At 65.3% G+C, this 57,671-nt stretch carries 40 protein-coding genes and 3 pseudogenes (2 of these 43 running past the window's edge); 8 read left to right on the top strand and 35 right to left on the bottom strand.

Annotated features, from left to right (window positions below; translation table 11 throughout):
* From DIZ26_RS07070 to DIZ26_RS07010, 13 genes are all read right to left on the bottom strand, one after another.
* Nucleotides 1-307, bottom strand: the beginning of a protein-coding gene (locus tag DIZ26_RS07070) for an NAD(P)/FAD-dependent oxidoreductase (RefSeq protein WP_157979626.1). 617 nt of this gene lie to the left of the window's left edge; 307 of the gene's 924 nt are visible here — the first part of the coding sequence; the start codon lies at nt 305-307; its stop codon lies beyond the left edge, outside the window.
* A gap of 100 nt (nt 308-407) precedes the next feature.
* Complete coding sequence (locus DIZ26_RS37395) at nt 408-611, bottom strand: hypothetical protein (protein WP_157979625.1); 204 nt, start codon at nt 609-611, stop codon at nt 408-410.
* Nucleotides 612-686: 75 nt separating this feature from the next.
* A complete protein-coding gene (locus tag DIZ26_RS07065) occupies nt 687-1,790 on the bottom strand; it encodes a hypothetical protein (RefSeq protein WP_157979624.1) in 1,104 nt (367 codons plus the stop codon).
* Nucleotides 1,787-2,914, bottom strand: a complete 1,128-nt coding sequence (locus DIZ26_RS07060; protein ID WP_112238877.1) for a hypothetical protein — start codon at nt 2,912-2,914, stop codon at nt 1,787-1,789. The genes DIZ26_RS07065 and DIZ26_RS07060 overlap by 4 nt, the downstream gene beginning before the upstream one ends.
* Before the next feature lie 5 nt (nt 2,915-2,919).
* Nucleotides 2,920-3,987: a hypothetical protein gene (locus tag DIZ26_RS07055; RefSeq protein WP_112238876.1), complete on the bottom strand. Its 1,068-nt coding sequence runs from the start codon at nt 3,985-3,987 to the stop codon at nt 2,920-2,922.
* Entirely contained in the window at nt 3,971-6,115 is a 2,145-nt protein-coding gene (locus DIZ26_RS07050; protein WP_112238875.1) for a carbamoyltransferase C-terminal domain-containing protein, read from the bottom strand. Before DIZ26_RS07050 ends, DIZ26_RS07055 begins: the two co-directional genes overlap by 17 nt.
* A complete protein-coding gene (locus tag DIZ26_RS07045) occupies nt 6,112-7,581 on the bottom strand; it encodes a B12-binding domain-containing radical SAM protein (RefSeq protein WP_112238874.1) in 1,470 nt (489 codons plus the stop codon). The genes DIZ26_RS07050 and DIZ26_RS07045 overlap by 4 nt, the downstream gene beginning before the upstream one ends.
* Entirely contained in the window at nt 7,574-7,888 is a 315-nt protein-coding gene (locus DIZ26_RS07040; protein WP_112238873.1) for a hypothetical protein, read from the bottom strand. Before DIZ26_RS07040 ends, DIZ26_RS07045 begins: the two co-directional genes overlap by 8 nt.
* The gene (locus DIZ26_RS07035) at nt 7,885-9,021 is read right to left on the bottom strand and encodes a radical SAM/SPASM domain-containing protein (protein WP_112238872.1); all 1,137 of its coding nucleotides are present in this window, start codon (nt 9,019-9,021) and stop codon (nt 7,885-7,887) included. The genes DIZ26_RS07040 and DIZ26_RS07035 overlap by 4 nt, the downstream gene beginning before the upstream one ends.
* A 105-nt stretch (nt 9,022-9,126) precedes the next feature.
* Nucleotides 9,127-10,932, bottom strand: a complete 1,806-nt coding sequence (locus tag DIZ26_RS07030) for an ATP-binding cassette domain-containing protein (RefSeq protein WP_198675958.1) — start codon at nt 10,930-10,932, stop codon at nt 9,127-9,129.
* Nucleotides 10,916-12,748, bottom strand: coding sequence for an ABC transporter ATP-binding protein (locus DIZ26_RS07025; protein WP_112238871.1), 1,833 nt, complete (start codon nt 12,746-12,748; stop codon nt 10,916-10,918). Before DIZ26_RS07025 ends, DIZ26_RS07030 begins: the two co-directional genes overlap by 17 nt.
* Nucleotides 12,745-13,758 (bottom strand): Gfo/Idh/MocA family protein, encoded by a 1,014-nt coding sequence (locus tag DIZ26_RS37390; protein WP_198675957.1) that lies wholly within the window; start codon nt 13,756-13,758, stop codon nt 12,745-12,747. Before DIZ26_RS37390 ends, DIZ26_RS07025 begins: the two co-directional genes overlap by 4 nt.
* Entirely contained in the window at nt 13,752-14,681 is a 930-nt protein-coding gene (locus DIZ26_RS07010; protein ID WP_112238870.1) for a GHMP family kinase ATP-binding protein, read from the bottom strand. The genes DIZ26_RS37390 and DIZ26_RS07010 overlap by 7 nt, the downstream gene beginning before the upstream one ends.
* Before the next feature lie 301 nt (nt 14,682-14,982).
* Between DIZ26_RS07010 and DIZ26_RS38190 the strand changes: the two genes are divergently transcribed.
* The 4 genes and pseudogenes from DIZ26_RS38190 to DIZ26_RS06990 form a co-directional block, all read left to right on the top strand.
* On the top strand, nt 14,983-15,672 hold the full coding sequence (locus DIZ26_RS38190) for a methyltransferase family protein (RefSeq protein ID WP_232828198.1): 690 nt from the start codon (nt 14,983-14,985) through the stop codon (nt 15,670-15,672).
* Nucleotides 15,554-16,023: pseudogene (locus DIZ26_RS38185) on the top strand (methyltransferase). The gene DIZ26_RS38190 and the pseudogene DIZ26_RS38185 overlap by 119 nt, the downstream one beginning before the upstream one ends.
* A gap of 1,318 nt (nt 16,024-17,341) precedes the next feature.
* On the top strand, nt 17,342-17,770 hold the full coding sequence (locus DIZ26_RS37385; RefSeq protein WP_157979620.1) for a hypothetical protein: 429 nt from the start codon (nt 17,342-17,344) through the stop codon (nt 17,768-17,770).
* 1,266 nt (nt 17,771-19,036) lie between these two features.
* Nucleotides 19,037-20,632: pseudogene (locus tag DIZ26_RS06990) on the top strand (trypsin-like serine protease); the annotation flags it as partial.
* A gap of 1,120 nt (nt 20,633-21,752) precedes the next feature.
* Here the strand turns inward: DIZ26_RS06990 and DIZ26_RS06985 are convergent.
* On the bottom strand, nt 21,753-21,974 hold the full coding sequence (locus DIZ26_RS06985) for an ATP-binding protein (protein WP_408610208.1): 222 nt from the start codon (nt 21,972-21,974) through the stop codon (nt 21,753-21,755).
* A gap of 60 nt (nt 21,975-22,034) precedes the next feature.
* On the opposite strand from DIZ26_RS06985, the gene DIZ26_RS06975 reads away from it, so the two are divergent.
* Nucleotides 22,035-26,207, top strand: a complete 4,173-nt coding sequence (locus DIZ26_RS06975) for an NACHT domain-containing protein (protein WP_157979619.1) — start codon at nt 22,035-22,037, stop codon at nt 26,205-26,207.
* Nucleotides 26,208-26,687: 480 nt separating this feature from the next.
* On the opposite strand, the gene DIZ26_RS06970 is transcribed toward DIZ26_RS06975, so the two are convergent.
* The 5 genes from DIZ26_RS06970 to DIZ26_RS06950 all read right to left on the bottom strand — a co-directional run bounded on the left by DIZ26_RS06970 (nt 26,688) and on the right by DIZ26_RS06950 (nt 34,939).
* The gene (locus DIZ26_RS06970; RefSeq protein WP_112238863.1) at nt 26,688-27,962 is read right to left on the bottom strand and encodes a hypothetical protein; all 1,275 of its coding nucleotides are present in this window, start codon (nt 27,960-27,962) and stop codon (nt 26,688-26,690) included.
* A gap of 185 nt (nt 27,963-28,147) precedes the next feature.
* On the bottom strand, nt 28,148-28,732 hold the full coding sequence (locus tag DIZ26_RS06965) for a hypothetical protein (RefSeq protein WP_112238862.1): 585 nt from the start codon (nt 28,730-28,732) through the stop codon (nt 28,148-28,150).
* Nucleotides 28,702-29,112: a hypothetical protein gene (locus DIZ26_RS06960; protein WP_112238861.1), complete on the bottom strand. Its 411-nt coding sequence runs from the start codon at nt 29,110-29,112 to the stop codon at nt 28,702-28,704. The genes DIZ26_RS06965 and DIZ26_RS06960 overlap by 31 nt, the downstream gene beginning before the upstream one ends.
* A gap of 1,355 nt (nt 29,113-30,467) precedes the next feature.
* Nucleotides 30,468-33,479 (bottom strand): DEAD/DEAH box helicase, encoded by a 3,012-nt coding sequence (locus tag DIZ26_RS06955; protein WP_198675956.1) that lies wholly within the window; start codon nt 33,477-33,479, stop codon nt 30,468-30,470.
* A gap of 530 nt (nt 33,480-34,009) precedes the next feature.
* Nucleotides 34,010-34,939 (bottom strand): hypothetical protein, encoded by a 930-nt coding sequence (locus tag DIZ26_RS06950; RefSeq protein ID WP_198675955.1) that lies wholly within the window; start codon nt 34,937-34,939, stop codon nt 34,010-34,012.
* A 654-nt stretch (nt 34,940-35,593) separates the two neighbouring features.
* Here DIZ26_RS06950 and DIZ26_RS06945 point away from each other — a divergent pair.
* On the top strand, nt 35,594-35,977 hold the full coding sequence (locus DIZ26_RS06945) for an RIP homotypic interaction motif-containing protein (RefSeq protein WP_112238858.1): 384 nt from the start codon (nt 35,594-35,596) through the stop codon (nt 35,975-35,977).
* Between the two features lie 26 nt (nt 35,978-36,003).
* A complete protein-coding gene (locus DIZ26_RS38780) occupies nt 36,004-38,343 on the top strand; it encodes an NACHT domain-containing protein (RefSeq protein WP_112238857.1) in 2,340 nt (779 codons plus the stop codon).
* On the opposite strand, the gene DIZ26_RS38775 is transcribed toward DIZ26_RS38780, so the two are convergent.
* The 7 genes and pseudogenes from DIZ26_RS38775 to DIZ26_RS06905 form a co-directional block, all read right to left on the bottom strand.
* A complete protein-coding gene (locus DIZ26_RS38775; protein ID WP_112238856.1) occupies nt 38,337-38,627 on the bottom strand; it encodes a fatty acid desaturase family protein in 291 nt (96 codons plus the stop codon). The genes DIZ26_RS38780 and DIZ26_RS38775 overlap by 7 nt on opposite strands.
* Before the next feature lie 106 nt (nt 38,628-38,733).
* Nucleotides 38,734-39,354: pseudogene (locus DIZ26_RS38770) on the bottom strand (fatty acid desaturase family protein); the annotation flags it as partial.
* On the bottom strand, nt 39,347-40,522 hold the full coding sequence (locus tag DIZ26_RS06925; protein WP_157979617.1) for an SAM-dependent methyltransferase: 1,176 nt from the start codon (nt 40,520-40,522) through the stop codon (nt 39,347-39,349). The pseudogene DIZ26_RS38770 and the gene DIZ26_RS06925, both read right to left, overlap by 8 nt.
* Nucleotides 40,523-41,984: 1,462 nt before the next feature.
* Nucleotides 41,985-42,467 carry a nucleotide exchange factor GrpE gene (locus DIZ26_RS06920; RefSeq protein WP_112238854.1) on the bottom strand — a complete coding sequence of 161 codons (483 nt, stop codon included), beginning with the start codon at nt 42,465-42,467 and terminating at the stop codon, nt 41,985-41,987.
* Entirely contained in the window at nt 42,457-43,548 is a 1,092-nt protein-coding gene (locus tag DIZ26_RS06915; RefSeq protein ID WP_112238853.1) for a tetratricopeptide repeat protein, read from the bottom strand. Before DIZ26_RS06915 ends, DIZ26_RS06920 begins: the two co-directional genes overlap by 11 nt.
* A 3-nt stretch (nt 43,549-43,551) precedes the next feature.
* Nucleotides 43,552-45,090 carry an Hsp70 family protein gene (locus DIZ26_RS06910; protein WP_112238852.1) on the bottom strand — a complete coding sequence of 513 codons (1,539 nt, stop codon included), beginning with the start codon at nt 45,088-45,090 and terminating at the stop codon, nt 43,552-43,554.
* A gap of 701 nt (nt 45,091-45,791) precedes the next feature.
* Nucleotides 45,792-46,046, bottom strand: coding sequence for a hypothetical protein (locus DIZ26_RS06905; protein ID WP_157979616.1), 255 nt, complete (start codon nt 46,044-46,046; stop codon nt 45,792-45,794).
* 627 nt (nt 46,047-46,673) lie between these two features.
* Here DIZ26_RS06905 and DIZ26_RS06900 point away from each other — a divergent pair.
* Nucleotides 46,674-47,621 (top strand): hypothetical protein, encoded by a 948-nt coding sequence (locus tag DIZ26_RS06900; protein ID WP_112238850.1) that lies wholly within the window; start codon nt 46,674-46,676, stop codon nt 47,619-47,621.
* Here DIZ26_RS06900 and DIZ26_RS06895 read toward each other — a convergent pair.
* The 9 genes from DIZ26_RS06895 to DIZ26_RS06850 form a co-directional block, all read right to left on the bottom strand.
* Nucleotides 47,600-48,490: a hypothetical protein gene (locus tag DIZ26_RS06895; protein ID WP_112238849.1), complete on the bottom strand. Its 891-nt coding sequence runs from the start codon at nt 48,488-48,490 to the stop codon at nt 47,600-47,602. The two genes, DIZ26_RS06900 and DIZ26_RS06895, sit on opposite strands and share 22 nt — an antisense overlap.
* A 132-nt stretch (nt 48,491-48,622) precedes the next feature.
* Entirely contained in the window at nt 48,623-50,563 is a 1,941-nt protein-coding gene (locus DIZ26_RS06890; protein ID WP_112238848.1) for a hypothetical protein, read from the bottom strand.
* A complete protein-coding gene (locus tag DIZ26_RS06885) occupies nt 50,560-51,651 on the bottom strand; it encodes a CHAT domain-containing protein (RefSeq protein WP_157979615.1) in 1,092 nt (363 codons plus the stop codon). Before DIZ26_RS06885 ends, DIZ26_RS06890 begins: the two co-directional genes overlap by 4 nt.
* Complete coding sequence (locus DIZ26_RS37380; RefSeq protein ID WP_157979614.1) at nt 51,648-53,084, bottom strand: hypothetical protein; 1,437 nt, start codon at nt 53,082-53,084, stop codon at nt 51,648-51,650. The genes DIZ26_RS06885 and DIZ26_RS37380 overlap by 4 nt, the downstream gene beginning before the upstream one ends.
* The gene (locus DIZ26_RS06870; protein ID WP_112238844.1) at nt 53,077-54,396 is read right to left on the bottom strand and encodes a hypothetical protein; all 1,320 of its coding nucleotides are present in this window, start codon (nt 54,394-54,396) and stop codon (nt 53,077-53,079) included. Before DIZ26_RS06870 ends, DIZ26_RS37380 begins: the two co-directional genes overlap by 8 nt.
* 32 nt (nt 54,397-54,428) lie before the next feature.
* Nucleotides 54,429-55,001, bottom strand: coding sequence for a hypothetical protein (locus DIZ26_RS06865; RefSeq protein ID WP_112238843.1), 573 nt, complete (start codon nt 54,999-55,001; stop codon nt 54,429-54,431).
* On the bottom strand, nt 54,998-56,869 hold the full coding sequence (locus DIZ26_RS06860) for a protein kinase domain-containing protein (protein WP_112238842.1): 1,872 nt from the start codon (nt 56,867-56,869) through the stop codon (nt 54,998-55,000). The genes DIZ26_RS06865 and DIZ26_RS06860 overlap by 4 nt, the downstream gene beginning before the upstream one ends.
* Nucleotides 56,866-57,357, bottom strand: coding sequence for an FHA domain-containing protein (locus tag DIZ26_RS06855; protein ID WP_112238841.1), 492 nt, complete (start codon nt 57,355-57,357; stop codon nt 56,866-56,868). The genes DIZ26_RS06860 and DIZ26_RS06855 overlap by 4 nt, the downstream gene beginning before the upstream one ends.
* A protein-coding gene (locus tag DIZ26_RS06850) for a 4Fe-4S single cluster domain-containing protein (protein ID WP_112238840.1) crosses the window boundary here: on the bottom strand, nt 57,345-57,671 show its 3' portion. Its footprint extends 300 nt past the window's final position; 327 of the gene's 627 nt are visible here — the last part of the coding sequence; its start codon lies off the right edge, out of view — the gene reads right to left on this strand; it ends in the stop codon at nt 57,345-57,347. Before DIZ26_RS06850 ends, DIZ26_RS06855 begins: the two co-directional genes overlap by 13 nt.

Genomic DNA, 57,671 nt, shown 5'->3' with positions numbered 1-57,671 from the left:
GTCGCCGGGCACCGCCCAGATCCTGGCCGGCGCCCGAAAGACGGAATTCATCGGGCTCGACGACTGCGCTCTCGACCGCGATCTCGGTGAGCTTGTAGCCGTCGAACCGGCCGAGTTCTTCGAGCATTTCGCGGCGTAGTTGATCAGGGGCCACGCCATCTCGGGCTGGATAGCCGTGCACTGCCGTCGCTCGCTTGTTCCGGCCTTGGCCGGTGTCGAACAGGTGAACGCTTCGCCCCATCCGAAGGAGCGTGAGCGCCGCGCTCGCGCCTGCCGGTCCAGCTCCTGCTACTGCGACGTCGTACACGAGGCGGATTCCTCTCAGCAGACAAAGAAGGTGCGTGTGAGGCCGAGGCCAGTCGGCACCACACGCACGTGATCCGGCCGTCGATCGACGGCCGCGCCAGCTAGCTCAGGTAGTCGATCTCGTTGTCGATGGCCTCACGAATGCTCGCCAGGACATCTTCCGGAATCGTCATCGTCACCATGCCCGGCTGCTTCCCCTCAAGTGCTGAAGCAAACCCGACGCAGTCCTCACCGGCGCAAGTTCGATTCCACTGCATTGAGTCGACATTCGTCACTTCGAAAGCAGGTTTCAGCAAACTCGCCACGTTGCCACACCCTCTCGTTGCAAATGATGGATCTCGCTGGAATTCACGACGTGATTACACACCGCCATGCAATGGTCACGGAGTATGACAACGATCGTCAAGGTCTTTTCCTGGAATTGCAGGAACCTGCAACGGAGGTTTTGCCGGCCGGCGCATCCACAGGTCCACAGCGGCCAGTTCGACACTGAGCCAGGGCGATGTCCATGGTCCCGGCCCCCGCTGCCAGGGACCACACCAGGTGCCGGCGTCGAGCAAGTCGCTGGTATGCGGCAAGCGGACGAGGAAGTGGTCGTCCGGGTCGGCGGCCGGCCCCCGGGCCGTCAGATCCACCAGCACCTCATGCCCTGTCCGACGGCCGGCCAACTGCATGGCCTCGGTGACCACGCGACCGGGCGGTAGCGCGGTCACTGGTCCGTCACCGATGACCAGGTCGCGGAAGACCAGAGCCGACAGTCCACCGTGGCCGGTCCGGGGAAGGCCGTTGAGTTCAGCCCGGCGAAGGTCGGCGGGGCGAGTGACCAGGCGACCGCAGGCGCCCAGCAGAGCGGGCTCGCGGAGGTAGCCCTCCAAATCAGGTCCATCCCCCCAGCCGGGGTCCACGATCCGCGCCTGCGGCCAAGGCTGCACGTCGTCTTCAGCTGTCAGACCGTGGAGCAGCGCTGGTAGGCAAATCGTGCCCAGGACGGCCGGCGGAAGGAGCAATCGGTCCGCGGACCACTTCGGCGACGGCGTCTGTGCCACCTCGGTGGCAGACCGCGGAATACGAGCGACGAGGCTGCCATGGTGTCCGAGGCGTATCCAGTCCTCGCACCACCGCCCATGAACTTTGGCGCCGTTGGCGAGCACCGTGAAACTCACTGTCCGGGTGTCCCGGCCGATCTCCTGGAGCCAGGCCGGACGGGTAAACCTCACCTCGGGGACGTCAACGTCCACCGCGCCGGTCGCCCCCGGGTCCGTCCCCACCTCGATCCGGGTCGACGCCGCGACGGCGAGCTCGTAGAGCTCCTCGATCTCGGCGGCCCGGTCCACCGGGTGGACTCGGTACGCCTTGCCGACCATTCCGTGCTGCTTGATCGTGAGGGCCGTCAGGTGTTGGGTCCGAACATCGTGGCCGAGGCGGCTCCAGGCCTCCTCGCGGCTGCTCGCCCGGGTCAACAGCCACTCGCCGGCCATCGTCATGAGCGCTCCCAGAAGCGCACGTTCTCGATGCCCAAGGCGATGCTGCGATCGGCAGTAGGCAACATGTCCCCGTTCTTCACGCAGAAGCCGAGACTCACCCGGGCCTCGTCCCGCGAGGCGATCGGTACCGCCTGCCGGAGGTTCTCAGCGGTGACCATCAAGGTCAGCGGACGTCCACGGCGCTCATCACCCGACGGACTCACATAGGTAGAGGGTCCGACCTCCAGTACGGCCAGGCCACGGAAGTAGCGCGCCGCCTCGAGCCGGCCGGGAATCATGAAGTCTCCGGCCGGGCCGGCCGCGAGCCGCCGCGCCCTCGTTTGCAGATTCACGAGCCTGGCCGGGACGTCGGCGGCGTGCGAAGGCGCCCAGGAGTGACCGGTCGGCGGTGTGAGCGGGTCACCGCCCCGGCGCCGGGCCAGCGGCAGAACCATCAACTGCCCTTCTTCGACAAGGGGGCCGACGGCCGGTGGCATGCCATCGTCATCGATCGACCGGCCTTCCAGCGGCAGGGACGAGACCGAGACATCCGGCGGCAGTACTGCGGTTCCTTCGGCGAGGTCGGCCTCTTCCGCAGCATGGCCGATCAGTTCATGAATCAGCACGCCCGCAAGGAATTCATCGCACCGGATGGTGACCGTGTCCCGGTTCAATGACCATTGATCGGGCGGCTGACCAGTCGATCGGGCGAGGTCGCCGATCGCCTCCTGCGCTGCGCGTGGAAGCTCGTTCACCGTTCCCACCGCCAGTCGTGCCGACCGTCCATCGCGATCGACCGCGGTCACCAGCCATCGATCGAACCTGTGGGTGTACGAGACACCGTCCGAGCTCGAGTAGTCGCGATGACCAACGAGCTGCTCGACTCGAAGTCCGATGCCGTCCATCCCGTCGGCAACACCGAGGGGTGGCAGCGTGGCAGTGTCGACGGTCCTGACCAAGCTGCTCAGGACCTCGGGATCCGGAGCCTGGTCATCGTGCACTGTCTCCCAGTGGCCGCCGGGTCCCAGCCGGCGGTGATGGACGGTGCTCTGACTGGTCGACCTGAGCCCGGTCCACGTGGAGCGCTGCAGGAAGTACTCCTTCGTCAGAGTCACATCCGTGCGTTCGTCCGCGTACACCGTCATCGTCGTCAGATCTCCGAAGGGGCGGCCAGCACGGCAACGCCTGTCTCGTCGATCGTCAGGACTCCACGGGAGGCAAGGGCTACCACTGCCACCATTGCCGTGCGAACAGCCAGTTCGCGACCGATACAAGCGTGTACGCCGTGTCCGAAAGAGAGGCTGTCAGCAGCGTGTCCCTGACCGTGGCCGCCGTCCTTCGCCGACAACTGGCGCTGGTTGGCCGATGACAGATCCAGCAGCAGTCGATCCCCTGCACTGACCTTTGTCTGCCCCACCATCGCGTCGGTCACGCACACCCGCGTCGCGACGATATCGGACAGTTGGCGCGAGGCCGCCATCACCAGCACCCGGCTGCCGGCCTGAGACGCGTAGTCGCGCTGTGCCGATGCCGTCATCGATGCCAGGGCCGAAACCGAGGCGACGATCAGGGCAGCGCTCAGGTCGGAAACGGCCATGTCGAAGACCGGCCTGCCCAGCAACGGAACCTCGGTCAGGTCGATCAGGCCGTGGCTGAGGGCGAACCCCGGAAGACCGTCGGGAGAGAGCAGACCATCGGCAGCCGCGTCCACCATCAGCTGGTGAGACTGCCTGACGAGTGCGCCGGCGACCGCCGACCGCCGATCCGAGGAGTACAGCTCGCCCGCCACCTTGAGGCGGCCGACGATCTCCAGTGAGGTTTCCTCGGGCATCCCGGCCAGCGCGTAGCTCGCCCGCCGGCTGTACGGGCGGATGAAATCGTCCAGCAGATCGAAGGCAGCCGACTTGACCGCCCGGTCGGCAAGCCGGGCAACCGCCGGCTGCAGGACATCCCGCTCGTAGCGGGCGATCCGACGCGGCGTCAGAGCTCCTACCAGCGCCTGCCGAAATCGATCACCGTTGCCGGCATCCGCAGCATCGACGGCCAGGAAGAAGCTCCTGGACACACCGGGGACGAACTCCTCGATCCTCGGTGCGCGGTACCGCTCATGGTCGGTCAGGACGATAGTGGCGACCTCGACGTCGGAGATGAGCCACACGCCGTCGCGGAACCTTTCGACCGCCGCGCCGGTGGCGAGACCGTCAGTCTTCGTCGACATCGTCACTGCCCTCGACCTCTCCCCTGCCTCCGAACAGTTGTTTGACCGTCGGCAGAGCGTTGTTCCCCGCCGACATCGCGGCTAGCAAGCGCAGCGCGTGCGGATGTACGCCGGGAATCGTCGCTCCTCGCTCGGAGAGCAGGCGGGTGGCCGATGACGCGACCGCAGGCATGGCCGACCATTTCCAGACTTCCTCGAACAGCACCGTCGCAGCGGCCAAGTCGCCATCGTTCACCGCGCTCCGCAACAACAGTCCTGCCCGCTCGCGGAGATGATCGGGCCCGCGCGAAAGATCGTCGGGCAGCTCGGCGGCGATCTCTCGAGCGACTTCCTCATATCCGGCCGCCTCGTGCTGCAACGCGCGGCCCAGCACCCGATCCTGGCCGGTGTAACCGCAGGCCCGCAGCGCCGCAGCTCGCGCGGCCGGATCGATCGAGTCGCCGACGATCAGATAGCCGTCCAGGTACAGGGAATCCGCGCCACACATGAGGAACTGGCGGACAGCGTCCAGCGGGGTCTCGACCAGAGGTTCGCCACCGGTGTTGAACGAGGTGTTGATCACCGCCGGCACTCCGACGACCTCCTTGACCTCTGCCAGCAACTCCGAGTAGATCCCCTCGTCGGCCGCCACGAGCTGATAGCGCACGCTGCCGTCCTGATGGCACACTCCGCGAAGCCGCTCGTCCCTGACCTTGGCGACGGACAACATGTAGTAGCCCAGGGCCTGCGGCAATCCGTCGAGTTCGAGCGCTTCTTGCGCGTAGTCCCCGTCCAGACTCAACCCCACCGGACGGAACCGCTCCCGATGCTTGACGCTGCCGTTCACCCGAAGTACCGATCCGGGCGCAGTGGCGTCGGTCAGAATGCTCCGGCCTCCCAGTGCCCTCGGCCCCCACTCCGAACGTCCCTCGAACCAGCACACCACCTCCCCGGCGCCGATCCTCCGGGCAACTTCGCCCACATCTGTCGGGCGAGCGTGACCGGACAAACCCGCCGCCTCGAACACGCTCGCGGTGTCGCGCGCGCTGTAACGCTTGCCGAGCCGCGGCGAGAACCGCTTGGCCTGTCGCGACCGCCACTCCTGGCCCATGGCCACGTACCAGCCATAAGCGGCCAGGCCGATCGCGCTGCCGTCGTCGGTCGCGGCCGGCTGGACGAAGACGTCCTGATAGCCCGACTCGAGAAGTCTCGCGTTCGCGGTGCAGTTCAGTGCCACCCCGCCGGCGTACGTGAGAAAACGGTGCCCGGTCGCCGCGCGCAGCGAGGAGGCGACATGGAGGACAGCGGTCTCCAGCCCGTCCTGCGCGTGTCTGGCCAGGTCGGCCGAGAGCCCGCTCGACCAGTGAATCGGCGCGTACTTCAGCCGAAGGTCGTCGATTGTCTCTGGTCTGAACTCGCGATAGCCGGGCCGGACCGGAAAAGACACCGCGGCCAGCAGTTCGTCGACCGCGGCCAGCGACGCAAGGAATCCGCCGTCCGGCTCGCAGCGGATCGTCGGTGCCCAGTCCGTTCGCGGCGTGCCGTACGCCGCCAGCGCCATGAGCTTTCCAGCGGCCGGCAGGCCCGCCTCCGACAAACCGGTGAGCGCCGAGAACACGTCGAAGTACATGCCCAGGCTGATCCGGTCGCCGCCTGCCGGGAACGCCTTGACCAGGGACAGATAACCGGACCCGTCGGCGCGGAAGCAGGTGCTGCTCTCGGAGGTACCGTCGGACAACCTGTGCCCCTGCTCGTCCAGGACCAGAATATCGCATTCGTCGAACGGAGCGACGGCGTAAGCGCTGTAAGCGTGCGCCAGATGATGGCTCGGAACCGGTGGCTCGACCACCTTGTCCGGGTCGACCGCCAGGTAGGTGAGCAACTCCGAACGGCAGGTGGTCACCGAACGGCCGCAGACGACCAGGCTCACGTCGTCCAGCGAGATTCCCTCTGCTCTCAGCACGTAGTTGATCGCCGCCAAGGGGGGCAGCACGATGCCCTTCGACTGATCACCGTAGAAGCCCTGGGACTTTTTGCGCCGGTCGATGCGCTCCTCCGCGATCGCCGAGACGATCTCGCCGTCCTTCATCAGGGCCGCAGCCCGGTCGTGGCTGGACATGCTGACGCCCAAGACGTATCTGTCGGTCATCGGAGCCCTTCGAATCGGCCGAACAGGGACCGTAGTTCGTCTCGGTTGGGGGTTCCGACCGAGGTCGTCGGTCCCGAGCCGCTTCGATGCTGGAGCGTCTCCGCGATCACCAGTTGGCTCATCAGGTAGGCGACAAAGATCTGCTGACTGCTGAGGTGGGGGGTTCGGTAGGACGGATAGCCACCCGACTCCTGGATGCCGTCGAGACCCGTCAGGATCTCCATCCCCAGATCGTTGGCGTGTTCGGCGTACTCCGTGCCCGGGTGTGGGCAGTAGACGTACGTGTTGATGCTGTCAACGACCCCCGTGGACAGCAGGGTGACGATCGCGTTGAGGCTGGTGCTGAGACTGTCCAGCGGCTCGGCGGGCGAGCCGATGATCCATTCCAGATGGGTCGACAGCCCTGCCTTCCGGGCAATCTCGACAGCCTCGATCACGTGGGCGAACCGCTGGCCCTTCCGCATGTCCCGCAGGATCGAGTCATTGGCGTTGTCCAGTCCGAGAAACACTCGGCCGGCCATCTTCGCGACGTCACCCGCGGTGTCCTCGTCGAGCATGCTCGAATGCGTGTAGACACCGTCCAGCCGGATGTTCCGGTCCGCGAAGACCTTGCTGACCGCGCGGGCATGATCCGGCTGCCGGGTGAACACCTCGTCTTCCAGGAACGACAGATAGCCTCGCTCGCCGACCACGTCGAGCAGCGTGTCCGTCTCCGCCGCCACCCGCTCCGCGGACTTCATCCGGTAGTTCAGCCAGTTCGGAACTCCGGCGCAGAACTTGCACCTGAACTTGCATCCTGCACTCGTCCGCAGGCTGAACGGCACCCTTCCCGGCACGGTTCTGGTCTGCTCGTCCCAGCGCAGTGAGCGCTCGAGCAGGTGCCAGGCCGGCATCGGCATGTCGTCAAGGTTCGTCGCCGTGGCGACGGCAATGGCTTCTCGCCCGTCCGGCGAACGAGTGATCAGGCTGGGATGCCGGGCACCTTCCACGCCTTTCAGCAGCACCTCGCCGGCGATGTCGCCGATCACCGTGTCGGCCTCACCGCTCACAAGGAAGTCGAGAGCGGGAACCTCGGTGAACAGACGCCCGCCGAGTACCGTCGGCAGCCGTCCGGTTGCCCCGATGACGACCTTCGGGTCCCGGCGCTTCAGCTCGTCACCGATGATGCGCATACCGAAAACCGTGGCGGTCGAACGACTCGGGACGAAGTAGTCCGCCGCGAAGATCACCATCCGGGCGGGCACCTCGTCCAGTATCTGCCGGAGGACGGGCAGATCCTTGCCCTCCTGCCAGGCGTCGAACAGGTTCTGCAGTGCCAGGTAGTCGACGGCGAGCCCGGCGGCCTGAACGCCCCCGGCAATAGTCAGTGGCGCCGAGTCCCACGGCTCTCGCACGGGATACGCGCTGGAGATCGCCTTGCGAAACGTCGGCCGCCGAAACGGCGAGACGATCAGGACATCAGTCATCCCGTTCACCCCCTTCACCGGCGAACTCGCCGGCGGCTCGCTGCCAGTCCGGGCCCCAGGCGATCACCGGAACACCCACCGCCGCGAGACGGCCTAGCAAGGCGAAGAGATCGGACGGCGAGCAACCGACCGTGCGCTCGATCTGCGGCAGGGATCCAGGCGCGTGCTCGAGCAGCCAGCCGACGAGCACAGCCATGTCGCCGTTGCCGTCGATGATCCGGCGTACGGTCCGCAATTGCACACCGCTCTCGCTCAACCGGACTCTGACCGCATCGGGGCCGGTGCCCAGCACGTAGTCGCCCGTCACGCCGCAGCCTTGTTTCGGCGGACCAGCGGGCAGGACAAATCGGCCGCTCTGACGTCCAACGACTGCGCGAGCGCCCGCGATCTCGATCCTCCTCCGCACACCTTGGCCATCCGGCAGGACGAGCACGGCGCCTGCAGGTCGGCCAGAGTCAGTTGCCGAAGCGACCGCAACGACTCCGAATTGCTCCAGACCTCCTCGAGCGAAGCCTTGCGCAGCGATCCGCAGAACATCGACGGTTCGCCCAGCATCAGGATGCTGGGATAGACCGAGCCGTCGCTGCTGACACAGAGCTCGTTCACGCCGGCCACATCGCCGATGTCGCGGCTTCGCGAGTACTTCGCTTCAGCCATCACACTGCGGTTGTTCCAGGCGACCTCGGCCTCGCCGGGATCGATGCCCGCACCGATCAGGGGCAGGTAGAACTCCCACGCGCTGGGTAGCGACAGTTGCATCTTCGGGAGTTCGCCGGACATCTTCCGCACGGTGAGATCCGTGAACTGCCTGGCCCACTCCGGCCACGGAAACTCGTAGCGGTCGAGGTGCTCCTTACCGTATCCGGCCGGGAAGAACTTGATCGCCACCTGAGCACGCGCTCCGAGCTCGTCGACCACCAGGTGATAGGTGGGGACGAGATCGTGCATCGTCGCCCGCGTCATCGTCGTGTTGACCGACACCGCCAGGCCCGCGTCGACAGCCCGTCGGATGCCTCCGGTGACCCGGTTGAACAGCCCGGCCTTCGCCGCGGGTGTACTTCCCGGCTGCGAGCGCAACTCGGCGAACCGGTCGGGCGTCGATCCGTCCACACTGACGTTGACCCCGAGTCCCGGACACCGGCTCAGGGACTCGAGCACCCTGTCGGTGAAGAACACACCGTTGGTGATCACCGAGACGCGCCAGCCGGGCAGCCGCGTCGCCTCCGCGAGCACCTCCAGCAGGCCGGGATGCATGAAGGGCTCTCCACCGGCGATCGCCAGACTCAGCACGCCGTGGCTGTGCAGCTCCTTGACGAGGGCCACGAGCTCTTCGGTTGTGTACTCATCGGGCAGCGGCTTACCTGATGCGCTGTGGCAATGAGTGCAAGCGAGGTTGCAGGCGTTGGTGAGGTTCAGGTCAACGTGCACTAGGTCGATCACGCCACCCCCAGGGCAGTATCGGCGAGAGATCGCTGCACTATGCTTACGGGCAACTACTGAGGGGTCAAGGGTTTTGCAGCTTGCTGCAATAGGTTAGGAGATTGCCTACAGGTAGGCGTCAGCCTGCAGTCCGTAGAGTTCCGCGTAGACCCCATCGAGCGCCATAAGTTCGTCGTGGGAGCCCGTTTCGACGATGGCCGCGCCGCTGAGGACGATGATCGTGTCGGCCATCCGGACCGTCGAGAAACGGTGCGAGACAAGAACCGTAATGGCTCCTGAGTCGGCCATGTCCTCGGACCGTCGCCTCGCCTCCGCCGCGAACCGCACGAACAACGCGTGCTCGGTCTCGGCGTCCAGCGCCGCTGTCGGTTCGTCCAGCACCATAAGTAGCGGTGCCGGCCGCATGAATCCCCGAGCCAGCGCGATGCGCTGCCATTGCCCCCCGGACAGGTCGGTGCCGCCCGGCCAGGACGGACCGAGCTGCGTTTCGAGGCCGTTGGCCAGATCGTCGACCAACCCGTTCGCATCGGCCTTCCCGACCGCCTGCAGAATCGCCGCCGGTTCGGTCATCCGGGTCTGGTCGCCGATTCCGACCGACAGACCTGCGGTGAACTCGAACTGGTGGAAGTCCTGGTAGGCCCCGGACAACACCTCTCGCCACGACCTCGCGTCGAGGTCCCTGATGTCGACGCCGTCGATCCTGATCTCTCCCTCGGTACACGGGTAGAAGCCGGACAGCAGCTTCACCAGGGTGGATTTGCCTGCTCCGTTGACTCCGACGACGGCGACCACAGAACCACTCGGAATGTCCGTCGAGACATGCCTGAGAACCCATTGGTCGGTGCCGGGGTACCGGAACGACACATCCCTGAGCTCGATACCGTGCCCAAACCTGTCCGGAGCCGGCTGTCCAGCCCCACGGGTTGCCGCCGCTGCGTAGTCCTCCAGCCAGGCCAGCCGGCGAGACGCATCCAGCCATTGCCGCAGTGAGCCCGCAGCCCCGGCCGTCATGCCCACGTACTGGGCCAAGCGGCTGCCTGCGGTGAGCACGAGCAGAACCTGGCTCGCCGTGACGCCATCCGTTCCCAGCACACTCAGCAGAGCCACTACGTACGCCGCGGCGAACAGGCCCCACGCACAGACCTCGGCGAGCGCCGTTCGCCACCGGGTCGCCGTGACGCCGCGCCGCCACGTCCGCCACTCTCGTCTCCGGCGAGCGAGCAGGTCGTCACCTCGATTGGTAACCTTCACCTCCTTGGCCGACGATGCCTTCGTCACCAGGTCGAACAAGTGCTCCGCCAGCCGCAGATGACCGAACGAACGCTCTTCGACCGCGGTCAGCACACCGGCGCGTTTCGAAGCGACCAGCAGGGGCGGTACGGCGAAGAGCAGAAGCAGGGCGAAGAGCGGGTTGACCGATGCCAGCAGAGCGACCGTGACGGCCACCCGGACTGCCGCGCCCGCAGTTGCGAACAGGTCCCCGTAGATCATCCCGAGCTGCAACACACCGTCGCGCAGAACCGCCAGCCGACTCAGATACTCGGGCCTCTCGTGATGCTCCAAGCCAGGCAACGTCGCCTGCATCCTGGCCACATGTCCCTCGATCGTGATCCGAAGGCGGAGCCTGAGGTTCCGTTCCACCCGGCTCGCGGCTGTCTGGAGCAACCACCCACCGGCCACGCAGACCGCCAGAGCCACTGCGGACAGGTAGACAAGACGACTGTCGTGGTTACCGATCCCTTTGGCGATCAAGGCCACCCACAAGGCGAAGGTGCCATCCAGGACAGCACCAATCAGGCTGACCGCCCCGGAGGCCACCACAAGCTTCGGTTCAGCGCTATAGGCGAGTCGCAGCGAGCGCCAGACCGCCACTCCGACGGGCGGCAGATCATCACTACGACGAAGATTCACTGCTCTCCTCACTGAACCTGAATGCCTGCAGTTTGTACATCTCGCTGTACCTGCCGTCCAGCGCCATCAACTGGTCGTGCGATCCTTGCTCGATCATCCGGCCGCCCTCCATCACGCAGATGTTGTCGGCCCGCCGGACGGTCGAGAAGCGATGTGATACGAGAATCGTCGTCCGCCCCCTGGTGAGGTCGATCAGCCGGTCGAAGATCTCCAACTCGGCACGGACGTCGAGGTGCGCGGTCGGTTCGTCGAGAATCACGATGCCTGCGCCGGCGCTGACCGCGTACAGCGCTCGAGCGAGGGCAACCCGTTGCCATTGCCCACCGGACAGATCCGTTCCGTTCTCGGCCCGGCGGGTCAGCACCGTGTCCAACTCCGCCACGTCGTCCGCCCCGGCCGCGGCGAGCGCCGCGAGGATGGCCGGGTCAGTGGCATCCTCTGCCATTGTGACGTTCTCGCGGAGGCTCAACTCGTAGCGGACGAAGTCCTGGAACACGACGGCGATCTGTTGGTGCCAGCTTGTCAGCCCGATGTCTCGCAGATCGGTCCCACCGATGCTCACCCTGCCTTCGCCCGGATCGTAGAGCCGGCACAGCAGCTTGACGAGCGTCGTCTTGCCTGCGCCGTTCTGCCCGACGATCGCGGTGCATTGTCCCTGCGGGATCGTGAAGTCGAGTTCGTCGAACACCGGCGCGCCCTGGTTGTAGCTGAATGCCACCCCGGAGAAGGCGATGTCGCCACCCCGCGATGGCGGTTCGACGGCCTGAGGAGGGGCTGCGAGGCGACCGATCTCCACCATCGTCTTCTCTAGGCCGACGATCACCGGAACGGGCTTCGCCGCAGTGTGGAGCCACCACGAGAAGTCCATCGTGCCGAGCGAGCTCGCAACCATTCCGAGCGTCACCATCGACACCACTTCACCCAGTGACAACCTGCCCGACAGACCGGCTCTCATCAGCAGTCCGAGGAACAGCACATTGGCTCCCACCAGGGCGACGATGGTGAGCGCAAGCGGTCGCTCCCGAAGCCTGATCGCCTCGACGGAGATCTCCAGCAGCGCCCGTCGCCGCTTGAGGAAGCGCGCGACCAGCCAGTCCGGCAATCCGAACAACCGGACCTCCTTGGCCGCCGACGGATTGACGGCGAGCCGGTAGGTGTAGTCGGCGTGACGTTGGTGTTCGGCCACCTCGTCGGACTTCCAGCTCCGCCAGGCGGCACCGCTGCGCATCAACACATGGGGCGATAGCCAGGCCGCTGCGACGACGATACCGATCCACCAACTGAACCCGTGCGCGATACCTATCGCAGCGAGTGCCCCACTGCCGATGAGGACGAAGGAGTTCCCGATCGCAGGCATGCAGTCCGCCAGCGTCGGACCGGTCATCCCGAGGTCGAACTCGCGGGCGAGGCTGAGGTCGTCGAGCACCTCCGAGCGCTCCAGCGGCGCGATCCCGTCGGGCCGGACGGCCGCCACCGCAAGCTTGTCGTGCAGCCATTCCCTGACCCGCAAGCCCAGGTTGGCGCCCACTTGTGCGTGGAAGGGACCCGCGACCTGCATGACCGCGAAGGCGCCGGCCACGAGAGTGAGGCTGGCCGTGGTCCCGGTTCCCGCCGACACCGACGTCACCAGGCTTCCGACGGCGTAGGCGAAGACCACCGGCATGAGTCCACGGACCACGATGCACAGCCACCACAACAGCGCCAGCAGCGGCGAGCTTCGCCAAACGACCACGAACAGGAGTTGCGCCTCGGCGGAGTTGCGGAGCCGGTCTAGCCGACCTCGGAGGTTCCTGGAGTGCGATAACCCGGTACTCAACTGCCGTCCTCCCCGTTCGATGATCCCAGCGCGTAGCAGTCCTCGACGGCTCGCAGGGAATATGACGCCGCTGTGCAGGTGCTCTTGTCAAACGGCCGTTCGAGCGCCGCCCGAAACGCTCGCCACTCTCGTCGCCACGACTTGTCGCCGGGACCATAGGACCGTACCGAGCTCTCCGGAACCCCGCCGCCGGGCGGTCTCCGGTTGATCGTCAGGCGAGGATCCCCGTAGCTTCCGCCGAGGCCGGTGAGCGCCAGGTGAGCTGCACGGCAATGCACATCGACGGCATATTCGTTCAGCCAGGCCGTACAACTGACCTGCAGCGTCGCCCACGGACCGCCGACCGGATCAGCGCGATCTGCCAGGTTCACGACGGCGTTGTCCTCGACCTCCATATCCCAGTAGGCGGTCCGCAAGATCGCGTTCTCGACCGGGAGAGGACCAAGCAGGTGATACGTCAGGTTCAAGAGGTGGCTGCCCTGATCAAGCAATTCACCACCGCCGGCCAGCTCACGACTGGCCCGCCATTCCCGGTCGTAGCCGGGCCGCCCGCCGTGGCCATACCGGGCGCGAACGAACATCACGTCACCGTGTTCGCCGGAACCCAGCTCGGCCAGCAGATCCGTGACGTGATGGTGGAAGAGGTGGTTATAGCCGACCCACAGCCATCGGCCGACTCGCTCAGCGACATCGATCAGCTCCTGGAACGCGGCCAGGCTGCCGGCGCCGGGCTTCTCGACCAGGACATGGCAGCCGGACTCGAGGCCGATCCGCGCAGTCTCCGCGATCTGCGCGTTCGGTGTCGCGACGATGAGGACGTCCGGATGACACTCTTCGAGCAGTTGGCCGATGTCGGTGTAGGTACGGGTCTGCCGCTCCGCGACGGCGCGCGCCCGCGGATCGGTGTCGACCACCCCGACCAGTCGCTCGTCGTCCAGATTCGCGACGCGGCGGCGACCGATGGCTCCGTACCCCACCACGGCGACGTTCAGCGCCGTTCCCGTCAGCACAGGTGCGCCCCGGCGTCCTCGAGCTCGACTGATCGGACCTGGACACCGCGCTGTTGGTAGGAGGTCCTGAGCCGGTCCGGATCCTTGGCGAACATCAGCAGGAATCCGCCTGCGCCCGCGCCGATCAGCTTGCCGCCGATGGCTCCGTTTGCTAGGCCCCACGCGTAAAGTTCGTCGATCGACGACGACGTGATCCCGGCCGAACGCTCACGTTTGTACATCCAGTGCTGATGCATTGCGTTTCCGAAGCCGTCCAGATCGCCACGGCAGAGCAGCTCCCGTACTTCGAACGCGATCTGCTTGATCCGGTCGAGGTTCTTCTTCATCGCCTCGGAGTCCGCGGCCAGCTTGATGTCCTGGTCGGCAAGAACGGAGTCCGCCGACCTCCGGGCCGCGGTATCGACGAGTAGCAACCTGCTCATCAAAGCGGAACGATGGACCGGTGACATCGGCACCTCGCCGACCGCGGCGCCACCCGCCTCGAGGCGGTACTCCTTCAGGCCGCCATACACCGCCACGATCGTGTCCTGCCGTCCGGCGTGACGGCTGAAGATAGCGCGCTCGAGCGCATAGGCGGCCACCGCCCGATCTCTGAGCGGCATCGCTACACCGCGCAACTCCTCGACCAGACGGACCAAGGCGACCGACAACGCGCCGGAGAACCCGAGCCCGGCTCCACTGGGCACAGAGGTCCTGAGCCAGACGGCTCGAGGAGCTTCCACGCCCTGGGCCTCGAACCACTGCCCCAGAGAATCCTTGACCAACGGGACCCACCCTGCGGATGAACGGCCCAGCCGGATCCGAACGGGCAGCTTGATGGCCGCCGAGAGAAAGTACCCGCCCCAGCGTTCGTAGTACGAAGCCAGGTCCGTACCGCCACCCCCCAGGCTGATGCGCGCTGGAGCATTGATCTCCAAGTCCACCGGTCGCCTTTCTGGCTGATGTTCTGGCAGGTGTCAGTTGCCCTTAGGCCGGTCACCGTCCCAGCAAGCCTCCGGAACGTACAGGAGGCATCACGATACGTTGATGCCCGGCCTCCTCGCACCGTGGTCCACCGCCGTCGTCCGCTCACGAGGGACGGCTAGTCATCAAACCGCCGGACAGGGTCAGCAGCTCTCCACGACTCGCGAAGGCCGCGCGACAGTCGCTGAACCGCAGGTAGCTTCGGGCGTTCCTGCTGGCGGAGGGCGAGCGCCTCGGCGCCCGAAAGCGATCGGACAACCGGTGGATCCAACGGCGTGGGTCGGATCACTCATCAGCGGCTATCGCGGCACGGCGGTGGTCGGAACGGCCGCCTCGCTCGGTCTGCCAGGTCTCATCGCCAAGGGGCACCAAACCGTCGATTCACTGGCCGCGTCTACCGGCACGACCCCCCACCGGCTCACCCATCTGCTCCGGGCTCTGGTGGCACTCGGATTGCAGATCGGGAGCGAAGACGGCCGGTTCTTGCTCTCAGCGTTCGGGGATACGCTGCTGGACGACCGGCCCGGGTCGCTGGGGCAGTCTGCGATCTACGCAGCTTCGTGCAGCGCGCCGGCATTCGTCGGGTTGACCGCGAGTCTGTTCGACGATACCAGTGCCTTCGAGCATCAGTTCGGTGCCGATTTCTATTCGGTAGTCACCGGGAATCCGGAGGTTCTGACCGCATTCACAGCCATGCTGGACATCCCCGGATATACGGCGGCAGTCTCGGCCGCTCTGGATCTGTCCCACCGGAGCGTCGTCGTGGATGTGGGCGGCGGCGACGGCGCACTGCTCGTCGAACTACTACAGGAACCCGCAACTCCGTGGTGTCTTGTTCGAGATACCGGCAACGGCGGACCACGGAGCAACCCTTTTTGGCGATCCTGCCTTGGAGGGAAGATTCGAGGTACAGACAGGAGACTTCCTGGTCGGTGTCCCGCCCGCCGGTGACGTATACATACTCTCCCGCGTTCTTGCGAATGGCCGGACAAAAGTGTCCGACTCATCTTGCGGACCTGCGCCGACGCGATGGCGGCCGACAGCCAGTTAATCATCGTTGAGCAATTGCTTCCCGAGCGGGCGGAAGCCGGTGCCTTCGCGTTCCTGGGAAACATGGACCTGGTCGTCAATTTCGCCGGCCGACTACGGACAGCGGGCGAATTTGCAGACCTGCTGCGGTCGGCGGGACTGGATGGCGCCAGTTTCACCGAGCTATCGATTTCCGGTGGGCCGGCCTGGGTCGCCATCAAGGTCGACCGAAAAATGAGCGTCGCAGATGCACAAACCGGCTCTGATCACTAAGCTCACTCCACCGGATCCCGGGAGCACCGCAGAAGAGGTAGCCGCGACCTATGCGAGACTTCGGCAGGGCCCATTAGTCTGGTCCGACAACATGGCGGCTCCTGGATCGTAAATCGCTACGAGAACATCAAAACCGCTGAAAAGAACCCCGGCTATCTTTTGGAGTGCACAGGACGTACTAATGCCACAGGCCAACAACGACGACCCGGTGGCAGCGATGGAATCCGATCCGCTTACCCATGGGCAATGGCGCGCAGCGGATATGGATTGATTCTCGCCTGCGCAACTGAATCATTCACTCGGTATCATTCGGCATTTGACAAATGCATGCGTAAATTGTTTTAGCCACTGTGGCGGAGACTTCCCAGCCGTAGTTCTGACGGCTATCGTCCGCGACAAAGGCGCCGATCGGCTCTGCGCAGCAGAGCGGGCTGCCACCTGGCGTAGGTGACAATGCCAGTCGTTGGGAGGTCCGGTTGACAAACCCGCCATCTCGGCAGTCAACGACTGTTCTCGCCACCCCATCACGACCTCGGCTGCGCCACATCTCGTCGCGACGCGCCGAACCGTCATCGACGGCCAGAACTAAGTACCCTTACCTGCCGATTCAACGGCCCGAACAACTCCCCGATCCACCGATTGACCGCCAGCGTGACCAGGTCCTCGCGAAGGTCAATCTGCTGCGGATGCGCGAGAGACCGCCACAACCTTGCATCATCGCCCGCTCCGCCGGACCGCGTAGCGCTGAGTAGCATGGTGCGCGACATTCTTCGCCGACTGCCGGTTACTGGCAGACCAATACACGATCCACGCTCACCGCGCGATGCGCGACGGTCGACCCGCCCCGGGCAGAAGGTAACCTTCGGCTGACAATCACCTTCTCTGGTACCTCTACTCATCTCCTAACTCATCTGATTTCGACGAGAGACGATGAGCGACATTGGAAGCTGGCGATCTATCCCCGGTTCCAGAAGGCAGTATCACGGGGTTCGGGGGATGGCATCAGAGTCGAGCTCCAGGCGTGTGGTTAAGGTGCGTGTTGCTCCTCCGACTTATCGGCGCCGCCAGTTCAGCGGGTACAAAGAGCGCTGAGCAGATCAGCTGGCACGGCAATCCGGCCCGCCGCCCTCGAAGTTGCTCATCCGGAACGCTTGGGTGGCGGAGCAGGCGCTGCGCTGGCTTTGATGTGATGAAAATCTGCGGGTGCCCACGATCGCGCGGGCGGGTACCAGTAAGGCGATGGTCCTCCGAGGTGAGCCCGGAGTCGGCAAATCCGCGCTGCTGGACGCGCTGGCGGCCAAGGGCACCGGCTGCCAGTTTGGGATCGAGTGCGAGACCGAGTTGGCGTCCGCCGGGCTGCAGCAGCTCTGCCAGCCGTCCATGGCCCGGATCGCCCGGCTCCCCCGGGCCGCAGCATGAGGCGCTCGGTACTGCGGTCGGCCTGCTGGACGGCATCGCTCCAGACCGCTTCCTGGTAGGACTCGCGGTTCTGAACCTGCTGTCCGAGGCCGCCGGCAAGCAACCCATCCTGTGCCTGGTCGGCGACGAGCAGTGGCTCGACCGTACCTCTGCCCGGATCCTCGCTTTCGTCGCCCAGCGCTTGGCCGCGGGGTCGGTCGTTATGGTCTTCGCCGTCCGGGAAGGTTCGGATCACGAGCTGACCGGACTCACCGAGCTAGAGATCCACGGACTCGACGACGCCGACTCGCGGGCGTTGCTGGAGTCAGTCCTGCAGGCCTGCTCGTGAACTCCAACCAGGACGTTCGCCGGCCGATGCACGGGCGTCACCGCCATAGCCGACTGTGCCCGGCCTTTCAGATCGATCCCAACGAACCAACGGGCGCCAACCTTGAGCCACGGGACACCAACACCAGCCGGTCAACGGCGGTCCCAGCGATCGCGGCTCTTCCACAGTTCGCTGATCGTGAAGGCGGCGCGGCCCTTCTCATCGAAGACTGCGAAGCCATGTTGAGCGCGATCTCGGCCAGCCAGGCATGTACGAGACTGCCGACGAATCGTTCCAGCCTGGGTCCGTTGCGCTTGCGATAAGCCATCGAGGTGCAGGCCCTAGATCTCTGCGATATTCTGCGGACATTCAAGCGTTTGCTCACGCAGCATTCCAGCGATAGCCAAGAAATTGGCGCACGACCAACGAGAACCGACAGTTGGTCACCCGAGAAATGCCCCCTGTTTTGGGAGGCTAGCCATGGCACGAGCCAGGGTCAACGGCACACGTCATCCAATTTGACAAGTGCTCGCCCGCCAAATAACTCACGCGCCACGGGCGGTCCGCTGAATGTGGTTGTTATTGGCAACCACATTCAAGGCTTGCGCCACCTCCATTCGGAGCGGCTGCACAGCGGGGGCGTCGGGTGACCGCCGTTGATAGTCCAGTCGCAGTGATCACCTTATCGACGGTCGGGTTGACCAAGTCGTGGGCGCTGCTGCTCAAGGCGAACCTACGCGCCAGCTCCCGCGGCACGCCACCGCCTGGAAATTGGACGCTGTCGTTCGTCGAGGTGCCCCGAAGGTCGACGCACAATTCGGTGCGTCGGTGCGTCGGTGCTCTCGCTCTAGACGACCCCTCCGGACGAACCCGCGTTAGTAGCAGGATCGCATGTCGGCATTCTCTTCCGACATTTCATACTGGCGAGGCATTTAATTTCGGACTGACCGTGGACCGTTTGACGTCGGGATCGTGCTAGCGTTTGGCACATCACTTGGGGGCTCTGTAGCGAATACCGGGGGGTATAGCGTGACGAACAAACATTCACTGGGGCATGCCCCGAGTTGGGGCAACATTGTCGCCCGACGCCAGGGATCCAGGCGACGCCGGCTGGTTACTGCCCTCGTCTCCGTTCTGGCGCTCGTGGCCAGCTCCTTCGCAGCCTTGGCCGTGGTGTCGTCGCCACCTGCGTCGGCGGTGATCAATGGAACAACACCTTCGACGGCGCCGTCTTGGTTTGTCTACCTGGAATGGAAGACCAAGCACTAAACGTTCAACTGTTCCGGCGCGCTCGTCAGTCCTCAATGGGTATTGACGGCTGGCCACTGCCTGGTGGATGCGGGAACTCTCGCCAAGGCAACTGAGATCACCGTTTGGGTCGGCTACAAGTCGTCGAAGTCCAAGGGGACGAGGCGGGGAGTGTCCTCTATTGTCAGACACGGATACTCCGAGCACGATCAGTACATACAGAACGACGTCGGGCTCCTGAAGCTGGACAAGAGTATTAGCACAGCGAACGCCGCGATTCCGGTAGCCCCGAGTGGCGCCGCCTATGAGGACAACCTTCCCGTCGTCCTGTGGGGTGCTGGCCGCACACAGCCGCTGGGTTCTCTGTTCGGAGGGGTTGGCACCCTGCACACAACCCGGCCAGGCGACTGGAGCCTGGCGCCGGGCTGCGACCTGGCCTCCTTCGACATCATCTGCTTCCGGTATGACCCTAATGCGACATCCCTGGGCGCGTCCGGTGACTCTGGCGGGCCCTGGGTGGCCACCGTCGATGCGTCGCCGGTGCTGATGGCTCCCTTCACTGGTTACGCGGACGAAGCAGGCGAAACATACGCCTATGGCACGGCGGCGGGCTACGCCGCCACCCTAGGCTGGTTGCGTTCGACGGCCGGCATTCCGCAGATCGCGCCGGGCAACATCGTGCGCGACCCGGCGACGGCACAGGCGTGGCTTGTCGGCAGCGACGGGTACCGCCGATCCATCCCGGACGGAGGCACCTACCTGTGTCTGACCGGGCGGGGTGCGACCGTGAGCAACCTTCCCCGCGCCCAGATCAATCTCATCCCGCTTCGTAAGCAGAACGCGACATGCGGCGCAGATGTCAGCGCCCTGCTGTTCGGCACCTATAACTCTAGCGAGCTGGATTGGGCCGCGAGCGTTTTGAGCTCGGCCGGCTACAGCCCCACCGTCGAGTACTCCGACGTCCTTCCTGACCAGATCTCGCAGTACTCAGAGATCTGGCATGTTTCCATCGAACCGCTGAGCGCCGCCGATCGGGATCGGCTCGTCATTTTCGCCAAGAACGGTGGCGGGGTGTATCTCACAGGCGAGCGGCCCTGCTGCGAGACGATCAACGCCTCCACCGCCGACATCATCAACAAGCTGATCGTCAGTGTTGGCGGAATCCAAGTCGGCGGGTTAGGCGACCCGTTCTTCGACACCGGGCCGCTGCCGCTCAACCCGTCTGCCGTGGGGGGACTCACAACACAGCCGTTCTCGGTGCACACTTGGCAGCCGTCAGCGCCGGGCGGGATGGGCAACGTCTCAGGCAGTAATGTCGTCTCAACCAGTGCGCCGGGCACGTTCGACCCAAACGCCACGGTCGTGGCGGCGGCCTGGGGAAGCACCGAGGTGATCGGCGGAGGACGTCTGGCGGTATTTATGGACGTGAACTGGCTCGAGGACTCTTACCGCGACGAGGCCACCGCCCCGCTGCTGGTGCAGAACCTTGCGTTGTTCCTCAGCGGACTTGCCGCACCGCCTAAGGCTCCCATCGCAGTCGCCGTTGGGCTCTCAGCGGACGGAACGTCGAAGGCCGGAGTTCCCAGTCGTCGTTCGGGCCCCCTCGTCACGTCGAAGGGCACTGCCGCCAGGTAGCCGAGTGCTCGAGCTGCTTCGTGCTGCCGCTGCTGTGACTTGGCAGCGGCAGCACCTGATGGTGCTAATCGATGGCCTGGACGAGAACAGCTCTGAGGAAGCACATCCACTGCACAAGTGGCTCCTCGGCGAGGCAGACATGCCAGCCGGAGCTCCTTTCCATGCATCGAGCCGCGCCGTGCCCACACTTGATCTGCCCGAACAGCACCTATTGCGCGCCCACGTCGACAGGATTGCCCGGTCACATGCTGCAATTAAGATCCGCTCCTTGGCTGTCCAGGAACTGAGTGGTGCTCTGAGACCTGTAGATGACATGCGGCGCGAGATTGCTGGTCGTGTGCACTCGTGTGGCGGCGGCATCAACCGTCCAGATCTCGGGGTCCTGGCTCCGCCGCCGCAAGTGGACTCCGCGCATCAACGGTCCGGCTGCGGCCATCGACCAGTGGTTTCACCGCACCGCCCGCGTCGTAGAAGACCCAGAGACCAGGAAGGGCGCACTGACGTTTGCACACGAGACTCTGCAGGAGGCGGCAGAGGCGCATTTCGCAGCGGCGATCGGCGACAACCGAAGAGACCTCCACTCCTGGGCGGCTGAGTGCCGCGCTGAGGGGTGGCCTGTCGGCACACCGACCTACTTCCTCACCGCGTACCCGAGCCTCCGAAGGCGCCTACACGATGCTCCTCGCGTGGCAGCGCTCGCCTCGACGCTCCTCGACACAAGCGCATCTTCCTCAGGTTGAATACGAGACCTCGGGAATCGCTACCGCTGGCAAGGTCATATTTGTCTCGATCAACTACCGACCCGCGCCGGAAACCCCTATCCAGCAGCGCTTCATGAGGCTAGGGACACCCTCGACTGGATCCGCGACCACACGGATGACCTCAAAGGTGACGGTCGGATCGCGGTCGGCGGACAAAGCCCCCGGCGCCCCCTCGCCGCGACGATCCTCGCGCACCAGAAGGGGATCTAGTCACCGATGGCGTCCCGAGGCGCGGCGCGCGTAGATGGCTGCGGAGGTTTCGTCCGACACCGCTTGTTGGCGAGTTCTGACACCGCCGGGCACGTGTCGGTGCCGCGGATGTTGGTTTGCGTCGACACCGCTTCCGCGCCCGACGGGTGTCAGGTTGTCCGCTGCTTTGTGGCTTGGGCCAGACGGTAGGAGTCGGTGCCGGTCTCGAGGATGGTGCCGCCGAAGGTGAGTCGGTCGACGATGGCTGCGCATAGCCGGGGGTCGGTGAAGGTCTTGGTCCAGCCGCCGAAGGACTCATTGGACGCGTTCGCGACCGAGGCCTTCTCCTCACGCTCGGTGAGGACCTGGAAGAGGAGTCTCCGAACTCGCACAATCGACCCACCGACGGTTTCCGACGTATCTTCTCCCAAGGTGGAGATCGGAGGTGCTACGTGAGCAATCGACGACTAGCGCCTGCACGCATCACGCGCTTCTGGATCCCTGAGGACGGCAGGTACGAGCTGACTCCCCGAGGGTGGCTTGCAGACCCTGAGGACGACTCCTATTTCAGATCTAACGCCGAGGCAGTGCCGACAACGGCATTGAGAGATTTCAGATGCCTCGTGCTGCTCGGCGAGCCAGGCATGGGCAAGACGGCAGCGCTGGCCGCAGAGCGTGCCCTGCTACCTGACGGATTCGACGGAGAGGATCTCCAGTGGAATCTTGGGCGGTTCGCCAGTGAGCTCCGACTGGAGGAACGCGTCTTCCGCGATCCACGGATCCAGGCCTGGTGTGCTGGCGAGGGCGAACTCAGCATGACGCTTGACGGCTTCGATGAGGCTCACAATCGCATTCCGAGTCTGCATTCCATGCTAGCGGACTACCTCGATGCCTGGCCTTGCTCCAGATTGTGGCTCCGGATCGTTAGCCGGGCTGCGGAGTGGCCGTCGTCACTGCCGGCGAAGCTGGAAACGCGCTTCGGTGCACTGAAAACCTATGAACTACTTCCGCTCCGGAGGAGGGACGCCGGGGCCATTGTGAAGGCGCAGGGCTTCTCTGCTCCTGACTTCCTGACCGCGATCGAGGCCGCACGTGTCGTTCCCCTTGCGGCACGGCCATTGACTCTGAACCTCCTCATCGCTGCCAGGCACGAAGACGGGCGGCTACCTGACAGCACGGTCGAACTGTACGAGCGGGGCCTGCTGGCGTTGGCCGACGAGCTGAACCCTGAGCGCCGAGACTCGGGCGCACCGGTCTTCCCACCACAACACATCCTCAGAACCGCTGAGCGAATGGCCGCGATCTCAATCTTCGGTGGCAAGCCGACGATCTGGACCGGACCGTCCGTAGAGGCCGACTCCAACGACCTGCATAGCGACGAATGCATCGAGCCCGGCGCCTACGATGCCGGCATCGGACCTCGGGAGATCCTTCGAGCAACATGGCAGACCGCGCTGTTCTCCCGCGCCGGCAATCGACGTCTGGTGTGGTCTCATGCGACGTTCGCGGATTACCTCGCCGCAAGGTGGGTGCTGTCGCAGAACCTGCGCCCACAGGAAGTTCGTTCTCTTTGTGCCGGCGACGACGGAGGCACATATTCTCGCACTCGGCAGATGGTCCCATGGCTTGTGGCCATGAGACCACAGGAGTTCAGATGGCTGCTGGCGTCGGACCCTGCGGGGTTCTTGGCTGGTACGGTCGAGCCATCCCAGGAACTCCGTTCTGAGCTTGTCTCCGCGCTCTTGACGGCCCTCCGTGCAGGATCTCTCTACTACAGCTACGACTGGAATCTTGCTGTACTCGCACATGACGATCTGAGCAGCCAATTGCTGCCTGTGCTTGCGGATGAGAGCCATGACGTAGTCCAGTTCGCCATCACGATCGCGCGACAATGCAACCTTCTCGCGCTCAGAGAGCCGCTGGCCGACATAGCGCTTGATCCCGCGCAGCGCACCGATCTACGCACGAGTGCCGCCCTTGGCGTCCATGATCTGTCGGCCGAAGACCCCACCGACAGACTCGCCAGTCTGCTGTTGGAACCGGAGGGGCTTGGCGAACGGGTCGATGACGAGTTGGCGGCAGCCGCACTCATGGCCTCATGGCCTCATGCAGTGTCAACCGCTCGAGTTTTCGAACTGATCGGCGCCGGCAACCGTCGCCGCGGACTCGGCCTGCACTCCATATTCGTAAGCGATTTCGCAGCCCGACTGACCGACGATGACCTGGAGGCAGCCTGCGCCTGGGTGACGAGCATTGCCGGTCAGTTGGCCAGCTCTCGCCTCACCGGGCTCATTGATTCGGTGGTACGACTCTGTGTCCATCACCTCAATCTAAGGTCTGCGCAGGAAGCCCTGAAGGCCCTGGTCAGGGAGCAGGCGGATACCTACGAGCCTCTCTTCGGCGAAGAACGCCTCGGAGCCCACCTAACCACAGACGACCGGCACATGATCGCCCTGGTTCTGTTCCAGGACGCGACCTTGGATCAGATCTTAGACCTCATCGAGTGGACCGGCCCGCACGAATCGACATTGCTGACGTCGGCTGATTTCGGCTGGCTCATAGAGAAGTACGTGGCCTCGGAGGGACCTCTCCAACAAAACATTGGTCACGCAGCGACACACAGCTACAACCCGGCCGACACGGAGCACAGCAGCATCGTATTGGGACTTCCCGCCGATCATCCGGCAGCGAAGTTGTTTGCCCACTGGCGGCAAGTGATCGAGCTGGACTCGCCCGAGGCTACGACGGGGCGAGAACGGCTGGCTGTGCATCGTGAGCATCGAGAACGTCGAGATCGGCGCCAGGCCGAGATGGAGGAACGAGGGCGGCTGATCAATCCACGTATTGCGGAATGCATAAGCGCTGCATTGCTAGGTGACCTCGAAGCATTCTGGACGGCCACACGATTGGTCACGATTCGGCCGACAACGGATCGTCCCGCGGACGAACTCAACCCGGACATCACTGCACACCCCCGTTGGACGGGCCTCCCTGAGTCAGTTCGTCGAGACTTCGTCTCCGCGGCAGTCACCTACCTGGCCGACGGTCACCGCTCCCCCGGAACGCCAGTCACCCAAGAGCTTTCGCGACTGCCATCACGTGCCGCCTTTCAGGCGCTTGTCCTGCTGTTACGAAACCGGCCGGAGGTGCTCGACGGCCTGGCCCCATCCGTTTGGAGAGACTGGTCCCCAATCTTGATTGCCTGGCCAACAGCAACCAATGGCGCTAGGCCCGATGACAAGGAGACGCTCCTCCGCCTAGCGATGCCGCATGCGCTTGATGCTCTTATCACCGCGCTCCTGGCCATGGTCGACAGGGCAATCGAGAATAGCGAGCCCCTCTTCTACGTGAAAGAACTAAGGACCCTTGCATCCGACGACCTCGCCGATGCTCTCCTGACGCGCCTCCGGCGCCCTATCCCCGCTGTCCCCCGCGAAGGCCTCGTCGAAGCACTCATCGAAACCCATCCCGACCGAGTCGCTTCGCTCCTCCTCCAATGGGTCAGTGACGAGGAGTTGGCACGAGATCCGGATCGAGGGAGTGCCGCTGTCAGCTGGCTCTTCAAGATCGGTCCGAGACAGGCTTGGCCAGCCCTTCGGCACTTGCTGGATGCTGCGCCCAGCTTCATGGAAAGCGCGATAGTTGCGCACGTCGCGCACAGCTACACCCGTGAGGTGCTCGACCTTCCCGAAGATGCCTTGGAGGATCTGTACGTCTGGCTTGAACACCACTTCGCGACTGCAGAAGATCCACACATCGAGGACGCACACATGGTCACTCCCCGCGAATCACTCGGCGAGTGGCGAGACAACATACTGGATATGCTCAGGAAGCAAGGAACACGGCAGGCTGTCGATGCCATCGCCCGGATTACCACGAAATTCCCCGACCGGCCCTGGTTACAAAGAGTTCTCATCGATGCTCGGGCAGCACGAAGAGAGCAGAGCTGGCAACCATGGACCGCCGGCGAGCTGGACCTGCTCGCCGACAGGAGCAGTGCCGCCCTGATCCGGACAGACCACGACCTGTTTGATGCGGCCCTTGATGCCTTCAGCGAGATCCAGAACAGGCTGCAGGGGGACACGCCGACAGCAGGCCTCCTTTGGGACACCTACTCCGGACGACCGAAGACCGAAGACCAGATCTCCGACTTCCTTGCAGATCAACTCAGCATCCGCCTCCACGACCGTGGCACCGCGGTGAACCGTGAAGTTCAGGTACGGCGAAACCGGCCGAGCGGACTTCCAGAACGCACAGACCTCCGGATCGAGGCCCTGCCTTCCCCGACGTCACCCGGCTCGCAGCCCATTCTCCTTCCCGGAGAAGTCAAGGGTGCGTGGAACAGCGACCTCTTTGCCTCTGTCCAAGACCAGCTCGTCAATCGCTATATGGCCGACTTCCAAACGAGCTTCGGCATCTTCGTCGTGCTCTGGTTCGACGAGGAATCATGGACCGACACGACCGACCGTCGCAGAGGGGCGGCACTCAGGCGCGGTCCACGCGAACGGCTAGCAACAGACCTTGGAGCGATAGCCGCCCAGCTCCGCAAGCACGGGCACCTCGTCGGCATCGTCGTCCTCGACGCGTCCCTCAGACGACAACGCCGACCAGTCCTGCCCGACTAGAAGGCAGTGCTCGCACCACCTGTCCCCGTGGGTGATAGGACGACTATCACGCCGGGCAGCATGTGGTTAAGGTCAGCGGTGATTACTGTGGCGGATGAAACACTGCTGGCGTTGGCATTGCATGTGTTTCGCGATGACTAGGCACGCCGCAGCATCAACGAATTCCCGTTCTGGACAAGCCGCTGTTGCCGGTCCCTAGGGCCCTCGGGATTGCATACCGGTTCAGAGCGCGAGTAAGGCCGAAGCGACTCACCTCAGCCCGCAGTCTGGGTGGCGCGCGCCTGATGGGCAGTGCCGTAGGGATTGTCGATGATGTATCGCCAGGTGCCGTCGGCCGTCAAGCGTGCGACGTCAGTCGTGCAGCCGCCCTCTTTTACGTCCTCGCAATCCTTGGCCGATCGCTGCGGATCTCCGCCGCGGTGCTCGGCATACAGCAGGCCGCTGAAGCCAGGAGGTTGACTGATGCCTGCTACGGGTCTATCAGCGGGTCCCCGTCGGGGGATACACACGAAGGCACTGGGCAAGCGTGCTCACGTCGAGTGTCTCGAGGGCCCAGGCGAGCCATTGCGGCTCGCGATCGAGGATCCGGGCAATGAGATTCAGTTGCTCAGGGAGAAGCAGATCACGATGAACGACGATCGACTCACGCACTTGCCTGCCGGGCAGGGGACGCTTGAAGGCCATACCGAAAGGGCCTACTACGTCATTCGATTCCAGGTCGCTTGATCTCAATGCCCTGGTCCAGACAATTCCAGCGACGTGGTGCCGGTCTTTGAGCAAGGGCCTACTCAATTCCGCCAGGGCGGCGAGCTTGTCCTCGATCCCCATCCCACTGAAGGGCGTGAGCTGGTGAAGCCCGCCATGATCTTCGATCCAGATCCAGGCAGGGCCCGCACCACGGGTCTGCGCCGCCTTTCGATCAATAACACCCGCGAGCCGCCGACTCTGATCGACTGCAACATCTGGACCAATGAGCTTGCCACCGCTGGCATCCGCGCGAGGCTGAGCCGTCAACTTGGCCGAGCCAAGATCCACTACCCCCGGACCGCCGCTCTCGAGGCAATGTGCAACAGCAGCAACCACGGCCTTGCGCCAAGCCTGCTCACGAGCCACGTTGAGAAATCCGGGAACATAACCAGTCCACGAAACATCAGCGCTCTGCCTCCACAGCCACATCACGTGATCGTCATAGGCCAACTCGTCTTGGTTGGGCACCGGCAGCGAGGACACGATCTCAACGAAAACCTCACACCCTCCGGCACGAATCAGGACATCACCCGGCCCACCGCGGCTCTTCGACGGTTCAACGAACACCTCAGCACCCCGGGCCAAACCCTGTGCCGCCAGACGCGCCTGCGCAAGGCTGTGCCTGAGGCGGTGCCCAGTGATGTCGGTGCGCAGCTCCTTCAGAACCGACTGCACCCCGGGGATGGAACGCTGCTTAAGGACCTGCAGGCTGCTCCACCACCGGAGCGTTTCGACGTACGCCGCGGACGCCGCCGCCTCGCTGAGAGCGAGCAATGGCGAGGTGGCACCAAACTCGGCGATAAAGTGCCTGGATGCTGGATCAGTAGCCTTCGGCAACCATGAAGAGCCGAAGAGCGTCTCCAAATCAGCAGCAGCGAGAGAGGCCAGGGCTCGTCCCTGCGGGGTCAGATAGCCGGCCGTATCCACACCACCGAACCAGGCGTTCCAGTCGAACGCTCGTTCGCCGCGATCAATCGCCACCAGAATGTCATGCTCAGCCGCCTCCACAGGCTCAAGACTCCCCCATCAGCCCACGACTGACCAATCATTTCAGGAAGCAGCTGACTGTGGCTCACTGCATCGATGCGGGCTGAACTTCCAACCCTGCTCACCGACCGGGAACGTCGGCCACGGCTTCGCACAGTTGGCGTAGAACTTGTGCTGCACCCGCAGACCTGGCGGAGTGGTGACTGTCAGCACTCCCAGGGCTGTTGGTTGATGTTTTGCGGTGACGTCCCAGCGACGAGCTCGATGTATTTCACCGACACCCCGTCAAAGCTGCCGAAGATGATCGCCGCGCCATCCCCGAAGATCGCGAGGTTCGGGGCCGGGTTTGATTCGGTGAGCGGTCCCGGAACCTCCTTCAGCCGCTGCTGATACGTTGCCCGAAGCTTCTTGAGCGTAGTTCCCACTCCGATGCCCTCAGGAATTCTAGCTCTGGGGCTCTTGATGAGAATTCCGTCGAGATCTTCCCTGCTGCCGTCGCGAAACTCGGTTCCACCCGGATCGCTGCCTCCCAGCGCGGCTACGACCTTCGGCGACAACTCATAGTGGACGTCGCAGACCTCGTTCACCGCATGAACGTACCCAGTCGCGATCGCGGTACGACTCGACATACCAACCCGCAGCGGTCCCAACCGACCAGGACGCAAGGTGAAGTCATTGACCGCAGGTCGAACCTCGACATGCGCCTCGAAGGCGGCGGAGTCCAATTGGCTGTCCGCGAAGTACTCGCCGAAGGTGAAACCTAGCGAGAACGAGAAGAGCGCCAGAAGCACGCGACGGGCGCCAGCCGCAGCAACGCCCAACTCCCGGCATCGAAAGCAGGAATGTGCGCGCCAACGTCGATGATGAGGTTCTTGATGTCGTCGTAGTTCGAAACGATGCATTGGTAGAGGACGCCGCTGGCCTTCCCCCAGTCGGTTGTTGCGAGATCATGGATGCACTGCCAGGTGGCGACTACACTGACAAGCGCCGCGATCGCCGGGTGTGCCTTACCGAGCGCGCTGCTCAACTCGTGGTAAACCAACCCGGCGACCGCATAGGAAAGATCTGGCACCGCCGACAGAATCGGGCCGTGCACACTCCGCACCTGTGACTCCGAGAAACCCATATGCAGCTCTGTGGACGGTGGCAGGAACGCGACGCCATCGAACATCGACCTCGCATCCGCCGGCACCCGGACCTGATCGGCAATCCCCCATACCAAGATATTTTCTGGGAGCGTTACCCCCGGCTGAGGACCACACCCACCTCGGTGCAACGGCCCGCCGCAGGCCCATCCCATAGCCGCGGTTGACCGCGACCTTAATCACCAGGATCTGCGGATCCTTCGGGTCACTGCCAGCGCACCACCGCATCGGCGAATTGGCCTCGTCAAGATATGTCACGGAAGTTGCCCAGTTCGGCACGTTGCCTTCGCAGCGGAGAGCATCCGCACGGTCCCCGCTGAGCGTTCCGACGGTCGCGAGGATATCGTCCCAGATCGAGAAGTGATGCACCGTGGCGCTCAGCATCCTCCGATCCGACGAAAGCTGCGTCGGCACGGGGATCCACTGGTGCGTCTGTGTATCGAGGTACGCAAGCGCGGCGGACTGGCCGGCAGGAACAGCATTGGATAGACGCCGGGTCAGCACCGCCCCAGCCCCCCCAATCGTCGACCCCTCGAGATCAATGCCAACCGGAGCACCACGGCGACTGCTGGACAGCGGCCCTGCCGGCCATCCACCGCTCGGTTCTAACGGCTGCAAGTCCAGCTGCAACGTTCCCTCGGGCCGTGAACCCGACGGTAGCCGTGCAGACCACTCGCCGTACAGCACTACCCCGCCAGCTGATCCAATCGTTTGCTCCACCTGAGACGTCGGAAGCGCGCTCGACGTCGCTTGGGTCGCCCCCTGTTCACCATCCGCTTTCGGAACCGACGCGCGCGTACATCCGCTCGTGCCCAAGACCCCCACAGCCATCATGGCAACTAACCAACGAGCCATTGTCATCGCAAACCCCAATGATGCAATCGGCACGCCGCCACACACCGTTACAGCGAGCCCGACTCACCACCACAACGCGCCGAGTGCTGCTGCTCAGCCAGGCGCAAAGGAAGGAACGTCCCATGAGATTCTCTTCGAAGGCCCGGGTCGGAACGGCGGTCGTCGCCGCAGCCGGACTCGCCGTCGCCGTCGCGACCACCGCCGACGCCAGCCCCCGACTAACGACGACGAACTACTACCTCCAGTTCACGAATCACGGCGGCTACGTGGCACAGACCTGCTACCACTTGCTGCCCGCCGCCGTCGCCGGCGACTACTGGCACCAACCGCCGGAATCCCACCACCCGGCGCGCGCACATCCCCTCCGGTGCCACATCAGTGGAGGTGAGCTTCGACCGGCTCGATGCCAGCCACTTCCGCGAGTACGCCAACAAGACGCTCTCGAACGGCCGCAATTGGGCTACTTCATGCTCGCGACGTCTTCGGCACGTACGCCACCGGATCGGTCTGCCCGGACTAGGCATAATCAGCTGTCGGCTCGGATGGTGATCGCCGAGCCATCCGTCAACGCCGAGAATGTCAGGCCCGCACTGGTCAGGGCAAAGACATCGGAGTGGTGTGCGGCCGATATAATGCCGACGCGGTCTGCTCGATCACCTACTGTCCAAACCTCGACAGGTAGATGCGCGTCGACGATCCGCAGCGTCACTGCCAGCGGCGCGGACGGGGCCGGCTCCATCGGTACGTGAAGCTTCGCGGATGCCTCTGACGACGAAAGAAACTGCCGCAGAAGACCGGTCGACGCATCCCGGGTAACGTCGGCAAGATCCTCGATCTCACGCGGCGTGGCATCGAACTCTTCGATCCACCCCTCGATGTGGAGCAGCCGCAGCCAGTCGACGACCTGCTCGAGTTGCCTGCCGTCGGATGCCGCACGCTGTCCCACCACATAGGCCAGGCGCCGAGAGCGAACGCCGCGCCCCAGCAGCCCGATGGCCTGCTGGGTGTCAACTCCATACCTGATCATGTATGTCAGGTCTTGTGGCAGTCGCGTAGGTGACTCGATCTCTTCGAGGATCACATTCGCTTGCTCGATCACGGCACCGACGGTCCAGCTGAAGAAGTGTTCGAACGCACCGCTGATCGCATCAACTGTCTGCTCGAGCCTCCAGGCCGCGTTCGTGACGGTAGGGAGAAGCTCCGCGGCCAGGGAGGGGACGTCGAGGCCACCCATCCAGAGTTTCAGCGCAGGCACAGGTGGTACGACCAAAGTCGACCTGCTGCCGACCGTGGACTTGAACGTCCACGCCTTGCCGCACTCGGGCAGGGCCAGCAACGCCCCGAACGCATCCACCGATGCGAAGATCTCCAGCGTTTCGTCGACGGACAGCGTCTGCTTCGTGCCCTCACCTTCCATGACCGGGTGAGCCGAGTGAGTCTCAACGGCAACGGCCGTCGCGACATTCTCCAACGCACGGGCACTTCCCAGAGAGGTCCCCGCGGTCGCCCAGCGGTGCCGGCTCTCCGAAGGGGTCCGGTCATACGCTTCGCGGACACGTCGTCCGAGCGCCAGCCAGCGCTCGGCCAGCTCCGGGGGCATCTGAGCGAAACCGAGCAGCCGCTGCACGGCGCCGGCGATGTGGAAGCTCGTCAGCATCTCTTCCAGCCGCTGCTGTGCCGAGAAGACGAACCACAGAAACGACGCGAAGTCCGCGGTTGCGCTGTCGGCCAGCTGGAAGATGGCATCGGCACTCGCCGCCAGCAGGCCCTCGGCCTCGGCAAGCTGCTCCACAGCCCTCTCGGACATCAGCGATGACTGGATTTCGAGATCCTCGTCGGCCGGCCGCAACTGATCGAAGTCCGCGGGTTCGGGTTTCTGCTGCAGCGCGAGGATGATCCAGCCCTCGGTTTCGCGTCCAGCGCGGCCCGCCCGGCCGACCGCGTTGAGCAGACGTGCCGGATCGAAGTGCTGCGCCGGGTCCTGGGTCGGGAATCTCGTTTCGGAGATCAGCACGGTCCGCACGGGGAGATTCACGCCGTCGGTGAGCGTCGTGGTAGCCACCAGCGCCACGATCTTCTCGGAGCGGACCCCCTGCTCCAGCGCGTCCAGAACGTCGACAGGCAGTCCGGCGTGGTGGTACCCCACACCCTTGCGAAGGCAGCCCACGAGAGGGTGTTCCTCGCCGATCCGCTCGACGAGAAAATCGACGAGATCACCCGTCCGGGTACTGTCCGGCAACTGCGCGGCGAGCGTCTCGGCCGCGCCGCGAGCGTAGTCCCGGCGAGAGACGATCATCAGCAGGCTCCCGGCGTGCAGGAACACGCGGGCCGCAGTGGCACAAATCTTATAGAAGGGTGTAGTCCCGGAGCTGACATTGCGCCGGTCAGTTCCATCTGGCGCGAACTCGAAGCGCTTGGCGCCGAGCGGAGAGTCTCTTCTGGTCCACAGCTCACGCGTTGATGCCTCGGCCGGTTTGATCCGTAAGGTGCCGATGACGTCGTAGTCCTTGCGCAGCGGATGCGACTTCGACCGGGTGCTGCTCACACGCTCGGTGTCCCACAGAATCGTCGAGTTCAGGATGCCGTGAAGCCGCCGCGGACCACGCCAGGACGAGGAGAACAGGACGCTCTCGCTGCTGTCGTCGAGCCAGCTCGCGACCTGCTTGGCGTTGCCCATCACCCCGGACAGCAGGACAAGTCGGGTGTCGGTGGTCGCGAGCAAGGCGAGAAGGGATTCCAGCAGGAATCCACGGTTGGGTTGTGCCACCAGGTGCGCCTCGTCGATGACGAACATCGAGAAGCGGGACAAGACACCGTCAGGATCGCGGCGCAGCATGTGGGCGAGACGCTCCGGTGTCATGATCTCGACTGTGTTGCTGCCAGACCAGAAGAACCGGAGCAACTCGTTGAGGTCCAGTGACGCGAAATCTGGAAGGTCGTCCCCGAGGCCCTTCTGCAGAATGCGCAATCGGCTCGCGAGTGCCTGACGCATCTCCCGGCCGAGACTCCGCAACGGAGTCACGTAGCAGACGTCACCGCTGCCAGTGGCCAAATGGTGGCAGATGATGATTTGCGCGAGCAGAGTCTTGCCTGCGCTGGTCGGAACCGACAACAGGAGTCGCTTTGTCGCTGGATCCAGGGGATTCAGCTCGGTGCGGCGGAGCAAATCACGCTGGGGCGGCCACAAGGTCAGCACCGGCGGACTGCCGATGGTGAACGCTTGTGCGAGCTCATCAGGCGAGCCGGGCGGCAGGACGCGCCAGATGCTGGCGGTCTCCATCCCGTCTGCGATCGCCAGCAGGTGTGCCGCCACCCAGCGCGCGTCATGATCACCCTCACCTGCCGTCAGATCGACGACCGAACGCAAGGCCGCACGAGCCTCCGCCAGCCGTGAGCCATACCCGTAGCGAAGGAAGATCACCAGGTCCTCCACCGCGGAGACGATCTGCTCGCCCGGGCCGAACATCGTCGTGACCAGGCTGTCCATCTCGATCAGGTCCCGCGTGGCAGTGATCTGACGCTTCCAGCCGACCAGCAACTCCGAGACCCGGTTGAAGTCCAGGCCGAGGAACGCGACGCCGGCACGGATGGCCATCAACGAGAAGGACCGTCCGATCGAGGCGGACTCGGTGAACGGGACGACAAGCACCTCGCCACGCTCCTCACGGTCGCCCGGAGCCACGTCGGCCAGGTCAGCGTCGACACGCCTCCAGATCGCCGTGGCGTTCGGATCAAGGTCAGAGCGTCGGTACCCCACCTGAGCCGCGAACGCGAACGTCAAGCGCTCGACGGCCGTCCGTCCCTCGGCTCCCAGCGCGAGATCGAAGATGTGCGCCGAGACCCGAAAGGCCCGCTGCTGACGTACGGGCGTGTAGAGGCCCTCTGCGTTCGCGGCGGAAGCAACAGCGTGCAGGTACCAAGCGGCTGCCAGCACTGCGTCGTCGACCTCGCCAGGACCGACGAAGGCTCGTACCTCGATCTCCGCGATCAAGTCGATCAGTTCGTCGACTGTCGGCAGCGCACCGTCAGGGTGACCGCTTCCGAGCGCGTCGGCCAGGTCTTCTGCCTTCAGAGCGCGGTCCACAAGTACTCCCTCACAGTGACAGCGATCTGATCGAGCTCCTCGACGCTGACGAGTAGCCCCTCGAGCTGGCCGGGCTGATCGAACTTCATGAAATGACCGCCCATCGTGGTGAAACACGCATTCGGCGGGGGGACCTTGTCGGAGGCGACGCTCACTCCTACCCCCGCACGCGGGTCGCCGTCGATCCACAGGTCGGCGAGTTCCTTGCCGAGATCGCCGACCGCCCCAGGGCTCAGCGACAGGGGTGCCGTCAACTTGGCCAGGTATTCCTCGGCCCTTTTGGACACCTGGGTGTAGGCCTTGCCTGTCGCGTTCGATATCGAGCCGACGCCCGTGTGCTTCTTGGTCTCCCAGAGCCGGAAGAACGTGGTGCCGGTGCCCGTCTCCGTGTAGAGCACCAGGCCGTCCGCACCCTGCTCCGTGACGGTGAACTTGGGCGGCTCGAGCCGCAAGATCGTGCGGGACGGATCCAGCAGATCCCGAGCGTGGAGATACCAGAGCCACTCCCCGACGTGTCCAGTCAGGTGATCGAGGGACTTCGGCTTACCTGGCACCCCGAATACGTCGTTCACGAACGCGGCCAGCAGATCCCGGTCCCCCCCGATCAACTTCGTGCCGGTGGTCACCGAGTCGAGCCAGAGCTGCTTCACTCGGGAGCGCCCGCCACGACTCTCCATGACCTCTTCGGCGATGATCCAGGCGACCGCCGCACGCTGAGCGTCCGTGAGCCCGATCGCCTTGACGTGATGCCAGCGGCAGGTGTGCGCAGCACCGGCATGTGCCAGGGAGCTGGACAACAGAGCATCGAGCTTGTTCGCTACCGACCTGGCGGACTTCATCGCTTCGACGGCGTCCACGGGCACCGGGGTGACGGCCACCGCGGCTCCCATCTTCGGCGTAGACATACGTGCCACCCGGTCCCTCCTCGCCCAGAACTGTGCCGCGGAGTGTCGGTCGCATTCTCACGTCGGGTGGGCTGACTTCAGGTTGTCGTCGGCCCGGAGTCCAGGCTAGGTAGTTCGGAAGACACCTGCGACCGGGACACGCCCTGTGAGGGGAAGACGCCAGCGGCGGCGGAGCTTGACCTACCGCTGCTTCCTCTCACCCGCTCGGCCGGCGCCGACCTCATCCTGTGCGCCTTCAGCCGCCACGTGGTGCGACGCCCTGCAGACTGGCCACCCACCGTGCACCTAACCGGCTATTGGTTCCTCGACAAGGACCCGCAGTGGGCACCGCCACCGAACTCACAGACTTTCTCGCCGCAGGTCCACCACCGATCTACGTAGGCAGCGGCAGCCTCGCACTCGGCTGCCGCGGGACTCCGCGCCGGACGCCCGACCCCTCGTCGTCTGGCCGACCTTCTCCGACCAGCCTTTCTGGGGCGAACGAGTCGCCGCTGGCCAAGTCACTCGCCCGCGACCGAACCACCTCGGGCGCTCAGCGCGCTGCGCGGCACCTGCAGAACGAGAACGGAGTCGAATATGCCTGCGACATGATTGTCCGCCGGGAGGCGTGACTAATTCTGCTGCCGATGGCATGCTGAGCACTCCTTCGTGGGGGGAGCAGGAATGGATCCGATCTCACTGATCCTGGGGGCGCTGGCCGCCGGCGCACTGAAAGGAATCGGCGATGCCGCCGGTTCGGCGATCAAGGACGCCTACTCCGGTCTCAAGGAGCTCGTCGCCGCTCGCTTTCAGGGGAACGACAAGGCAGCACTGGCACTGACCGCCTACTCCGAGGACCCGCAGACATGGGCCCTGCCCCTGAGCAAGGCGCTCGATGAGGTGGACGCGGGCCAGGACGAGGACATCCTCCGCGCCGCCCGCGCGCTGATGGAGCTGGTGGATCCGCCCGGCGCCGCGCAGGGAAAGTATGCGGTGACCATCCGCGACAGCCAAGGCTTCCAGGTCGGCGATCACAATCAGCAGTCGAACACCTTCGGCGCCGGCTGACGGGCCCGTTCCTGAGCAGGAGATCGATGCCGGAGCATTCCGACGAAAGCCCGAAAGTGGAGATATCGCACTCCCAGGGTTTCATCGTCGGCGACTACGCGACACAGCACAACACCTTCGTCCGCGCCCAGCGCAGGACACGGAGCCAGCAGATCACCGATACGGCCGACCAGTTGGCCATCGCTGTCCGTCGGCAATGGCGATACGAAGCGACCTGGCGCCAGCTCGACGATCCGTACGCCCTCCCGGTGAGCTGGCAGGCGGCGGACCCGGCCTTGGTGGCCGGCTGGGAAACGATCCAGCGCATCGCCAGCAGCGGTCCGGGCTGGCCCTCCGGCGGATCGGAGTCCTGGGCGGCCGGCCCTGAAGAACTGGCCGGCTCGGGACCGGATCTGCTCGCCACCCTGACCCGGGTCCCGACCGGCCGGCTCGTGGTCCTCGGTGAACCGGGATCAGGTAAGACCATCCTTCTGCTCCGGCTGATTCTCGACCTGCTGGAACGGCGCGAGCCGGGCGGCCCCGTGCCGGTCCTTGCCCCACTCGCTTCCTGGGATCCCGAGGAGCACGACCTGTACGGCTGGATCGAACGCTGGCTGTGCACCGAGAACACCGCCCTCGCGACCAAGCTCAAGCACGGCCCCCCGGTGACACTCGCCCGGGGGCTGCTCGAGGCCGGACTGATCTTCCCCCTTCTCGACGGTTTCGACGAGATGCCGACGCACTTGCTCACCTCCGCGCTGGGGAAGATGAACTCTGCTCTGCAGTCCGGGCAGCGACTGGTTCTGGCCTGCCGAACAGATCTCTACAGCCAGGCGCTGAGCACCGCCGGAGCTCAAAAGACCAAACTCGCCGGAGCAGCCGGCGTCGAGCTCCGTCCGCTGGATCCGGCGGTCATCATCGATTACCTCACGGAGTCCGCCGGCGGCCCGGAGGCGGATACGCCGTGGCCGGACATCGCGGCCGCTGTCGCCGCCGACGACCGGGGTGCACTCGCTCAGACCTTGACGACGCCGCTGATGGCGTCGCTGGCCCGCGCCATTTACAACCCTAGGGTCGACGAGCTGATCTCCGAGGTTCCGCGCAGCCCTGCCGAACTGCTCGATACAGACGTCTTCGCCACGCGCACAGCGGTCGAAGAACATCTTTTCGACCAGTTCATTCCGGCCGCCTACCGGCCCTACCCGGACAACCTCAAAGGCAACCGCTGGAGCGCCCCCAAGGCCCAGCGGTGGCTGACCTTCCTGGCCCGCGATCTGGAGCACCGTCAAGGCGGCACCACCGACATCGCCTGGTGGCATCTCACCGGAGCCGCACCGCGCCCGACGGTCGGGCTCCTGGTCGGCTTGGTGGCAGCCGTGGCCGGAGCCCTGACGATCCCTTGGCGAGGCTGGGGCGTCGGCCTCATCACGACGCTCGCGATCGGGCTGGTGATCCGCGGACGCGTCAAGCCCGCCAAGCCGGGCCTGTCCCGTGCGCTAGCCGGCGGCATCCTCGGTGGCGAGTTGGCAGCGTTCATCGCGTTCCTTGTCTTCGGCGCGGGTCCGGGCAACACGTATGTCGCCGCCTTCGTGGCGGGTGGTGTTGCCGTGGGCATCGTCTCGGCACCGATGAGCAGCTTCAGCGTCGGGCTGGTCAGCGCGCTGGGCGGAGAGCTGGCGATCGCGTTCTACGAGCGCGCCGGCTTCACCGATCCGGTGCGAACATCGATCGGCGACGGCTCTTACCTAATCAACGGCGTGGCGCTCGGCCTGGTCGCGGGACTGTGCGCGAACCTACTGAATCGCCGGGCACCGGCCCGTGGGTTGCGCTGGTCGTGGCGTGGCTTCGCAGTCGGAGCAGTTGGTGGCGGTCTCTTCGCGATCGTGGTGTCCCTCACCATCCATGCGGGGGCCGCGATGATCGGTGGAGCGCTAGCGATCGTGACCGGCGGGCTGGCCGGTGGCCTTTACGAAGCCGCCACCCCAACCGACCTCGCCAAAGCGAACTCGCCGGCCGTCGTTCTGGCACGGGACCGCAGCACGTTCCTGGTCTCCCTGGCACTGGCGCTGCCGCTGTGCGCGACCATCGGCCTCAACACCGCGCTGAGCCCGCCGGACCCCTTCAACGGATCTCGCAGCGGGGCCGGCTTCGGGCTGGGAGTCGGTGTCGCCCTCTTCATCGGCATCGGCTGTGCCTTCGCCTTCTTCCAAGCGACGTGGGGAGGCTTCATGATCGTCCGCGTCTGGCTCGCCACGTCAGGACGACTGCCGTGGCGGCTGATCGCGTTCCTCAAGGACGCGCACACCGGGCGGGGCGTCTTGCGTCAGTCGGGCGCCGTCTATCAGTTCCGGCATGCCGAGCTCCAGCGACGGCTGGCCCGTCACTGACGAGAAGGGTTCGTCACTTCCGCAAGGTGCCGCAGAACCGCCGAGTACGACTCGACGAGGCCGGTCTCGGCGTATGCCAGCCCGTGCTCCCGGCAGTACTGCTCGACGATGGGCTTCGCCTTCTTCAGGCAGCACACCGGCATGGTCGGGAAGAGGTGGTGCTCGATCTGATAATTCAGGCCGCCGAACGCGCGCTCGATGACACGACCACCACGGATGTTCCGGGCGGTCGCCGTCTGGCGCTGGAGGTAGTCCGTCCGCGCCCCTTCCGGCCAGACAGGCATTCCTTTGTGATTCGGAGCAACCGTCCCGGTGATATACGCACCGAATCCCCTGGTTGACCATGGTGAAGGCAGCGATCTTCAGCGGCGACATTGTCGCCATGAGCGCCGAGCAATAGCCGGCCACATGCACGGCCAAGAGCGCCGATTCGATGAGTACGGCGCGGCCCGGCAGCTTGCTCAGATTCTTAAAGTGACTGAAATGCAAAGCAAAACCCTGGGCCAGAAACAGCAGCGGAAAGAAATAGACAGCCTGGTACTTCGACACCCACGATCGGCCGGTCCACAGGCGCCGTTCATCTGCCCAGAGCACGATGACGCTGTTGCTGATATCGGGATCGAATCGGGGATCGTTCGGATGCGCGTGGTGTTTCCGGTGCCGTTCGTTCCACCAGCCATGGCTGACCCCGGCCGCGAGATTGAGGTGGAGGTAGCCCAGCACATTGTTCGCGCGTCTCGATCGGCTGATCTGACGATGGCCCGCGTCGTGGCCGATCATCGCCATTTGGCTGGTGACAATCGCCAGATAGGCGGCGATCGGCACCTGCCACCACGAGTCGCCCGCCGCAGCGAACAGCAGCACCCCCAGAGCGAAGGCCAGGAGATTCGTACCGATCCGGCGGACGTAGTAGCCAGTGCGCGGCTCGAGCAAACCCGCCTGCCGGACCAGCGAGCGCAGCTCCCGGTAGGTGCCCCGGGCAATGGCAGGTGGCGCTGTTTCGTCAGCCATCGGAGCCCCCCGCGTCGCGGCCGGCCAGGATGAACTGATTGACGTCGAAATGCCCGGCCCGAAAACTCGCTTCGCAGCTGGCGAGGTAGAACTCCCAGGTGCGCTGAAAGACATCACCGAAGCCCAGCGCCTGTACTTCGTCCGCCGCATCGGCGAAGCTTTCGCGCCAGATCCGGAGCGTCTCGGCGAAGTGCGGCCCGAAGGCCATCCGATCGACGATCGTCAGGCCGGAGTGCTGCCGCAGAGCTGCCGCGAGCGCGGGCGCGGACGGTGGCTTGAAGCCGGGGAAGACATACTCGTTGACCCAGGTCCTCGAGTTTCGGCTGCTGCTGAAGCGATCCGGCCGCATCGTGATGACCTGCAGCCCGATCCGCCCCGAAGGCGCCAACTGCTGCTCGAGCACCTCGAAGTAGGCGGGCCAGTACTGCTGGCCGACCGCCTCGATCATCTCGATACTGATGATCGCGTTGTACTGTCCGGCGCCCAGCTCTCGGTAGTCCCGCAGCTCGGCCGTGATCCGCGACTCCAGCCCGCATTCCCGGACACGACGCTGGACAAACTTCAGTTGTTCGGCCGAGATCGTGACGGTGCGCACCTGCGCTCCCCGCTCCGCGGCCCGAATCGCAAGACCGCCCCAGCCCGTTCCGATCTCCAGCAGCCGGGACCCGGGCCCAACCTTCACCAGGTCCAGAAGACGGTCGTACTTCCGGTTCTGGGCGGCCGCCAGCAAACCTCGATCCGCCAGCAGCCGCCCGTCGTCGCCTACCTCGAAGAGGGCCGACGAGTAGGTCATCGACTCGTCCAGGAACAGCGCGAACAGGAGGTTCGAAAGGTCGTAGTGGTGACTGATGCTTTGCCGCGCGCCGGCGAGCGAGTAGGCATCGCCATCCCCTCGCCGCTGGGAGACAACAGGTCGAAGAGCGCGCAACCAGGCACCGGGCCTGCTGTCGGTGGCCGCCAGGAGGCGGCACAGCAGCCCTACCAGGTCCTCCGCCCCCCATGCCCCGTCCTGATACGACTCCCCAAGCCCGCGGATCCCGCCGGCAGCCAGCCGGCCGTAGAATGCCTCGGCGGAGTGAATGACCACTTTGTGAGAGTCTGATGGCCGGGCCGCCGCGGCCATCTCCTTTGAATCAATTAATTGAATATCCAGACGCTTGGCGAGCACCGGAAGCAATCGGGAGAATAGTTCGGACCGCACCCGTATGCTAGGCATCGGTCCCGGTCGCAGCCGCCATCCCAATCGGCCCTCGTCCGGGCTGGCATTACTCACTTGATTCCAGCATTTGAGTGATTCCTCCCGAATCCCGCCGGGCAGTCGCCCTCCGCAACTCAAGTAGAACCTGAGGAATGGCCGCTCAGCAAGATCCGGAACTGAATACCGAACCCACCCACCGACCTCGAGCTCGACCCCAACTGACGATCGAAGTGAGGTTCGGGCAGCACTACAGACCCTGCTGGACGAGGACGACACGGCGGACCTGATCGATTCCGATCATCAGCACGCAACGAGGTCGCACGCGAGGGCAGGTTGCACGGCCTCGAGAAGGTCCCTCGGGCGCCAACTCGACCTGATGGTCGGCGAATCGGATCCTGGAATCAGCTTCGCCTATTCCTCCTGTACAGCCGGCGGAACGCGAGTCCCCGATTGCTGCTCCGCGCTCGGCGCAACTGATCAGTCTCGGGGCGATCGTTCGAGCATCTCCGGCTCAAGCTCAAGGCGTGTGGTTAAGGTGCGTGTACCCCCTCGGACACTGTGAGGGTCCAAGTTCTTGGGACTGGACCCGGTTCTATGAGTTGCCCGGTTAGACCATCAACTGCGCCACCGCCCCGGACTGCTGCACGGGACGTCCATGGCGCCCGGGATCTCGTTAGCCCTGGCACGCTGACTTGGGTGTACTACTGCAAACAGTTACGTCGCCCCGACGGGTGGACGGACGAGGATCGAGCCGGGCTGACCAGCCTCATCCAGGGCGTCGACTAGCTTCGGCAGCGGTTGGTTAGCGCGCCGCATTGGCTTGCGGATAGGAGGGCGGTTCAAGCGGTTGTCTCATGACACGTCTGCATCAAGATCACCGTCGCCTCGGCCAAGTGGAGCCTCGAAACTCGAGGAAGCCGGATTTCGGCAGATCCGGTAGTTGGAGCGGCGTGGTCACGGACCCGCGACGCAGTCTGTCACGGTGGTCCAGCGCTGGCACTTGCGTGCGCCTGCCGCAGTCGCCGACGCACATGCTCGCCGCGATCGCGCAGACGCACAGGTGATCCTGGCGGTGTGACAGCAAGTTGTCGTCCGCAGCGTGCCCAACGGGTGTCGCCCAGAGTCAAGGTCCGCGCGAACCATCGCTGGCCTGGTCGCATGTCCCACGGGTGAGCTTATCGAACACCGCGACCTGCCAGAATTCACCTTCAGTCGTGCCCGCCGATCGCACGTAACGCGAGGTAGCACCCTTGAGCCTTCCACGCCCATCGCGTCGGGACGTCGAACAGACCTGGGACCGGCACTCGTACCGGCCATAAGAACCGTCCTGCTTCTGGACAGTCTCTTGAAGCCATATCTGCACATCTCAGTGGGGACATTTCGGAGCCATGCCGATCCACGCTCTTTCTGTAGGCTATGGCGGCCGAGATCATCAGCGCGGCTGGTCCAGCTTGGACGATGCGACCACGACTTGAGCCGGGCGGAGGAGTTGAGCGCCAAGCAGGTAACCCGGCCTGAGCACGTCGAGAACGTCGCCGTGAGTGTGGCCGTCTACCGGTTCGCTGCGGACAGCCTCGTGCAGCCGCGGATCGAAGGAGCTTTCCTCAGGAACGGCACGTACTCCTTGCCGCCGCAGGATTTCCAGCAGCTCGTCAGCGATACTTTCCAACGCTTCATCGCCTTCTGGCGGAACCAACGACCGGATGCGATCGACGACTAGGAGCACGGCTCGGAACACTGGGCCGAGCAGTTGCTCGCCGAAGCCCCCGCGGCTGCCCTCCAGCTGCTTGTACAGCTCATCGAGTTGCCGGTCCTTCACCTTGTCCTCGAGGAGCCGACGCTGGAAGAGGTCACGCAACCCGGAGATCTCGTCGAGAAGCTCCGCCAGCGACGGCTTCGTGCGTTCAGACTCCATGACGGGCGATGCCGAGCAGCTTCGCGTTGTGCTTCCAGACCGGCATCCGGTGAAGCACGACGTACAGCGTGACGACAGCGGCGATGATCAGGATCCCGAGGCCGTTGTAGGCGATCAGCAGGAGCCCAACGAACGCGGCGAGCGCCCAGCCGCCGAGACTGGAGTGGAAGAACTTCACCTGCTCGGCCCGTTCGGCCAAGTCGAGGTTCTCGGTCAGCGATGCGCGCAGCGCCTTGTCGTCGTACTTGAGTTTCAAGGCTCGTCCGGACATCTGCTGGGTGACCCTGATCTGCGCCTCCGAGGTGAGGATGTATGTTCCGCCCTGCATCCGCGACCACTTCGTCAGATTCACATCGTGCAGCGCCAGCGCGAGGTAGTACTGGAAGAACTCGACGGCCGGGTACTCCTTGACCACCGCCTCCATCAGTTCGAGCGCCTTCTCAGGTGCGCCCTGGTGGATGAGGATGTTCGCGATCGCGGTGCGATACACCGGATCCCCGGGTTCCAGTCGCAAGGCGATCTCGTACTCGTTCAACGCCGGAACCAGTTGCCCCCGCGCGGCGTAGGCCTCGGCCAGGTCGAAGTGATATCCCGCGTTGTTCGGCTGCAGCCGGATGGCCTCGTTGAACTCGAACTCCGCGTCGCCGTACTTGCCCATCAGGAACGACGAGTTGGCCCGGATCGACCAGGCCTCATGATCCGCCCCATTCACCGCGATGGCTTCGCGGGCCGCGTAGTACGCCGAATGGGCGTTGTTCTGCTCGAAGTATTGCCGGGCTGCGACCAGCCAGTCACGATGCTTGTCGTCGGTACTAGCCGGCTCGACCTGCCGCGGTCGTGCCGTCCTGATCTGCTCGTCGAAGCGACGCCGCTTGGCCGGGTCGAGCAGGACGCGCTCAGCCTCCGCCAGATCGCGGATGCGTTGCTCGGCCTGCGCACGTTTGACCGGATCGGCCTGGGCCGCCCGCTTGTTCCACGCCCGCCGCTGCTCCCGGATAGCCCGCTTGACCGTCTCATCATCGACGGTCTCCGCGATGCTCAGGAGCTCGTAGAAGTTGACCAGCTCCAGTGTGTCCGTCATAACTCAGCCCACCCCTAGTTCTTTGTTCTTACGGATAGCCTCGGCGAGTTCCTCGTCGGTGAGGTTCGCCACGTTGTCGAGCTCGAACGTGCCCAGCGATGCACCCGCGGTGAGATCGATGACCTCGACCTGAATCGTTTGATCGATGTCGTAGTGCAGGACCACCTGAATCGGTGCTCCGGCGTCGTACGGCGGAATCTCGAGTGGCTGTCCACCGTCGGGATAGCGCCCCTTCGTGACCAGCCGGACATACCCGGGATCCTCGTCGTCCCCCTGAGTGACGTGCACCCGGATCGCTGTCTGTCCGTCGTCCGCCGTACCGAAGATCTCCGCACCCTGGCTCGGAATCTTGGAGTTCCTGGCGACGACGACGGTGTTGCGCGGTATCCGCTGATCGTTCAAGGCGATCACGCCCAGGCCCTGCGACGTCACGTCGCTGATCCGCGGCGCCGGGCCGTCCAGGATTGGCCCATCGGGACTCAGCAAGTTCGCCTGGATCGCGGCGCCCAAGGCGACCAACTCGTCAGGGTTGTCGACCCGGAGCGGTTGCCGGCCGGAGATGTCCGCCACCATCCGTGGCACCATCGGCATCCGCGTCGAGCCGCCCACCAGAAGGACGTTGTCGATGTCGCTGAAGGCCAGACCCATCTCCTCTACCAGCGAGATCGTGAGATCGCGGGACTGGTTCAGGAGATCGGCGGTGATCTCTTCGAACACCTCCCGCGTGATGATGATCGACTTGGTCACTCCGCCACCGCTCAGGACGACCCGGGCGGTCGTCGCCTGGCTCAGGACGTGCTTGGCCATTTCGGCCTTATCCCTCAGGTCGGCCTCGGACTCGAAGGTCTGGCTCAGATCTCGTCCGCCGGCTTGCCGAAACTGATCGTTGAGCCATTCCATCAGGCGGTTGTCCCACTCGAAACCACCCAGCTCGTGCAGCCCGTCGGTTCCGATCACGTCGAAGTCACCGCCCGCGATACGCAGCACGGTGACGTCGAACGTGCCGCCACCCAAGTCGAACACCAGGACCGTCGCTTCGCCGGGATTGACGAACCCGTACGCCAGCGCTGCAGCGGTCGGCTCGTTCAACACACGCAGGACGTTCAACCCGGCGATCGTGCCCGCGTCCCTGGTCGCCCGCCGCCGCGCATCATCGAAGAACGCCGGCACGGTGATGACTGCATCCGTCACCTGGCCAGCACCGAGCACCAGTTCGGCGTCCTCTTTCAGCCGGGTCAGGATCATCGCCGAGATTGCCTCGGGACCGTACTGTTCGCCGGTCGAGGTCTCGAACTTCCAGTCCGGGTTGCCCATCTGACGCTTGACGAATTGCACCACATCAAGCGGCGCGGTGACCGCGGAACGTTTCGCCATCGAGCCGACGAGGACGGATCGGGCGTCATCGAACAGCACCACCGACGGAGTGAGCCGCTCACCTTCGCGATTCGACAGCAATACAGGCTTCCCGGTCGGCATGACAGTGGCAATAGCCGAAAAGGTTGTCCCCAGATCGATACCGACGATCCGGCCGACCGCCGCCATCTAGGCCCTGCCCGGATTCATGTGTTTGAATTTTCCGAGCGCGGCGGACTCGGATTCCCGATCGGTAAACCAAGACACCGTTCGGCAGTTGTCGCTGCAAGCAATGCAGCGGATCCCCTGCGCCGGACGCTGCTGGCGCCGACAATGGCCGCAATAATAGACCTCGTTCTCCGCCATCGCTGTGATTCCTTCCTTGTGGTTTGTATTAACTGTGGCTTGCATTAACTGCGGGCTGCGCGGCTTGCTCGCCATTGCACCGGCGAATACGACACCTCCCCCTTGATGTATCGTCGCGGAGCCGTATCTCTACTTTGTCATTGATGTTGCTGCTTCGGCCAGGAAGAGCCTGTCAAGCAGGTGGATCAAGGTGGGCAGCTAGCATGGGCAACCCAGGCAGCTGGCCTCCGGCGCACTGAAGCGCCGGAGACCGCTACTGCGCCGGCCGGTCAGGCTGGCTGCACGGCGTTCACTTCCGCTGTGACGTCTCGCTCGCACGCCGCCTGGACTCGGCAATCAGCGCCTTCTTCCGCTCTTCCTCAGCCTTGACACGGAGCCGTTTCTGCTCGCGCGCATACTTGTCGAGTTGCGCCTGGTCCGCTTGGCGGCTCTCACCTGATACTGGCTGCGGTGGTGGCAGATCTGCCATCACAATTCCCTTCTGTGAATTTCTTTGGCGTACTGTAAATGGACGCACACCTAAGTCAGAGATCCGTGTCCAACCATCTCCATGACATGAGTTGCGGATGGGCTGCACGCTCGGCACGGACAATTTCCCGGAGCGACTCGACGAACCTCTCGAGGTCGGGGTTTGCCGCGACCAGCCGCTCGCACAATGTGCTGATGATGGCCAGCTGTTTCGGTTCGAATTCTCCGCCCCCGCGCTTCTGGTACAGGGACTCAGTGATGCTGGCCATCATCTGGCATTGCTCGGTCGTTGCACCCGGATACTCGGCCATCAAGGTCACGGTGAGCACTGCGTCGGGTGCTGTAGTGGCCTGCGGAGCGCGGGACTCTCTGGCGCGATCGAAAAGGCCCATGAGGTCACTTGCTCTGCGGGCACTTCGGAATCTGTGAGCAGCGGTGGTCGGAGAAGTTGTTGATACGGGCTTCCTTGCACCAGGCGCACTGACACGTACAGGCCATGATTCACTCCTCAGGTTCGCTCAGATGATCGCTTCAGATTTGCCACGACGACGCCCTGAGCTTCAGCAGTTGTCGTGACACTGACATCTGACGGACAGGCGGCATGGGTGCTCTCCGTCTGGAGGGGCTGCAACGAGTTCCGCCCTCAGAGGCGCGGCGGCCTCTTGGACGGAACAATGACTTCGCGTGATTGACATCTACAGGGAGTCACGGTTTGGTTGACCATTGGGGGATCGCACCGGCCGGCGAGAACGCCGGCCGACACGATCCATGACGTGCGACTAGCAGTTGATTTGCGGGGCGAACCAGAACATGAGTCCAGTCCAGATGTTGGCCGAGCCGATGCAGTGCCAGATCATGATGCCCACCTCCTCGGTGGTGAGTAGGGACGTTTCGCCCCACTCACCGATCCCGATCGGCATCACGGCGGAGGTCTGGGGATGACCACCCGGATCGACCTGATCGCCAAGGAACTGAACAACCTGCATCGCGGCCGCGGCCTGTACGCGCCCGACGTGGTGCACCGGCTCGGCCCGTTGCTGTCCGCGCTGATGTTCGGCGACAACGAGCCGGACGAGGCACTCGGACGTGGCCTGATCAGCGCCCATCTCTTCGACGCCGCGCGGACCCTGCAACCCGACCTGGAGAAGGTGTTCCTCGCCGGGCTCGCTGTTGGCGACGACTCGCCCTACCTCACCACCAGGCTGGAGAACGTCGGCGTCGAGCTCGACCGCGGCCCGCGAACCATCATCCGGCGGCTCCGCGAGGCGAACCGTGCCGTCGCGCAGGTCCTGGTACGCCGGACCAGGGTCGATGATGATCCGAACCCCTTCAACGCAAGGGGCTGGTACGTCGACCGGATCGAGTCGCACGCCATCATCGGCGACCGGCCACGGTTCATCGGTGTCCGCGACATCAGGGTCACCCACGACGGCGTGGCGACGCTGTGCGAGTCCTTCAGCGTCCCGCACCTCCCGGACGGACCGGACGGCTCGAAGATCCAGGTCGAGGCCACCGAGGGCTGCGAGCTGCTCCACGTCGATCGGTACTCGACCAGTTCATGGCTGCTCACCATGCATCTCCCCCGGCCCTTCAACACCGGTGAGACCCACCGGGTCGGCGTCAGCGTCACCATGCCGTCGCGAGCCTTCATCCGCCCGTACAACGCGCTCGTCGCGGTCCGGCGTACGCGCTCCTTCCTGGCCAGCGTGCGGTTCGAGGACAGCGACGAGGCGAACGACGTCTGGCGGTACGACGGTGTGCCGCCGCCCGTCATCGAGGACGGTCAGCCGACCGAGCATCACCTGACCCCCAACGGCGACCACGCCGTGGTCGCCGACTGGCCGGACGTGCGGCAAGGCCTCGCCTACGGCATCGGCTGGGCCTGAGCCGCAGTGGGGAGCAGCAGATCGTCCAGCACCTCGCCGACAGCACACCGCGGCTCGGCGCCCAGAACCTCGAGTGAGGATTGACGCAAAGCCGCCTCCGAAGGCATCCCGGCAAGCGTCAATCGCCGGAACCGCTGCCGCAGATCGCTGACCACCACCATATCGGCGGGCTGCACCTGCTGCGAGGAGGCCCTGTCGTACTCGTCGTCCAGCGGCACCACGCAGGTCTGCAGCGGATGCAGGATCTTGTCGTTCACCCAGGCTTTACCTGCCACCCGGCCGGCGGTCTCGATCACCGCCTGGATGTCCTTCAGCAGCTCGGTCCGTGCCGTTGTGGTACCGATGCCACGCAGTACTCCGTCGTGCGAGCTTTTCTCGTTGGACCAGGCATCGACCGGCCACGCCGAGCTGGCGCGGCCGTCCCGGCAGGCATAGCCACGCATCATCCGGAACAGCGTCTGCAGCCACCCGGCCTCGACGCAGTCGTCGAGCGCCTCGTTCACCCGGCGGGCGGGGCCGTCGTTGCGGGTCGGCTTGGCCGGCAGTCCACGGCATACCCGCGCCTCACGCTCGTAGTCCGCCACTTGCGATCCGACGATGGTCCGCACGTAGCCGGGTCGCTCGGAGAGCAGCTCGACCGACTCGCCGAGCTGCTCGAGCCGACGAAGCACCCGGCCGTAGATGTCGTGCATGATGCCCAGGCAGTCCGAATCCCGGCAGAGCTGGTGCACGGTCGCGACGCCCGAGCTGTACGGCGCGACCCGCGTCGGGCACGCGGGCCGGCCGGCGACCACATGTGCGCGCCGCCGCAACGTCGCAGTCCCGAACCAGACGAACTCGGCAAGTAGTGGATCAACAGTGCCAGACATGCTCGGTGAGCCTCCCCCAATGAACCTGCGACGCCAGGTCGTCCGGACGCCGCCTTGCGGTCCATCGTCAAACCCGCGGTCGCCAGAACCTCGGGATCGGGGGGAACTGTCAACTATCTGTCCGGTCCGCCGTCACAGGTCCGCCAGGACCAGTCGCCCGACAGGTCGTTCGGCGATCTCGTCGTACTGCAGCCACGGCGCCAACGCCACCGATCCCCACGGCATCACGATTAGCGGCGGCGGCGACAGCAACACTGCGGAGGTGCGCCGTCCGTCGTCCGGGACCGGGTCTTGTTCGCCCAGTGCGTCTGCCAGCAGCGACGCCAACGGACCAGTGGCGACACCGGGGTCGTCGGAGACGTACGGCACCGACTGAGCCCGGATGACTTCGAGAAGCTCCGCCATCAGCCCGCAGTCGCCCAATTTGAAAACAGCCTCGATGGCCATCGCATGACCTCTCATTACGTAGGACGCGATGGCTGATCGATCTTTGCTGTCCCCCCTCGCGTACCTGAACTCCTGGGCGATGGTCAGGGCGGCGATCGCCGACTCGACCGCTCGTTGCACCCTAGGGATGTTGGTGAGCCAGAGCTCGGCGGCGCCCAGCGCTGCACCGATCGCCGCCGAGTGCGCGCCCGCCGCCAGTTCGTTCCGCCACATCGCGTCGAACCGCAGGGCCCCGGCCTCCGGATGACCGCGGACTACCTCCAGGAGCGCTTCGGACTGCTCGATCATGGTCGAGATCCCACGGGGAAAGCCACCGGGTGGGTTGGCCTCGATCTCTGCGAGTAGCTCCCGTCCGGCGTGCAGATCAGCTGCTGCGTCCGTAAGGCACCCGAGCGCACTGTTGATCCGGGCGCGGGTCGCGTAGGCAGCAATCACCAGATGTGCTTGCAGTACTGGGTCGAAGTCATGGATCGCGCGGTCGAGCAGCTCGATCTCCTCGCGGCCGCCGATGCCGGCTCGCATCCGGGTCAGCACCGACCCAAGCATCCGCACCGCGGCCAGGTCGTCGCCGGGGAAGGTCCACGGGCCGGTCACTGTCCCGATGCCGGCCACGATGTGCCGGAAGCGCGTTCGCTGCTCCTCGTCGCCGACCGCTTCGATCAGAGACCAGGCGCGCCGCGCGAAGCGCTCGGCCGTGGTGGCGTCCGAACGCATCACCGCACACTGCATCTGGCACAGCAGCCACTCCGCCTGGAGGTACGGTTCCACCTCCGTGAGCCGGCGCTCCCCCAGGTTCAGCTGCACCAGCGCGGCGGCCACGTCGTTGTCTTGGATACAGATGCCCGCGGCAACGATGTGGATGTGTGGCGGGAGCAGGCCGTCGGGGGCCCAGTCGGGTCGCGACAACAGTCTGTCCAGTAGTGGACGCATCCGCCTGGCCGGCGCATCGATCCGGTGCAGGTGCTCCACGGCCCTGAACTGTGCGGCGTAGGCGTCCTGCAGTAGTTCGAGGTCGGCGGACGGTTCGTTGATCTCGACCAGGATCGCGGCCTGCCAGGACCACTCCGCCTCCGCGATCGGCTGCTCGAGGTCGGCGTACGCGATGGCCAGGTTCACCGCGCAGCCGATCTGGTCCTCGGGTTCGGTCACCATCGCGAAGGCCGTCGTCCAGTCGTCGACGGCGGCCGGCAGCTCGGACTCAGGACGTGAGCGGGCACGCTCGAGATAGGCGTCCGCGACCGTCTCCCGGTCGACCTGATCGGCGTGTTCGATGATCCAGGTGAGGTCGTCGACACCATGGCTGCTCCTCGTCGACGTCGCCCGGACGATCAGGGTCCAGGCCATTTCGGGACACGGCGAGATCCGGACGAGTTCGCAGACCGCGTCCAAGCAGCTGAGCGCACTGGCGGTCCATTCGTCGTCGTCCTCGGGCGCCAGCCGGCGCAGGTATTCGAACAACTCCTCCGCAAGCGCTTCACGCCAGACGCCCGGCTCTGCTGCCGTGTCGGTGACGGCGACCATCCGTCGTACGACGTAGCTGGTTTCCTGCCCCGAGGCAATCAGCGTCTCGAACCCTGCGAACAGATCCTCGAGCGCGGTTTGAACCTCCTCGTCGGGCCGAGTCATGAGTTGGTCTCCGGAGCCAGATAGGTCGCGAGAGACGCCCAGAAGAAGGGCGAAACGTCTGGAGTCGGGCGCTTCTTCCACGCACACAACTGCTGGACCTGCCAGGCGCGAAGAGTATGCACAGGCTTGGCGCTGCGATGCGCGTGCAGTACGGCGCGCGCCAGTCCCGTTGTCGGGCCCGACGCGTCAGCGGGTGCATCAGCAGGCAGCGTCCATCTGGTGCAGGTCACCAGATGCGCACCCGCGTTGACCGCCGCTACGGGCAGGCCGCTCGCCTCCATGAAGCGGGCATCGTCACTGCCACAACCGATCAGCGCGACCCGCGCAGGCGACGGCCAGGTCTGCGGCTCGGCCAGCCATTTGGCCGCGGTCAGCTTGTCGACCTCTCCCCCGCGCTGGAACACCAGCGCGGTGGCCGCCGGCTCGTCCTGCTGACCTGCTGCGATGTGACCTACGTACAGGAGACGTGACCACAATCCTCCGGTCAGCGCCTCGCCGGCCATGGCCGCGCTCATCGAGTAGTCACCGGGGGCTACGGCGTCCGCTGCGAGGTCAGTGACCAGCCCGACCGGGAGTCCGCCCGGATAGATCGAGTAGTCCTGACGCGCGGTGTTGCGGGGTGGACCGGCATCGACGATCGCCAGGCCCGGCCCTGTCGGGGTGAAGCGGGCTGCCGTACGGACCCGGGTCGCAATGATGCCCGGTGACATCGCTCCAACCAGGACGGCCGCCTCGACCAGCCGACGGTTGTCCGAGTCGATCACCAGGGCTTCCCACGGGAGGTTGGCGAGCCAGCCGCGGGTAGCCACGTACAGGGTGTGGGTCCCCGCTTCCAGCGCTTCGCACAGCATCGGTGGGAGCAGACGTCTTCCCAGCAAGGTGGCGAGCCGGCGTTCGTGGTCGGGGTCGAGCAGAGCACTCTTGCCAGCTCGCGGAGGGATGTCCAGCGCGGCAAGTTCCTCGTCGCGGGTGTCGCGGATGATGCCCGCGTCGACCGCGCTGGTGCCGGTGCCGCTGTTCAGCAGCAGCGACCAGGCGACATCGTCACCGACCGGCTCCAAGGTGAGCCGCCAGACCTGGGTGGTCATTCGGACCTCGGCGCATCCGCGGCGTACCAGACCTCGGCAGCGCTCGGACCGGCCGGACCGCCGACAGGGTCGAACACAGGAGGCGTGTCCGCCTCGGCCGAGCCGTTCGGTCGCCAGACGTTGAGCGGCGTACCGCCGCCGGTCGCCCACTGCGCCAAAGCCCTGCATTGTCGTGCTTCTGGTCCGCCGACGCCGTCCGGCAGTCCGCTGTAGAACGTGGCGGCGCGAGTGAGCGCCTGCGATGCCGTGCTGAGTAGGCCGGCCCGCGATCGTCCGGCGGCGGCGAGGCGGAGGGCGCTCAGCCCTCTGGCCGCCCACCGTGCCGCGCTCGCGCGATCCGCGGCAGGTCCGATCGGAGCCCGATGACGGGTGCCGCGGGCGTGGACGTCGATGAACAGTGCCGTTTCGGCGACCCGGCTGATGTGTTGCAGCACCGCCGGGTCGAGCTGGTGCGTGCCCATCCATGCGCCGCTCTCCGCTCGCAGTTCCAGGTCGATACTTGCCAAAGGCAATGGCCAGGAGGAGGCGTACAGCGTCGCCTGCAGCCGGCCCGGCCGGTCAGCCGCCGCAGCCGGAGCCGCGAGCACGGCCGCATGCGGGGCCGGTGGAAAGAGGTCGACCACGACGGACAATGCTCCGCCCCGGATCGACCACGACACCGCCTCTTCGTGGCGAGCGGTCGCGCGAGGTGGGGTCCGGTCCCAGTCGACCGGCCCGTTGCCGTGCCACGACGGCAGGTCGCCGTGGCCGAGGTCGTCGGCGGGTTGCGGCCGTAGCTCGTCCAGCACGGCCCAGGCTCCGTCGGGATCGGCACCGCTCAGCCCCCAGGCGGAGATCGCGGTCAGCAGCTCGATCTCGTGGACGACGTCGCTGTGCAGCCGGCCGCCGGACTCCAGCTGGAGCTCGGCGGTGCGCAGACCGTCCAGAATCACCTCGGCGACTTCCGCGGTACGGCGAAAGTCCGAATCCGTGCCGCGAGCTCTTCCGGACCACTCGATCAGGGCCGGCACCCAGTCGAGGATCGCCAACGGGGCGTGGTGTTCGGGATCGAGGAGTTCGGTCAGGCCGGCCTCGAGGGCGAGTTGCTCGACGACGACCAGCGGCAGGTCGAGTGAGACCGGGCTGCGCTCGTGCAGCCAACGGAGGATGCCGAGTCTGACCAGGGCGTCTCGTTCGGGCGATGCCACCAGCTCGGGCGCCGGGACGTCGACTCCGCGTGCTCTGCCGGCGACCGCCGTACCGAAGAGGCTCTCTGTGGCCTCGGCCGGTTCGCCGGTGAGCCGCAGCTGTGGCACGTTGTGAGGTGCCATCGGGTCGACGACGAGCACGCCGTCGGTCAGCGCGACGAACACGAGACCGGCGGCACCGACCGGTTCGGGACCGATGACGACGGCGCCGTCAGGGGCGGTCCGGACTTCGATCTCGTCAGGCATCGCCGTCCTCCTCGGTGAACAACGTCGGGAACTGGTCGCGCAACTCGTCCGGAGTCAGCACGAGCTCGCTCCAGGCGGGCCCATACTTACGATGCACGAATTCGACGTACTCGGTCGCCGTGCCGGTGAGCAGCGGCTGGTGTTCGACGAGCACTGCATAAGAACGATTACAGCGCTTCAATGATGGCGGATCGGTGGGTGGCTCAAGCATCCACTGCGGCACCACCTCGGGCACGGCCTTGTCGAGGGCTGGACCGAGCAGCCGGTGGATGTCGGCTGCGGCCAGTACCGGCCGCTCGTTCCGCTCGTGCGCATGCAGGCCCATCCAGACCTTGCGGACCAGTGCCATCGACAGCACTTCCGAGTACTCGCCGACGTCGCCCTGCCTTGCCGTCAACTGCTTCCCTGCCGACGAGCATCCGAACCACACCCTGATCTTGGCGGCGATCTCGAGTGTCAAGGACTCGTCGACCGGACCGGTAGCGACCGTTCGCGTCTGCTGCCGGTTGTTCCACACCTGTACGGCGTCCGCGAGCCGTCCGGCATCGGCCGACGCGATCGAGATGCTGCGCAGTGCGGTCCGGTGTTCAGGTCGCAAGAGGCCGAACCCGGCGCAGGCGCGGCGGACCTCTTCGTCGGCGCACGTGCGTGGATCATGTCGACCGGCGCCGATGAAGTACAGCCGATAGCGTCCGCACACGCTGCGGTCGGTGCCGAGCTGCCAGGAGTTCTCTCGCCGGGCATGGACAAACGGCGGTCGCTCGTCACTCCCCAGACCGATCGACGACGGCCGATCCCGATGCGGTGAGGTGTCCCACTCACGGTGGTAGTCCTCCAGGTACTGCGTAACGAGCTCATCGTCGGTGAGTCGTTGCGGACGGCCGGTGAACCTGAGCAGCAGGTGTTGCGCGACCTCCTGCGGATCGAGTCGGGCCGGCGGATCCTGAACGTACGCCGCACCGACGACGCTGCTGACCGGCTCACTCAGTGCGCTTCTGGTGACCTTGATCCCCTGCTCCGCGGCGAGCTCGACCGCCGTACCGACGATCCGCAACTGGAGATCCACCGCCTCCGCGATCAGCGGTCGGTGCTTGTCGATCATCGCTTCGACGATCGGCAACCGCTCGACGCTCAGTGGATCGGTCGGCTGTGGTGTCCGGCCCGTCTGCCAGCGCGCGAACACGATACGGCTCGCGATCTGCCGCAGGACATCGGTGCGTTGCGCCCCCCAACCTCTCGCCAAGCGCTGCGTCCACTCCGGCCCGCTCAACAGCTCGAACAGCAGGCTGTGCACGGTGGGTGTCGGTGTCATCCCGCCCCCGGTTGTCTGATCGTGAATCTCTGTCACCTGACGGACACGCCGACGACGAAGCCGCCGGCCTGCTCGGTCAGCAGCTCGATCCCGCTCCCGCCGGACGACGGTTGCCAGTCGAGCGCGATGCCCTTGTCTTCCAGTGGTTCGTCGGCCAGCAGAAGCTGCTGACCTGCTGCCAGCGTGAAGTCCCGCACCTCAATCCTGTTGCCTTGAGCAACATCTGGGTCGATCCGGGCGGCATAGCCGTCGGAGATCAGGTAGACCGGCAGCCCACCGGAGACGGCGACCGCACCGGTCCGTTCCGGTGTCAGGACAACCGCGGCCAACTGGACGGCGACGGCGTCGAGGACCCTGCCTTCCTTGGTCAATTGAGCTCTGGCATCGCTCAACATGGCGATCGGGTCCTTGCCGTCGGTGAGACAGGCGTCAACTGCCAACTCGGCAAGGCCGGTCGGGCCGACAGCTCCGGCGAAAAGGATGGCGACCGCTCCGGCTACGTGCACCCCGAGCGCGGAGTCCGAGGTACACGTCAGGCGCCAGCCGTTGACACCGACGGCACCGGCTCGGCCGGGCCGGGGACGAGATCGCAGGCTGATGATCATCGGCGGTACCTCCAACGGCGCCAGAGCGCCCGCAACACTCGGACCAGCGGGCCTCGCGATGGTTGCTGCGGCGCTTGCCGGGCAGCTTCCCGGGCGGCCAGCGTGCGTTCCAGATAGGCGCGCGCCCACGCATCGAGCTCAGGACGTACGGCCGCTCCTTCCAGATCGGCCTGTGGTGCGGTGAGCACCATCACCGCATGGTGGGCGGCGGCATCGACGTCGTTCGGAGTCGATGCCAGGCTGCGGAACCATTCGACGTTGGTCGACCGTGGCGTCAGGCAACTCGCAGCCTGCTCGGCCAGCGCGTGGCTGCGCCGCCTCGACAGGACGGCGCTCAAGAGGTGAGCCAGCAGCAGATCGTCCGTCGGCACCTGCCCCACCGCCGGGCGCCGGGCCATCAGTTCCAACGCGACCTGGAACAGGTGCCGCCACCTCTCGCCAAGCTGCCGCAGGTCCTGGTACTGCGGCCGGCGGGCCAGAATCTCCAGCGCCGACGACTCGAAGAGTCTGGTGACGATCGTGCCTACCTCGGGATCGCCGTGCAGCGCCTGCGTGGCCAGCACGCCCAGCCCGTCCCGATCGCAGCTGCGTCCGTGGAAGTCAGGCGGCGACTCCGGATCGAGGCACCAGATGAGCTCGGCCGCCGCACGGTGCTCGTTGATCAGGTTGAGCCGACGACGTTCCTGTACGTCGACGAGTCCGACCACCTGAGCCGGACAGGCCTGTTGTGCCCAACCGATCAGGCGCTCCAGATCGCGACCCAGGACCAGCCGGACGGTGTCCGCCCAGTGAGCGCCCATGGCCGCGACCAGCTCGCGCGGACCCGCGTAAGTCGTACCGGCGAAGGTGAAGACGTATCCTGTTTCCGGCGTCTCGACGGGCGGCGGGGCCGGCTGGGGCGGCGACAGCACATCAGGCACCGGCTCACCGGCGAGCCAGCGGGCGATCTCGTCCGGCCCGAAGCGGACTGAGCTGTCCCGAATCAGGAGTCCCTGGATCAGCCGTCGCCACCGGTTCTCGAGACCTTCCGGAATCTCCGGATCGCGCTGCGCGAGCTCGGCCCGGATGGTCGCGGGGCTGTGGAACTGTCCGTTGGGGCGTTGGTACGGATGCCGGCCGGTGCCGAGCTCGACCAGGCACATGCCCAGTGACCAGTAGTCCTGAGGGCGATGGACGACGGTCCCGGCCTCGGGAGCCTCGTACGCCGCAGTCGCCTGCTGCCCTGGCCGGACCGGATCCAGCTCATCGACCAGTACGACGGACTCGGTGTCGCTCAGTTCGATGCGGAACTGATCGATGCGCTCGACCAGCAGGTTGGCCGGCTTGATGTCGCCGTGCACGGCGAACCGTCCATCGGCTTTTTCGGTGTGCAGGATCGCGAGGGTGTCGGCCACCTGCCGGAGGACCGCCTCCAGCTCGTTCGTGGTCCGTGGTGTTCGCGGCCACGCACCACCCGCGGCGAACACCTCGTAGAGCGAACGCGCCGGGCGGTACGGCATCAGCTCGAAAGCGACCCCGTTCTCGACGTGGGTCCGCAGCAGCGGGGTCAGCGAGGCGCCCTTGGTCCGGCAGTGCTCCCAGGCGTCCCAGACCCGCTGGCGATCATCGCGCCGGCTGCGATACGCCTTCACTACCACCTCGCCGTACTGCGCGGTCGTGAAGCGGGTGATCCGAGCGTGCTCGCTCCAGGGCAGCTCGGTGCCGTCACCGAGGTCCTGCCAAGCCGGAGGACGGGTCGGCAGCTCCTCCTCGTGGTCCGCGCGGTCGGCCTCCGTCGGTGGCGGAGCCTGGCCGTTCGGCGTCGCGGCGGACGGCGGATCGATCTCGGTCGGCGGTGGCGGAGGCGGCGACAGCAGGGTGGTGGTCATCGGCGTCCCGCCAGATCGTCGAGGATGGCCAGCGACAGGTAGCAGTTGCGGGCCAGCCGCAACGAGCCGCGGGACTCCAGACGCTGCGGCCCGGATCCCCGGATCGCAGTCTCGTCGACGAAGGTGTTGTTGGTGGATCTCTCGTCCACGATCAGGAAATGATCGGTCAGCACGTTGACCTGGACGTGGTTGCGGGAGACGTTCGGGTAGTTGTCGAGCAGGTGCGCGAGCGGGCTGTCCGCCGTCCGTTGCCGACCGAGGACGAAGTCGTTCCGGGCGATCGTCACTGCTCGGCCGTCCAGGTTGACGAGCACCTGGACCTGATGGTCCGCGGCCGGGGCGACCGGCCGCGAGATGCCGGAACTCTGGATCGGCTGTGGTTCGGCCCAGCTGACCTCATCGGACATCCGTTCGTGGCCATTGACGCAGGTAGTCGCCCACTCGTCCACGAAGACGTGGCCGCACTGCGCGCAGGTCAGTCCTGCCATGACGTGCCCCGGAAGGTGAGTCCGGCCGCGGCGGCGCGCAGGCCGAGTTCCGCGAGTACGCCGGGTGTGGGGATGCCGATCATCCTGATCTCACCGTCGGCGACGTCCAGCTGGACCCGGCGCCGGTCCGGCAGCGGAGCATCGACGTACCGGGCCTTGCCGAGCGGGGTCAGCGCGATGAGCTGCTGGTTGTCTGAGCCGCGGAGCGGGAGGTGGCCGGCCTCGGCCTGGACGAAGGGTTCGGTGATGATCGCGTCCGCGCCCGCGACTAGCGCGCGTCCGCTGCCCAGCACCCAAGAAGCGGAACGGCCGGT

The organism is Kribbella monticola, assembly GCF_003261635.1.
Classification (GTDB): Bacteria; Actinomycetota; Actinomycetes; order Propionibacteriales; family Kribbellaceae; genus Kribbella; species Kribbella monticola.
Note: the sequence above shows the minus strand (reverse complement) of the source record. Positions and strands in the feature narration are given on the sequence as shown.

Excerpts from the sequence above, each read along its gene's own strand:
- DIZ26_RS07065 (WP_157979624.1), bottom strand. The coding sequence starts at position 1,790 with ATGACGATGGCCGGCGAGTGGCTGTTGACCCGGGCGAGCAGCCGCGAG.
- DIZ26_RS07060 (WP_112238877.1), bottom strand. The coding sequence starts at position 2,914 with ATGACGGTGTACGCGGACGAACGCACGGATGTGACTCTGACGAAGGAG.
- DIZ26_RS07055 (WP_112238876.1), bottom strand. The coding sequence starts at position 3,987 with ATGTCGACGAAGACTGACGGTCTCGCCACCGGCGCGGCGGTCGAAAGG.
- DIZ26_RS07050 (WP_112238875.1), bottom strand. The coding sequence starts at position 6,115 with ATGACCGACAGATACGTCTTGGGCGTCAGCATGTCCAGCCACGACCGG.
- DIZ26_RS07045 (WP_112238874.1), bottom strand. The coding sequence starts at position 7,581 with ATGACTGATGTCCTGATCGTCTCGCCGTTTCGGCGGCCGACGTTTCGC.
- DIZ26_RS06960 (WP_112238861.1), bottom strand. The coding sequence starts at position 29,112 with ATGTTCGATGGCGTCGCGTTCCTGCCACCGTCCACAGAGCTGCATATG.
- DIZ26_RS06945 (WP_112238858.1), top strand. The coding sequence starts at position 35,594 with ATGGATCCGATCTCACTGATCCTGGGGGCGCTGGCCGCCGGCGCACTG.
- DIZ26_RS38780 (WP_112238857.1), top strand. The coding sequence starts at position 36,004 with ATGCCGGAGCATTCCGACGAAAGCCCGAAAGTGGAGATATCGCACTCC.
- DIZ26_RS38775 (WP_112238856.1), bottom strand. The coding sequence starts at position 38,627 with ATGCCTGTCTGGCCGGAAGGGGCGCGGACGGACTACCTCCAGCGCCAG.
- DIZ26_RS06920 (WP_112238854.1), bottom strand. The coding sequence starts at position 42,467 with ATGGAGTCTGAACGCACGAAGCCGTCGCTGGCGGAGCTTCTCGACGAG.
- DIZ26_RS06915 (WP_112238853.1), bottom strand. The coding sequence starts at position 43,548 with ATGACGGACACACTGGAGCTGGTCAACTTCTACGAGCTCCTGAGCATC.
- DIZ26_RS06910 (WP_112238852.1), bottom strand. The coding sequence starts at position 45,090 with ATGGCGGCGGTCGGCCGGATCGTCGGTATCGATCTGGGGACAACCTTT.
- DIZ26_RS06905 (WP_157979616.1), bottom strand. The coding sequence starts at position 46,046 with ATGGCCGAGTATCCGGGTGCAACGACCGAGCAATGCCAGATGATGGCC.
- DIZ26_RS06900 (WP_112238850.1), top strand. The coding sequence starts at position 46,674 with ATGACCACCCGGATCGACCTGATCGCCAAGGAACTGAACAACCTGCAT.
- DIZ26_RS06895 (WP_112238849.1), bottom strand. The coding sequence starts at position 48,490 with ATGTCTGGCACTGTTGATCCACTACTTGCCGAGTTCGTCTGGTTCGGG.
- DIZ26_RS06890 (WP_112238848.1), bottom strand. The coding sequence starts at position 50,563 with ATGACTCGGCCCGACGAGGAGGTTCAAACCGCGCTCGAGGATCTGTTC.
- DIZ26_RS06885 (WP_157979615.1), bottom strand. The coding sequence starts at position 51,651 with ATGACCACCCAGGTCTGGCGGCTCACCTTGGAGCCGGTCGGTGACGAT.
- DIZ26_RS37380 (WP_157979614.1), bottom strand. The coding sequence starts at position 53,084 with ATGCCTGACGAGATCGAAGTCCGGACCGCCCCTGACGGCGCCGTCGTC.
- DIZ26_RS06870 (WP_112238844.1), bottom strand. The coding sequence starts at position 54,396 with ATGACACCGACACCCACCGTGCACAGCCTGCTGTTCGAGCTGTTGAGC.
- DIZ26_RS06865 (WP_112238843.1), bottom strand. The coding sequence starts at position 55,001 with ATGATCATCAGCCTGCGATCTCGTCCCCGGCCCGGCCGAGCCGGTGCC.
- DIZ26_RS06860 (WP_112238842.1), bottom strand. The coding sequence starts at position 56,869 with ATGACCACCACCCTGCTGTCGCCGCCTCCGCCACCGCCGACCGAGATC.
- DIZ26_RS06855 (WP_112238841.1), bottom strand. The coding sequence starts at position 57,357 with ATGGCAGGACTGACCTGCGCGCAGTGCGGCCACGTCTTCGTGGACGAG.